Here is a 54,880-nt window from a genome sequence, read left to right on the forward strand (position 1 = left end):
CTCCCCGTCTCCGTCGCAGGAGAGGCGCCTCGGGACCCAGGCACTGAAGCGGCGGCGGGGGCCGGTCGAGCGGGACTGCCCGGGGCGAAACCCCGGGGTCCGGGGCGTTTCTGGGCGCTCCGCCCGTCGCGGGCCGAGAGACTGGGACCTGCTGTCGAACCGGGACAGGCGAGGTCGGGACCGCAAGCTTTTCGGCGCCCCGACTCCCGGCTGAAGAGACAGTCCCCCCAGGCGCTCGCGTGAACCGACCGGGGCGGCGCAAAGGTCAGGTGCCGAAAATTCACACAGCGCCCGTAACGCGAAAGCAGGGCGCATACGGTTCCGGGCCCCCGGCCCGTGCGCCGCCCGCCTCTCCATCTCCTCTGCCTGCCGGGCAAGAGGCGCTTTCGGCTGCCTTGCCGGTTGCGTCAGCGGGGCAAGACGATAGGGTCCACTCCCGGTTTCACGAGAGGGTCGTTCATGCGTCTGCTGTCCAAGCTCAGTGTTCTGGCCGCGGGAGCGGCGCTGGCCGCCTGCGCCTCCATGCCGATGGGGGGCACGCCCGCCCGCATCGATCCGGACCGGCTGTCCGCCCACGTGCAGGCGCTGTCGGACGACAGCTTCGAGGGCCGCGGCATCGCCACCCCGGCCGAGGACAAGGTCATCGCCTATCTGTCCGAGGCCTTTGCCGATGCGGGCTTCGAGCCCGGCGGCGAGAACGGCGGCTGGACCCAGGCCGTGACCCTGCGCCGCTTCGCCGTCAGCGATGTCAGCGCGTCCTTCAGTGACGACGGCGAAAGCCGCGCCCTGACCCAGGGCGACCAGATCGTCATCTCGACCCGCCGTCCGGCCGATCAGGTGCGTCTCGACGACCTGCCTCTCGTGTTCGTCGGCTATGGCACCACGGCGCCCGAGCGGAACTGGGACGACTTCAAGGACGTCGATGTGCGCGGCAAGGTGATCGTCGTGCTGGTCAATGACGCCGACTATGAACAGCCCGAGCTGAACACCTTCAACGGCCGGGCCATGACCTACTACGGCCGCTGGACCTACAAATATGAAGAGGCCGCCCGCCGCGGCGCCGCCGGCGTGCTGGTCGTGCACGAAACCGCCCCGGCCTCCTACGGCTGGACGACCGTCAAGAATTCCTGGACGGGCCCGCAGTTCGACATCGTGCGCGAGAATGCGGCGGCCGAGCGCGTGCCGCTTGAGGGCTGGATCCAGCGCGATGTCGCCGTCGACCTGTTCACCCGCGCCGGCCTCGATTTCGAGGCGCTGAAGGTCGCGGCCCGCAGCCGGGACTTCCGCCCCGTCGTGCTGGAGGGCCAGACCCTCGACGCCAGCTACAGCGTCGCCACCAGCCAGATCGAAACCCACAATGTCGTCGCCCGCCTGCCGGGCACCACCCATCCGGACGAGACCATCCTCTACACCGGCCACTGGGATCACATCGGCATGGGCGACCCGGACGCCAACGGCGATCGCATCTTCAACGGCGCGGTCGACAATGCCTCGGGCATCGCCGGCCTGATCGAGCTGGCCCGCGTGTTCGGCTCGGGGCCGCGCCCGGAACGGTCGATAGTCATCATCGCCTTCACGGCCGAGGAAAGCGGTCTGCTGGGCTCGGAATTCTACGCCGCCAATCCGCTCTATCCGCTGGAGACCACGGTGGCCGGCTTCAACCTCGACGCCATGAACGTCTATGGGCGCCTGTCGGGCCTGGGCGTCACCGGCTATGGCCAGTCCATGCTCGACGAACGGCTGGAAGCGGCTGCCGCAACCCAGGGCCGGGTGATCGTGCCCGACACCAACAATGCCGCCGGCACCTATTTCCGTTCGGATCACTTCCCGCTGGCCAAGCGCGGGGTGCCGATGGCCTATCCCAAGGGCTCGGGCGACTTCCGCGACGAACCGGTCGCCGAGCGTCAGGCGCTGCGCGACGAATACGGCGCCCGCCGCTATCACCAGGCCGCCGACGAATGGCTGCCCGGCATGGACTTCCGCGGCGCCGCCGAAGATCTGGAGGTCGTCTATGCCGTCGGAATGGCGCTCGCCAACAGCCGCGACTGGCCCGAGTGGAAGCCGGGCTCCGAGTTCGGTCCGGTGCGTGAGGAAAGCGCCGCCGCCCGGCGCTGAAACTCCGGCGCCACATGACGAAAACTTAATGGGCGCACCCCGGGCTCCGGCTTAAGGTGCGCCCGAAATTGTTCCGGGAGTCCCTCATGTTCCGTCGCCTTCTGGGTGGTGTCGCCGCCGCCGCCGTTCTCCTGTCCGCGGGCGCCGTCGCCGCGCAGGACATCTCGGCCCAGCGCCTGTCCGACCACATCCGCGTGCTGGCCGACGACAGCTTCCAGGGCCGCGTCCCCGGCGAGGTTGGCGAGAAGCTGACCCTCGACTATCTCCAGGCCCAGTACGAGGCCATGGGCCTGCAGCCGGGTGGCCCGGACGGTCAGTGGCTCCAGCCCGTGACCCTCTATCGCTTCACGCCCGCCCGTGACGCGGTCGCCAGCTGGACCGGCCCCGATGGGGTCAGCCATGCCCTGACCGGCGCCGACCTGCAGCTGCGCTCCTCGAACGACAGCGGTCGGGTCGAGATCAGCGACGCCCCGGTCGTCTTCGCCGGCTATGGCATCACGGCGCCTGAGCGCGGCTGGGACGACTATGGCGACGTCGATGTGACCGGCAAGGTCGTCATCGTGCTGGCCGGGGAGCCCGAGGGCGAGCTGTTCCGGGGCGAGTACAACTCGGCCTATTCCAGCAGCGGCTACAAGAAGATGGAGGCTCTTCGCCGCGGTGCCGTGGGCGTCATTACGCTCGAGCTGGACCCCGCCATGTGGCAGCGGATCGCCGCCCGCCCGGCCCGCACCCGCACCACGACCCAGGGCCTCGACCCCATCCCGTTCACGGGCACTGTCGGTCCGCAGACGGCCATGGCGTGGGGCACGGCCGCCGGCGTCGATCACGGCGCGATGGCAACCGTCGATACCGGTCGCTTCAAGGCGGTCGAGCTGACCGGCGTGCGCCTCAACGTCGACATCGAGGAAGCCCGTGAAGAGATCCACACCTACAATCTGCTGGCCAAGATCGAGGGCTCCGAGCGCCCGGATGAGGTCGTGATCTTCTCGGCCCACTGGGACCACGTCGGCGTGGCCGCCCCCGACGCGCACGGCGACACCGTCTTCAACGGCGCCTGGGACAATGCCTCGGGCACCTCCGGCATTCTCGAGCTGGCGCGCGCCTTCTCGGTTTCGCCCCAGCCCGAGCGTACCGTGGTCTTCGCCCATATGGCGGCCGAGGAAATGGGCCTGCTGGGCGCCTGGGCCTATTCGGTCAACCCGGTCTATCCGCTGGAGACGACCGTGGCCGACCTGAACATCGACATGCTGCCGCTCAGCGGTCCGACGCGCGACTTCGCCATCTTCGGCAAGGGCCAGAACACGCTGGAAGACGACCTCGCCGTCCTCGCCGAGGCCGAGGGCCGCTATGTCACCGACGACCGCGAGCCGGAGCAGAACTACTATTTCCGCTCCGACCACTTCCCCTTCGCCCGCTCGGGCGTGCCGGCCCTGATGCCCTGGCACGGCGTTGATCTGGACGAGGGCGGGATCGAGGTCGGCCTGCCGGAATATCAGGCCCTGTTCTCGCGCGACTATCACAAGCGCAGCGACGAATGGCGTGAGGATTACGACCTGCGCTCGGCGGTCGAGAACCTGACCCTGATGTACCGCCTCGCCTGGGACCTGGCCAACTCGGACCGCTGGCCGACGTGGAAGGCGGACTCAGAGTTCGTCGCCACCCGCGCCCGCTCCGACGCGGCTCGCCAATAGGTCGCCCAGGTCGGCCCACACGCTCTCGGCGGTGGGCCGGCGCCCGGCGCCCAGCCCGGTCTGCGTCAGGGTCCGGCCGTCGGCCAGCGTCACCCGGATGGCGTTGCCTGCATCGGCCAGACCGGCAAATAGCGGGTCGGCTCCGACCGGCGACAGGGTGATCCGTCCCCCGGCACAGTCGGCGACCGCCAGCTGCCGCACGGCTTGTCCCGTCGGCCTGAAGCCTTCGCCCAGCGCCTCGACCCGCTCCGGCCCCGTCGCCCCCGGCCCGAACGCCGCCCGCGCCAGCAGGAACAGCTTGGCCGCCGCATCGCGCCCGGTCAGGTCCGCCGTCGGGTCTGCCTCGGCCAGTCCCGCGGCCTGCGCCTCGGCCAGCGCCAGGTCGAACGGCACACCCTCCGACAGCCGGTTCAACAGGAAGTTGACCGTGCCGTTCAGCACCGCCTCGATCCGCCGGACCGGCCCCAGCGCCTGCGCCTGCCGCACAGTCTCCAGCATGGGCACTCCGCCACCGACCGCCGCCGAATAGCGAAGCGTCGCGCCGGTCGCCGCCGCCAGACCGGCCAGCCCGTCGAGATCCGTGGCCACCGCCTGCTTCGAGGCACTGACGACATGCACCCCCCGCGACAGGGCCGCCCGGATCAGGCTCAGCGAAACCGCGGCGTCCGACAGGGTGTCGACCACCACATCGGGCTCCCGCGCCAGCAGGGCCGCCGGATCGGTGACCACCAGCTCGGGTGCCGGCTCGGGCGTTCGCCCCTTGACCGGGTCGCGCACCAGCACCCCGACCAGTGCGATGTCGGGTCGGTCCAGCAGGCGGGGCAGAACCCCTCCGCCCACCACGCCACATCCGGCCAGCGCCACGCGCAGCGGTCCGCCGTGGCCGGGCAGGGGGCCGAGCGGCGACAGGCTCAGGTCCGCCGGACCGTCCAGCAGGCGTAGGGTCAGCTCCGGCGAAGGGGCCAGGCCGATGTCCCGCAAGGCTTGCTCCAGCCGGGCGAGGGCATCGGCTCCGCCGGCGACCTGGACGGCAACCGCCCGACCTTCGCGGCGATGGCGATAGACCAGCCCGGCCCCGTCCCGGGCCTGATCCGGCGTAACGGCCCGAAGGCACAGGATGACCGGCGGAAGCGTCCGTTCCGCGGCAGCCAGAAGCGAAAGGGCGGTCATCAGGCGGCCTCCTGCGCGGGACAGACGAGGGTCGCCGCGCGGGCGAGTCCGTTGGCCAGCTCGGCGCGGAGGTCCTCGACATGCTCCAGCCCGATCGACAGCCGCAGCAGGCCGTCGCTGATCCCCGCCGTGGCGCGCGCCTCCGGCGTCATGGCCGCGTGGGTCATGCCGGCCGGGTGGGCGATCAGGCTCTCGACCCCGCCCAGCGATTCCGCGAGCGTGAACACCTCCAGCCCGTCGACGAAGGCCCGGGCGGCGTCGCGGCCTCCTTCCAGTTCGACGCTCAGCATGGCGCCGAACCCGGCCTGCTGCCGCCGGGCGATCTCGTGGCCCGGATGGTTCGCCAGACCCGGATAGTGCACAGCTCGCACACCCGGCTGACGCACCAGCCATTCGGCGAGGTCGCCTGCGGTGGCCTGCTGCCGCTCGATCCGCACGAACAGGGTGCGCAGGCCCCGGAGCGTCAGCCAGGAGTCGAACGGTGCCCCGGTCGTACCCAGACAGTTCGCCCACCACGCCAGGGTCTCGTGGTCCTCAAGGGTGGCGCTGATCACAGCGCCCCCGACCACATCGGAATGGCCATTGACGAATTTGGTCGTCGAATGGATCACCCAGTCTGCCCCCGATGCGATCGGCTGCTGCAGGGCCGGGGACAGGAAGGTGTTGTCGACCGCGACCTTGGCCCCGACGGCGTGAGAGGCCGCGCACACAGCCTCGATGTCGGTCAGGCGCATCAGGGGATTCGACGGGGTCTCGACCAGCACCAGCCGGGGGCGGCGCTGGAGGGCAGCCGCAAGCGCGGCGGGATCTGTCTGGTCGACAAAGGCGACCTCGAAATGGCCCTTGCCGGCCCGGGCGTTCAGCAGCCGGTGAGTGCCGCCATAGCCGTCATGGGGCGCAACGATCAGGTCGCCGGGCGAGAGCGGGGCCAGCACCAGATCGACGGCGGCCATGCCGCTGGAGGTGACGACTGTCCCGGCCCCGCCCTCCAGCGCGGTCAGGGCCTCGCCCAGCAGGTCCCGGGTCGGGTTGCCCGACCGGCTGTAGTCATAGCGGCGTTTCCCCTCCAGCCCGTCGAAGCTGTAGTTCGAGCTGAGGTGCAGGGGCGGCATGACGGCGCCATGGGCCGGGTCCCGATCAATGCCGACGCGGGCGAGGCGGGTGGCGAGGTCGCGGGGAGAGGCAAGGCGGGTCATGCGGCAAGTCCGGAAAGACAACAGGAAACGGTGAGCGGAGCGGGCAGGGCGCGGGCGATGACGTCAGCCACGATCGCGTCTTCCTTCAGGAAGCCGTCATGGCCGTAGAGCGACGGGGCGCGGACGAAGGCGCGGAGATCCGGCAGGCGCGCGGCCAGCTCCTCCAGTGCCGAGATCGGCACCAGGGTGTCGGAGGTGAAGCCCAGCAGGGTCGTCGGCACGGCGACGTCCTCGGGCACGATCCGGTGCCGGTCGAGCGAGTCCGACAGGCTGATCCAGCGACCCGCCGACATGTGCGGCACATAGGCCCGGCCGCGCGCCTTCAGATAGTCGCAGACCGCATAGGGTCCGCCCGCCTGTTCCGGCACTGTGGGATCGTCGAACCGGGCGGCGAACTCGCCGGGGGTGCGATAGGTGGTCATGGCCAGCTCGCGGGCCAGCGCCACGGCCTCTCCCGGACGGCCGGTCTCCAACCCAAGCGCCAGAATGCGCCGCTGGATGCCACGCAGGGCCGTGGCCCCGGGCGAGGCGCGATGCGGGGCCGAGATGGCCAGAAGGTGTATCACGCGCTCGGGGAACAGGCTGGCGAAGGCGAGGCCCACCATCCCGCCATAGGAGGCGCCGACGAAGGCTTGCAACTGCGCAATGCCGAGATGATCGAGCGCGATGGCGAGCGCCCGGGCCTGATCGGCAGGGGTGAGGGTGCGGATGTCCGTTTCGGCCTTGCCGGGCAGGAGGTCGACGCCCAGCACCTGCACGTGATCGAGGTCGACCGGCCCGCCGGGACGGACGATGCGCGACCACCAGGCCGCCCGGCCATCGCCGATGTCGGCCACCCGGCGGTCCGAGGAGATGCCGCCCAGCACGGCAACGACCGGCGCGCCCTGCGGTCCGAACAGCCGGCCCTTCAGACGCGCTTCCTCCAGCGGCCTGCCGTCGGCGAGGCAGAAGCCGTCGAGCGGAACGATCACGTCCCGCCAGTCGATCGATGAAGTCCGGTTTGAAACCATGCCACGCGCTCCGCTCATCGAGCACTCATGCGTGGATCGACCCGTGAAACGTCAGAACCCCGGAGGGGCCGTCGCTTCACTCATCTCTCGCGGACCCGGTCGTGAGACCGATGCCCTCGCAGGAGTTGGCACCATCTCGCGAAGAGGGTCTCTTCGCGAAGGTTGCCCCGGCGTCAAAGGGCCTATCCCTCGACCGGTCTTGATGAGTGACTTAAGCGTGCCGACGGGCCGTGGGTCCGTCAAGCGGAAAAATCAATGGCTACCGGAGGTGGCATCCATGATCACGGTGCGGGCTTCGGCGAGGGCCGCCTCGGTCGTCAGCTCGCCCTCGTGAATCTGCTCGGCCAGACCCATCAGCGTCGGGCCGGTGACGGCGCCGAAGTTCGGCTCTTCCTGAACGTGGATGCCGCCGTCGCGGGCGATCACCTCGTCCCACAGGCCGCGCACGCCCGCCCAGAACTGCTGGGTGTCCGCCCAGTAACGCTCGCCGGGCGTGGCGTCATAGCCGTCCCAGCGGCGATAGGTGTTGACCACATCCTCGTGCACGATGACCTGGGCCTCGCCCTCGTCGCCCTGCGCACCGGACACCTTGAGGTTGTCCTGAATGTGCACCCAGCCGAAAGGGGTCAGGGCATGGCGGTTGTTGGCGAGGTAGCGGTCATAGACGGGATCCCGCACGGCATCGCGCCGGGCCAGTGGCCGAAGCGTGGGCGACGACGCCCACTCGGTCAGGCCATTGTCGTAGTGCCAGATGCCGACGCCGCCATATCGGGGCGAATCGTCAGTCTGCCACACCGTCTGCGACCAGGCGCCCTTGCGCTGGTCGGCGGGCACGGGGGTCAGTCGCCATTCATTGGGGCCCACATAGGTCAGCACCGTTTCCGGCTCATAGACCCAGTCCTGGCGCCAGTGCTTGATGACGGTGACCTGATCGTTGTGCTCCATGACCAGAATGTGCTGCAGGCTGATGCGCGTGCCGTCGTCATAGACGACGCGGACGATCTCGTTGCCCCCCGACAGTTTCTCGTCCAGCGGCTCGTAGCCGTCGACGAAGGGCACGGTCTCGCGCATGTCGAAACGCACGCGATACTGGCCGGCCTGGGCCAGGATCGACTGGCGATCCCGCTCGAAGCGCGCCTGCTCTGACATCTGCGCCTGCGCGTGGGCAGCAACGGGCAGGATCGCGACGGGCAGGGCAGTGCCCAGAAGCAGGGCAGCGGCGAGGGCGGCACGCATGGGGCGCATCTCCATAATGAAAGTCATTCGCATTATCGCGTCCCGGCTCACAGACGCAAGGTCAGGGAGAGGGAAACATTCCGTCCGGGCTGGGTGTAGGCGTCGAGGACACTCGAACTGGCCGACAGGCCCGAGATGTCGCTCCACCAGGCGTAGGTCTCGTCGAACAGGTTGAAGACCCCGACCCGCGCGGTGACCGTGTCGGTTACGTTCCAGTAGGCCGTGACATCCACCAGGGTGAAGCTGTCGCCGACATAGCAGTCGGGCGAGCAGGTCAGGCCGGTGGTGTCGGCGCCGTCCTTGGCCTCGGACCAGGTGACGATGGCCTGACCGCCAAAGCGACCCGAGGGCGCATCCCAGCCCGTTCCGGCGACGATCTCGAGCGGATCGATGGTGGGCAGGGCCGTGGTCGCACCCGCCGTGGTCTGATCTCCTTCCGCCCAGGCGGCGGACAGGCGGGCACTGACGCCATTGTCCCAGTGAGCGTCGCCACGGAGCTCCAGCCCCTTCACCTCGACGTCGGTGAAGTTGACGTACTGGAAGACCGCCGGGTCGGTCGGGGTGAAGGAGCCCGACACCACCTGCTGGCTGATGAAGTCCTCATAGTCGGCCTGGAAGGCGACGGCCTGCATCGCCAGCCGACCGCCCCCGGCCACCGGAACCTCGCGCAGGCGCAGGCCTGCCTCGAGGCTCCGGCTGGTCTCCGGCTTCAGGTCGGGATTGGGCGCCGACACATAGCCGAAGGCCAGATTGCCGAAGGCGCTGTTCACCTGCGACGGGGTGGGGGCCTTGAAGCCCTCGGACCAGGACCCGAACAGGCCAAAGGTATCAGTCGCCCACCAGACCACGCCCAGCTTGGGCGACAGATGGCTGTCTTCCTGATCGGCCTTCGTCCCGGTGAAGAGGGGATCGTCGGCCGTCGACAGCTCGTAGCGGTCATACCGCAGGGCCGGGATGAGGCGCAGCGAGCCGTCCCCCAGCAGGATCTCGTCCTGAATGAACAGACCGCTCAGGGTGTAGTCGGTGCGCGGGAAGGGGCTGGAGGGAAAGGTCTCGCCGAACGGTGGGACCGTGCCGTCCCGCACACCCTGCTGGGTGGTCTCTGACCAGTCGCCACCAAAGGTCAGGCGGTGCTCCAGGCCTCCCGCCCGCAAGGCGCGTTGACCCTGGGCCGACAGACCCATGACCTCGTTGTCGAAAGTGTTGTCGCGGGTGCGATCGGCCGCCGGCTCGCGATCCTCGAAGGTGAACTGGCGGGTGTCGGCGTCCTGCCAATAGGCGGTCACCGACGCCTGATCGAGGCCGGGGAGTGCTTCGGCGGTCCAGTTGAGGCTGACGCGTTGACGCGAGGTCTCGTCCTCGGCGCGCAGGTCCAGCACGCTGGCGCTGCGGCCCGTCAGGACATTGGCGTCGGTATCGGCGTCATAGGTCTCCCACGTCAGGCCGAGGCGATGGCCGGGCGCGGCCTGCCAGACCAGCTTGGCCAGCAGGGCATCGGACTGCATGGACTGGGGATTGGGTTCGGTGCGCGCGGCGCCTTCGCCGCCAACCGTGCCCTGGTTCTCGGTCTCGGACGCCTCGCGCCGGGTCCAGGCCAGCAGGCCGGACACCGGTCCCTGACGGCCCGCGAACGACAGGCCGGTCGCCAGGCTGTCGTCGGCCGAGCCATAGGCGACGCGCGCCCGGGCGGTCCAGTCGCGGTCGGCGCCCAGCATGTCGACCGGGTCCTTGGTGGTGAAGGCCACCGCACCCGCGACCCCGTCAGATCCGTAGAGAGCCGAAGCCGGTCCCCGCAGGATCTCGACCGACTTCATCAGATCGAGGTCCGAATAGCCGCCACGCCCGACGCTCTGCGGACCAAAGGCATAGCCGTCGGGGGTGCGCACCCCGTCGACCACCATCAGTACCCGATCTCCGCCGAGCCCGCGGATGGTGAAGCCGGAGTTGCCGTCGCGGCCGGTGGAGCCCAGCGCCGCGCCAAACCGGGAGGGCTGGGTCGGGACGCTGACGCCCGGCTCGAAGCGGACCAGGTCCTTGATGTCTGTGTAGAGGTTCTGCTCGATCTCGCGCGCGGTGATCACGGTCACCGTGGCCGGGGCATCGTCGACCCGGGTGGCGCTGCGGGTCGCCAGCACGGTGATCGGGTCGAGGACGGTGGGGTCCTCCGGATCGGCCGCCGCCTGCAGGCTGACAGCCCGAACGGCGGTCTGGGCCATGGCGGGAGCCGCCAGGGCAGTGACGCCGACGAGCGCGGTGGAGACGAGGAGGAAGGTACGCATGGTGTGCCCCGGGACAGTTACAGTGAAGGTGCCGGGCAATTACTGCGAACGATTATCAGAAGCAACCGCAATTGCGACTCGTTCTGAACTTGAGCTGGAGGTGGGACGTTGGGGGGCTATGAAACCGCTGATCCGCCTTGCCGCCCTCGCCAGTGTCGCCGCCCTCGCCGCCGCCTGCGGCGAGACGGATTCGATGGAAGGGGGACCCGTGACGCCGGACCCCGACGCGCCCCTTCCACCGGCTGATCCCGGTCCGCTCGAGCCGACCGGCCACGCGGAATTGCTGGGCGACTGGGCAGCCTATCCGTCATGGTGCAGCAACAGTTCAGGCGAGGAACGGCCGATCACCATCACGCTGGCGCGCTTCGAGGGCTATGAGAACAGCTGCGCCATTGAGCAGTCGCGGCCTCTGGCTGACGGCCACGAGCTCACCTTGCTGTGTGAAGCCGAGGGACAACAGACGCGCGAGACGGTCCGCGCCTCCGCCGACGGCGATCGGATGACCCTGGCCTATCCGGACCGCGACGGGGCGACCGTGGCCCTGACGCGCTGTCCGGCGGACCAGACCCCCTAGTTGAACAGGAAGTTCATCACGTCGCCGTCCTTGACGACGTAGGACTTGCCTTCCGCGCGCAGCTTGCCGGCTTCGCGGGCCTTGGCCTCGCCACGCAGGGCGACATAGTCGTCAAAGGCGATGGTCTCGGCGCGGATGAAGCCCTTTTCGAAATCCGTATGGATCACGCCCGCCGCCTGCGGAGCGGTGTCGCCGACATGGATCGTCCAGGCGCGGGCTTCCTTGGGTCCGACCGTGAAGTAGGACTGCAGCCCGAGCAGGCTGTAGGCTTCGCGGATCAAACGGTTCAGGCCCGGCTCGGCCAGACCCAGGGTCTCGAGGAACTCCAGCTGCTCGGCTTCGTCCAGGACGGCCAGTTCCGAATCGATCTTGGCCGAAATGACGACCGAGTTGGCCCCGTCCTTCGCGGCACGGGCGGCGACCAGATCGGACAGCTCATTGCCCTTGTCCGCCGAGCCCTCGTCGACGTTCGCGACATAGAGGGCAGGCAGGGCGGTCAGCAGCTGCAGCATGTCCCAGGCCTTGCGGTCCTCCTTGCTGATTTCGGCCGTGCGCGCGGGCTTGCCGGCGTGCAGTTGGGCGAGGGCCAGATCGACCAGCTTGAGGTTCAGCTGGCTTTCCTTGTCGCCGGCCTTGGCGCGCTTCTCCATCTGGACGCGGCGGCGCTCCAGGCTCTCCATGTCGGCCAGCATCAGCTCGGTCTCGATGATCTCGAGATCGGCGATCGGGTCGATGCGGTCCTCGACGTGGGTGATGTCGTCGTCGACGAAGCAGCGGGCGACGAAGGCGATGGCATCACAGTCGCGGATGTTGGCCAGAAACTGGTTGCCTAGGCCTTCACCCTTTGACGCGCCGCGGACCAGTCCGGCGATGTCCACGAAGGTGATGCGCGAGGGGATGATCTCCTTCGAGCCCGCGATCTCGGCCAGAACCTTCAGGCGCGGCTCGGGCACGGCCACATCGCCGGTGTTCGGCTCGATGGTGCAGAAGGGATAGTTGGCCGCCTGGGCCGCCGCCGTCTTGGTCAGGGCGTTGAACAGGGTGGACTTGCCGACGTTGGGCAGGCCGACGATCGCGACTTTCAGGGCCATGGAACTCTCTGGGGAACGGGTCGAGGCGAGGCTTTAGCTGCTCAGGGCCGGTTTGTCAGGGGCAAAGCCGGTCAACCGGTCAGGACAGGGGCGGGGTGCCGACCTGGGCGGTGACGGTCGCGGGGTCCGCCCGCTCGAAGGTGAGCACCAGATCGACCGTGTCGCCGGGCTTAAGCGGTGTGGTCACGCCCAGCAGCATGATGTGGTCACCTCCGGGCGCCAGTTCGGCGGGTTCATTCGCGCGAAGCGGCATGCCGTCCGGCATCTCCTCCATCGCCATCACGCCCCCCTCGGTCGATACCGCGTGGATCTGGGCCTCCGCCGCCGCGGACGTCGAGACGGCGACCAGGCGATCCTCCGTCGAGGCGGTCAGTGTCAGATAGCAGCCCGTCAGGTCGCGACCGTTGGGCGTGGGCCGGCAAACGGCGTCCGAGACCTCGACCGAAGGCACCGTCGTATTCTGGCAGGCGGCAAGGCCGAGGCAGGCCAGGGCCAGAAGGATAGGGCGCATGGGGGAACTCCGGTCCGCGACGATGCCGGGCGGAATGGACCCCGACCGACCGGCTTGCAAGCGCCACAGTGTCGCGACCGTCAGGAACGGACAGGGCGAACCTCTCGACAGCCTCGGCGGCCCGTGCCAGCGTGCCGCCCACAAGTCGCTGTTATCACGGAGTTCGCCATGTCGTTCCGCCCGGCTCAGATCAAACGGGGGCTTATGGGAGGGGCCTGTGCCTTCCTGCTGACGGCGACGGCTGTCGCGGCCCAGGAGCAGGTCGACAGTCGCCCCGGAGGTCCGGGCCGCGTCGCCATCACCATCTACAACCAGGACATCGCCCTCGTGGAGGATGTGCGCGACCTGAACATTCCGGACGGGCGGTCGCGGCAGGAGTTTCCCGGGGTCTCGGCCAGCATCCGGCCCGAGACGGTCGGCCTGAGCGGACGCGGCCTGTCGGTGGTCGAGCAGAATTTCGACTATGACCTGCTGACGCCGGACAAGCTGATGCAGAGCGCCGTGGGCGACACCATCGGCATCGTCCGCATCAATCCCGGCACGGGCCGCGAGACGACCGAACGGGCCCAGGTGCTGGCCGCCAATGAAGGCGTGGTGCTGCGCATCGGCGACCGGATCGAGGTGCTGCGCGATGACGGCGTGCCGACCCGCGTGATCTTTGACGAGGTGCCGGCCAACCTTCGCCCACGCCCGACGCTGAGCGTCACCCTGGATGCCGAAGGGGGCGGCCGTCGCGAGACGACGCTCAGCTATCTGACCAGCGGCCTGTCTTGGAAGGCGGACTATGTCGCCGAATACGACGAGCAGGGCGGCATGCTGGACCTGACCGGCTGGATCACCATTACCAACCGCTCGGGCGCGACCTTCAGCGAGGCGAGCACACGGGTGGTCGCGGGCGAGGTCAATCTGGTCAACGGCGGCGGCTATTACGGCGGTGGCCGGAGCGGCAACGGCTATGAGTTCTCGGACGGTGGGGAAGGGGTGGCGGACTATTACATCTATCCCCTGCCGGGCCGGGTGACCGTCGCCAACAACCAGAACAAGCAGGTCGGGTTGCTGGATGTGGCGGGCGTGCCCGCGACGAAGCGCTATCTGTTCCAGATGGGCGGCTTTGCGACGTACGAGCAACCCCGCTCGGCCGAGGTGGCGGTGCTGTTCCAGAACGGCCGCAGCTCGGGCGTCGGTCAGGCCCTGCCCGCCGGCGTGGTCCGGGTCTATGTGCGGGACGCCGGGGGCGAGCCCCGCTTTATCGGCGAGGACCAGATCGGCCACACGCCCGCCGGCTCGGACATCGCCATCACGACCGGTGACGCCTTCGACGTCACGGTCCAGCCGCGCCTGGTCAGCAATGAACGGGTGGCGCCGCGCATCCTGAACACGGAGCGCTCGCGCTACCGGATGGAATACACGGTGCGGAATGCCCGCAGCGAGCCGGTGGTGGTCGAGGTCCGTCAGAGTGGGCTGGGCCGCGACACCGAGATTCAGGACCAGAGCCTGGAGGGTGAGATGCGCGACGCCGGGACCATCGTCTGGCGTGTGCCTGTGCCCGCCAATGGTGAGACCGTGCTGACGGCCACGATCGAGACGGGCGGCTGATCGCCATGCGCGCCGGCGTCAGTCTGATCGCCATACTGGCCCTCTCGGGGCTGGCGGCGCCTGCGGCCCTGGCCCAGGCCGCCGCGCCGGTGGCCGTGGCCGAGCCCGCCATGGCTGTCTCGTCCGGTCCGGAGGCCGTGTCCGTCGTCATCTATCGCGACCGCCCTGTGAATACGGTCGAGCTGATGCGCCGCTCGCAACAGAGCTGGAGCCGGCTGGATCGCGAGGGCTTGGCCCTGATCGTCGAGACCCGCACCATCGATCTGCCTGCGGGCGAGGCGGTGATCCGCTTTGAAGGCGTGGCGGGCGGCATTGTCGGCCAGAGCGCCGTGCTGGAGGGCCTGCCGGCCGGGGTGATCGAGCGGAACACCGACTTTGACCTGCTGACGCCCGGCTCGCTGTTCGAGCGCTCGATCGGCGAGACGGTGCGAGTTGTACGAATCAACCCGGTCACGGGAAATGCCGAGGAACGTCCGGCCGTCATCCGGGCCGGGGCCAACGGCCCGGTGCTGGAGGTCGACGGCGGCTATGAGGCGCTCAGCTGTTCGGGCCTGACCCAGCAGGTGGTGTTCGATCGCGTGCCTGAGGGCCTGAGCGATCAACCCAGCCTGTCGGTGCGGACGCGCGCGGGCGAAGCGGGCCGCTATACGGTGACCCTGGCCTATCTGGCGACCGGGCTGCAGTGGTCCAGCGACTATGTGGCCGAACTGGCCCCGGACGGGCGCTCCATGACCCTGACCGGCTGGCTGACCCTGGCCAATTTCGGCAGCACCGGCTTTGTCGACGCCCCGGTGCAGGCCGTGGCCGGCAACCTCCGGACGGAATACGGCACGGTGCCGGTCGATGCCGTGCGACTGCCGCGCCGCGCTGGCTGCTGGCCGCAGGATACGACGACCGAGGGCGAAATGCCGGATTTCTATGGCGCCGATGATATTGTCGTCACCGGCTCCCGGGCGCTCGCGGATGCGCCCCCTCCGCCGGCTCCTCCGCCGCCTCCTCCGCCCCCGCCCCCTCCTCCACCGATGGCCGAGCAGGGCGAACTGGGCGACTACAAGATCTACACCCTGCCCGAGCGCACGACGGTCGCGGCCCGCCAGACCAAGCAAGTGCGGTTCCTCGAGCGTCGGGACGTGCCGGTCGAGCGGATCTACCGGATGCGGGTCTCTGCGCGCACCGACGGGCCGGCTTCACACGGTCCCTTTGAGACTGAAATCATCCTGAAGCTGGATAACGACCCGGGATCGGCTCTCGGGGTCGCGTTGCCCGGAGGCACATGGAGCCTGCGCCAGCAGCAAGAGGGCGGGGCGACCTTCTTCAGCGGCGAGGCCCGCAGCACGGACCGACCGGTAGGCCTGCCGGTTGAACTGCGGATCGGCCAGTCACCCAACGTCCGGGCGACCGTTCGCACAACCGACTATCGATCCAGCGTGGCCGACGAGATCACGACCACCCTCGTCACGGTCGAGGTGGTGGTGAGCAATGCGGGACGCGACCCCGCCATGGTCGAGATCGTCCCGCAGGACTACTACCGCCCGGGGTTCCTGATCATGGACGAGAGCCTCGCGAGCGCCATCAGCGAAAACGGCTATCCGGCCTGGACCGTGGCCCTGGCGCCGGGGGCCAGCGAAACCCTGACCTATACCTACCGGATCCGCTACTGACGCTCAGTCGCCGCCCTGGGCGGCCTGTCGGGGGCTAAATTTGGGCGCAGGGGCCAGGCGCAGCACCTCGCCCTGATAACGCTCATCCTGACCGTCCAGAAGAAAGGGAAGGGCGTCCGCGCAGGCGTTCAGCAGGGCGTCCCGCCACGGGTATTCGGCCTTGTGAAAATCGCCCAGCACATGGGGCATGACCAGCTGGGGCTGGCCGGGATGGCCGATGCCCATGCGCGCCCGGCGGAAGTCCGCGCCCAGATGCGCGATCAACGAGCGGATGCCGTTCTGGCCCGCAGCCCCGCCCCCGGTCTTCATGCGAAACCGGCCGGGCGCCAGATCGATCTCGTCGTGAAAGACCACGATGTTTGCCGGCGCGACCTTGAAGAAGCGCGCGGCCTCACCGACCGCGCGACCGCTTTCGTTCATATAGGTCTGGGGCTTCATCAGCAGGATCTTGTGGCCCTCGACCTCGCCATCGCGCACGATGGACTGGAACTTGGCCCGCTCGGGACCGAAGCGCCAGCGATCCGCGATCGCATCGACCGCCATGAAGCCGATGTTGTGCCGGTTGTTCTGATACTTCGGCCCGGGGTTGCCCAGGCCCGCCAGGATGATCATGGGCAGGGTCCAAAACGGTCGCGGCCCACTCCCTGAAGGGAATGGGCCGCGGGGTCAAATCATGCCGTGAAGCAGGAAGAGGATCAGCTCTCCGGGGTCTCTTCGGCGTCGCCTTCGTCGCTCTGGGCGGTGGCGGGCACTTCGTCGGCGGCCACTTCGGCTTCGGCCTCGGCGGCGGCTTCATCCGCAGCCTCGTCGGCGGCATCGGCCTTGGCAGCGGACGAGATCTTGATGGCCGCAACCATGAAGTCGCGGTCGCCGATCGCGGGCTCGACGCCCTTGGGCAGCTTGATGTCCGAGATACGGATGGTGTCGCCCATCTTGTGGCCGGCCAGGTCGACGACCAGTTCCTCGGGGATGTGGTCGGCGCGCACCGAGATTTCGACGGTGTGGCGAACGATTTCCAGCGAACCACCCTGACGGAAGGCGGCGCATTCGTCGTGGTTGATGAAGTGCACGGGCACCTCGATCTTGATCGTCTGCTTCTCGTCCACGCGCATCAGGTCGAAGTGCAGCGGACGGTCGCTGACCGGATCGAACTGGACGTCCTTGGCGATGACCGGCTGGGTTTCCTTGCCGTACTTCAGGGTCACCAGGTGGCCCAGCAGCTTGCCGGTGTACAGGTTCTTGCGGAAGTCCTTCTCGTTGACCGAGATGGCCACCGGGGCCTTGTCGCCACCGTACAGGACGCCGGGCACCGCGCCCGCACGACGGGCGGCGCGGGCGCTGCCGGTTCCGACGCCATCACGGACGTCAACGTTCAGAATGATCTCGGCCATCGGGCTCGCCTCAATAACACACGCCGCGCATCCACAGACAGCGCGCAGCGGGGATCGCATCCCTCGAATTCAAGAGCGCGGGCTATTACACGGATGCGACGCGCCGCGCAACCGGCTATCGCACCCGAAGGAACAGCCTGCGGCGGGGGCCTCAGGGGCGCCCGGGTGACGGGGCCTCGGACTGGGCGGTGTCGGCCGCAGCGGCCGCCGTGGCGGCGGGCACCGTGCTGATCGCGCTTTCGTCCAGGGCAAAGGCAGTGGTCGGCACGGTGGCCGGCATCGGACCCACGTTCTGGGCCGTGCAGGTGGCCAGATCGCTGACGATATGCTGCCCGATGCAGAAGATGTCCTCATAGTGCGGGCGGGCGGCCGCCAGACACTGGAACAGGTTCAGCTTCGACATATTGAAGCAGAACTCGCTGTTGGTCTCGACGACCAGGGCGTCCGTATAGGTGCGGAAGTCCTCGCCCCCCGCGCCCAGAGCTGCGAGCGCCGCAATCGCCAGCGAATTGATCACCGGCCGGGTGTAGGGCGGCTGGAGTTTGATCGGCGCCAGGTCCAGGCCCGAGCCCGCGTGGGCGGCCGTGAACAGCAGGGTGGCGTCCTCGGCCGACGGCAGCATTTCGACCGCCGAACGGGTCTTGGCACCCTCCAGGCGGGCGTCCCGGTCGTCGATCGGACGGATGGCCCAGCGACGGCGCGGATCCTCGCGCCCCTGAATGGTATAGGCGTCTTCCTTCACCGCTTCGGCGATGGTCGACAGGGCCGCGATGTCCTCGCCCAGGGTGCTGACGATCAGGCCGGCCGCCGCATCGGCGCCGGGCAGGGTCGCCGCATAGGCCGGGTCGGCGATGATGCGGTTGATGACCTCTTCGCGCTGCACCGGATCGGCGGCGTACTGGCGCACGCCGGCCACGAACTCGGGCGATTGCAGGGCCAGGATGGCGCCATAGGCGATCATGCCCCGCGACAGCTGGGCCGGCTCATAGGCCGAGCCGGTGCGGATGGCAGTCTGGATGGATTCAGCGTCGGGGAAGCCGGCGTGAATGGTGCCGACCTCGCGGATAAAGGCCACATAGATCGACGCGGCCTCGGACACGCCCTGGTTCAGGGCAAGTGCGGGCGGCGGCGGGGGAGGTGGCGGCGGAGGGGGCGGGGGCTCCGGTTCCGTGGCGGCACAGGCCGCGACCATGGCAAGGGCAGCGAGGGTGCCGCCTTTCAGCCCCAGCGACAGGGCGGTGGTGGACCGAAGGACTCGGGTCATGGAAAGGGCTTCCCCACTCAAGATACTCGGGCGGCACCGATGACAGCGCCGCGATCCGGTCTCTTATAACGCGGGACGAAGCGTTTTCCGACCGTTAATCGAACAGCTTGGAAACCGACTCCTCATTGGCGATTCGGCGGATTGCCTCGCCTATGAGGGGAGCGACCGACACCGTGCGGATCTTCTTGCAGGTCGCGACTTCGTGCGGTTGCTCGATGGAGTCGGTGATGACCAGCTCCTTGAGCGGGCCGTCGGTGACGCGTTGGACCGCCGGGCCCGACAGGACGCCGTGGCTGATATAGGCCGAGACCTCGGTCGCGCCCTGGTCGATCAGCGCCTTGGCCGCATTCACCAGCGTCCCGCCTGAGTCGACGATGTCATCGAACAGGATGCAGCGGCGCCCTTCGACGTCACCGATGATGTTCATCACCTCGCTCTCGCCGGCACGCGGCCGGCGCTTGTCGACGATGGCCAGGTCGACGTTCAGGCGGCTGGCCAGGGAGCGGGCCCGCACCACGCCGCCTACGTCGGGGGACACGATCATCAGGTCGTCGCCCCGGGCGTAGTTCTCGCGGATGTCCTGGGCCAGCACCGGGGTGGCGACCAGATTGTCCGTCGGAATGTCGAAGAAGCCCTGGATCTGGCCGGCGTGCAGATCCATCGTCAGGACCCGGTCGGCCCCCGCGCGGGTGATCAGATTGGCGACCAGCTTGGCCGAGATCGGGGTGCGGCCGCCGGTCTTCCGGTCCTGACGGGCATAGCCGAAGTAGGGCATGACGGCGGTGATCCGCTTGGCCGACGCCCGAACCAGGGCGTCCGTCATGATCAGCAGCTCCATCAGATTGTCGTTCGCCGGATAGCTGGTCGACTGAATGACGAAGACGTCCTCGCCCCGCACATTCTCCTCGATGACGGCAAAGACCTCATTGTCGGCAAAGCGTTTCACTTCCGTCCGCGTCAGCGGCATGTCGAGGTGGTCGCCGATGGCCCTGGACAGGGTCCTGTTGGCATTGCCGGACAGCAGCTTCATGGCCCGTCATCCTTTCGCCGTCATCGGATCGCCAATAGGGAGGAGAGGGGAGCGTCCGTGATGTGGGCGCTTCTTAACAGCGGGGCGTCACGCATCAAGCCGCATTCACACCTAATCCGGATCAATTCCGAGCGCGGGGTGCATGTGATTGGCGCTTGGGTTTCGCTGGTGTAGAGATCGCTTCGTCTTCCGAAGGGCCGCTCCGGCGCGCCCTCCGGCCGGTAACCATGGGGTCGCAATCAGTGCCTGTTTCCAAATTCCGCTCCGGTCTGATCCTGTCGACCGTCCTTGTGGCGTCGCTGACGGTGGCCGCCTGCAGCAACACGCGTGCGCGCCCCAAGCTGGCCTATGAGGAGCGTCCCGTGGAGATGCTCTACAACACCGGCTACGAGCGACTGGAGCGCCGGCGCTGGCGGGACGCCATCGACTATTTCCAGGAAGTGGAACGCCAGCACCCCTATTCGGAGTGGGCGCGGCATTCGATCCTGATGCAGATCTACGCCTATTATCAGAACGGCAACTACACCGAGGCGGTCGCGGCGTCGGACCGGTTCATCCAGCTGTTCCCGGGCAATCCCTCGGCGGCCTATGCCTATTACATGAAGGCAATCTGCTTCTTCGAGCAGATCACCGATGTGGGCCGTGAACAGGGCTATGCCGAAAACGCCCTGGCGGCGCTCAAGGATGTGGCCCGCCGCTATCCGGGCACGGCCTATGCCTCGGATGCCCTGGTCAAGATCGAGATGGTCAATGACCAGCTGGCCGGCAAGGAAATGGCCATCGGCCGCTACTATCAGCGGGCCCACCAGCCGCTGGCGGCCATGAACCGCTATCGCGTCGTGGTCGACAATCCCGACTTCCAGCGCACGTCGCACGCGCCCGAGGCCCTCTACCGTCTGGTCGAGGTCAACCTCGAGCTGGGTCTGAAGGATGAGGCGATCCGCAATGGCGCGGTGCTGGGCCACAACTTCCCGGGCAGCCCCTGGTACGCCGAGGCCTATACCCTGCTGACCCGTCAGGGCGACCGCCCCGAGGTCGAGCCCGAGGCGCGCCGCGAGGGCTGGCTGAGCCGCATCATTCCGGGCTGAGTGCCCGACCCCGCATCGTCAGTCCGGTCTGCGGCGCTATGATGTCGGCATGTCGAATCATCCTGACCGCGCGAGAGGCGGCTGCCCATGCTGACCGCCCTGTCGATTCGCGACATCGTGCTGGTCGACCGGCTGGACCTTGAGGTCGGGTCAGGGCTGACGGTGCTGACGGGTGAGACCGGGGCCGGCAAGTCGATCATTCTGGATGCCCTCGGGCTGGCGCTGGGCGCGCGGTCCGATGCCGGGCTGGTCCGGGCCGGAGCGGCCCAGGCGGTGGCCACGGCGGTCTTCGACGCCCCCACTGATCCCGAATGGCTGGCCGAGGCCCGCGAGCGCGGCCTTGAGGTCGAGCCGGGCGGAGAGCTGATCCTGCGCCGGGTGCTGGGTGCGGACGGACGCAGCCGGGCCTTCATCAACGATCAGGCGGTGGGCGTGACGGCCCTGCGGTCCCTCGCCCAGGGACTGGTGGAGGTGCATGGCCAGCACGAGACGGTCGGTCTGCTGGATGCCCGGACCCATCCCGCCGCCCTCGACTCCTACGGCGGTCTGGCGGGGGAGGTGGCGGGGGTGGCTGCTGCTCATGAGGCGCGCCGCGAGGCCGAGCGCCATCTGGAAGAGCTGAAGGCGGAGGCCAGTTCTGCGGCGGCCCGCACCGAAGAACTGACGCTGGCGCTGGACGAGCTGGACGCCCTCGCCCCCCGTGCCGGGGAAGAAGCTGAACTGGCCGGCGAACGGGCCCTGCTGGGCGCGGCGGAAAAGGCGCTGGCCGACCTCGCCGAGGCCCGCGATTCGCTGGGCGGCGACAAGCTGTCCCAACGGCTGTCTGCGGCGCTGCGCGCGGTCGAGCATGCGCGCGGCCGAGCGCTTCAGGCCGTGCGGCTGGAAGCCGAGAATGCGGGCACCGCCTCGGAGGCTTCGGGCCATGACCATCCGGTCGTCCTGCGTCTGGCGGCCGCCGCCGAGGCGATCGACCGAACCCTGGTCGAGGCCATGGAGGCGGTGGCCCAGCTGGATCAGGCGGCCGACGCGCTGGACGTCGAGCCGGGCCGGCTCGACAAGGCCGAGGAGCGGCTGTTCGCCCTGCGCGCCGCGGCCCGCAAGCTGAACACCACCGTCGAGGAGCTTCCGCGCCTGCGCGAGCGGCTGCGCGAGCAGCTGCGGTTGATCGAGGACGGCGCGGAGGCGCTGACCGCGGCCGAGCGGGCGGTGACCGCTGCGCGCGCCGCCTATGACGCTGCAGCCGCAGCCCTGTCGGCGCGACGGGCCGAGGCCGGAGAGCGTCTGGCCCGGTCGGTGGCCGAGGAGTTGGGGCCATTGAAACTGGACCGGGCCCGGTTCCGCGTGGCGCTGGAGCCGCTGGCCGAGGACCGTCGTGGGCCCCGAGGGGCCGAGACGGTGCGATTCGAAATCTCGACCAACCCGGGTCAGCCGTTCGGGCCGCTGGACACAGTGGCCTCGGGCGGGGAACTGGCCCGGTTCGCCCTGGCCATGAAGGCGGCCCTGGCGGCGCGACCGGATCAGGCCCAGCCGGTGATGATCTTCGACGAGGTGGATCAGGGCGTCGGCGGTGCCGTGGCCGAGGCCGTCGGGCGTCGCCTGCAGGGGCTGGCGCAGGGCGGCCAGGTGCTGGTGGTGACCCACAGCCCCCAGGTCGCGGCCCGGGGCCACACCCACTGGAAGGTGCGCAAGGGGGATCGTGAAGGCGCAACCTTCACCACGGTCGAGGTGCTCGACGCGGCCCAGCAGGGCGAGGAGATCGCCCGCATGCTGTCCGGCGCCGTGGTGACCGACGAGGCCCGCGCCGCCGCCCGTCGCCTGATCGACAATCCCGGCCAGTGACGCATCGCCACAGGGGGGCTGCGCCGCAAATTTTCCCTGTATTTTCGGGGCTTGAGACCGGGGGCAGGGTGCCTTGACCTGACGCCCGACCGCCTATAGGTTCCGCGCCGAATTCAGACCCCCTCCGACGCCCGCCTTCCGGCGCCAGCATCGGGCGCTGAGTAGGCAAATGTCCCCGACCGAGGAAACCCGCGAAGAGACAATCAGACGTCTCAACGCCCAGGCCGACTCGCTGAAGGCGCGGGCCACTCCCGAACCGTCCGAATACGGCGGGGCGGCCGCAGGGTACGGCTATCGCATCATGGCCGAGATGATCGGCGGTGTGCTGGTGGGCCTGGGGGTGGGCTGGGGTTTCGACCTGTTTGTCGGAACCGCACCCTGGGGGATGATCGTGGGGACCCTTGCGGGCTTTGCGGTCTCCATCTGGCTGGCGGTGCACTCCGCCAAGAAACTCAGCGCCCGCGCGCTGAAGGAATTTGGTCCCCCCCGGGACCTTCCGGATGACGCGGACGCGGACGACAACGACCGCTGACCGGGCCGCCTCACGGCGATTCGGAGTTTTGACTTGGGAGACACGGCGGCATGGCCGATCCGATGCATCAGTTCGAGGTTAAGCCGGTGGTGGAGATCGCCCCGGTGAATGTGCCCGGCCTCGGGCTGGTTGACCTGTCGATCACCAACTCCACGGTCGCCATGCTGGTGGCCGCGACGATCGTCGTCCTGTTCTTTGCCATGGTCACCGCCTCGCCCAAGGTCGTCCCCGGACGCCTGCAGGTCGTTGGCGAGGGCATGTTCAGCTTCATCGACGATCTGGCGGTCGGTATCATCGGATCGCAGGGCCGGGCCTTCTTCCCGTTCGTCTTCACCCTGTTCATCTTCATCCTGGCGATGAACATGCTGGGCATGTTCACGGTCTTCACGGCCACCGCGCAGCTGGCCGTCGCGCTGACGTTTGCCCTGATGACCTTCCTGCTGGTCATCATCGTCGGTTTTGCCAAGAACGGCCTCGGCTTCCTCAAGCTGTTCGCCCCGTCCGGCGTGCCCTGGTACATGTTGCTGTTCGTGGTGCCGATCGAGGTCATCTCCTTCTTCCTGCGGCCCGTGACCCTGTCGCTTCGTCTGTTCGGCAACATGCTGGGCGGTCACGTCGCCATGAAGGTGTTCGCCGGCTTCATCGTTTCGCTGGGCGCCGTCGCGTCGGCCGGCGGTGTCGCCTATCTGGCCTATGTCGCCGCCGTCCTGGCCTTCGGTGGCGTTCTCGCCCTGACGGCGCTGGAGTTCCTGGTCGCCTTCCTGCAAGCCTTTGTGTTCGCGGTCCTGACCTGCGTCTATCTCAATGACGCGGTTCACGCCGGGGACCACTGACCCTTCCACCCAACCTTCAATCGCTTCATTCAAAGGACTAAAATCATGGAAGCTGAAGCCGCAAAATACATCGGTGCTGGTCTCGCCACCCTCGGCATGATCGGGGCCGGCATCGGCGTGGGCACGATCTTCTCGGGCTTCCTGCAGGGCGCCCTGCGGAACCCCTCGGCCGCCAGCGGCCAGTTCACCAACCTGGTTCTGGGCTTCGCCCTGACCGAAGCGCTGGGCATTCTGGCCTTCGTGCTCGGCCTGCTGATCCTCTTCAGCTAAACCTGACGAACCAATCGGGCGGTGGCAGGTCCTCGCGGATCGCCGCCGCCCGTCGCTCTTTCTGAACCGGACTGACCATGGCTGTGCAATCCAGCGACGCTCCCCCGCCCCAGGACATCCTGCCGCACACGGCTGCTGCCGTGCGTGACGGAGAGGTCGCGCCATCGGAGACCCACGCGGCCACCGAGGCCGGGCACGAAGCCAGCGGTGGCTTGCCCCAGTTCGAGTTCCAGTGGTGGGCGGGCCAGATTTTCTGGCTGCTGATCATTTTCGCGGTCCTGTATTTCCTGCTGTCCAGGGTCTTCCTGCCGCGCCTGCGTCGGGTGAAGGACGAACGGGCCGGCACCATTGCCGCCGCTGTCGAGACGGCCCGGCAGGTCCAGGCCGAAGCTGAAGGCCAGGCCGAGACCGCCAAGGTCGAGGTCGAGCAGGCCCGCGCCAAGTCCCGCGCGACGGCTGCGGCCGCCAAGGCCCGCGTCACCGAAAGCGCCAATGCCCGTGCCGCCGAGGAAGAGGCCGTCGTCAACGCCCGTATCGCCGAGGCCGAGGCTGCGATCGGCAAGACCCGCGACGCGGCCATGAGCAATGTGTCCTCGATCGCTGCTGACACGACCCGTGCGATCGTCGAGAAGCTGACCGGCAAGGCCGCGACCGCCGCCGAGACCGATGCCGCCGTCAAGGGAGTTGCCTGATGCCTGCTTTCTTCACCGGCCATTTCTGGGACCTCGGCAATGCCGAGTTCTGGGTCGGCGTTGGCCTGCTCGCCTTCTTCGCCATCCTGGTGGTGGTCAAGGTGCCGGGCATGATCGCCACCCAGCTGGACGCCACGGCTACCAAGATCCAGTCCGAGCTGGACGAAGCCCAGCGCCTGCGCACCGAGGCGGAAGCCCTGCTGGCCCAGATCCAGCAGGAGAAAGCCGAGGCCGAGGCCCAAGCCGCCGACATGCTGAAGGCCGCCGAGGCCGATGCGCGCCGGATGGAAGAGGACGCCAAGGCCAAGCTGGAAGAAGCGCTGGCCCGTCGTCAGACCCTGGCCGAGCGTCGTATCGCCCAGGCCGAAGCCCAGGCCACGGCCGAGGTAAAGGCTGCGGCGGCCGATCTGGCCATCAAGGCGGCCGAAGACATTCTGGCGGCGCGTCTGGCCTCGCAGAAGTCCGATCCGCTGGTCGATGACGCGATCGCCCAGCTGGGCACGCGCCTGAACTAGACCTCAGCGCACGCCGACCGAAGACGGCCCCGGAGCGCATGCTCCGGGGCCGTTCTCATATCCGGCTAGTGCGCGAGGTGGACGTGGTCCCTGATGCGCGACTGGCGCCAGGCGGTGCCCACCATGCGGGCATAGACATTGCCCAGCACGCCACCGAAGACGGCGTGGGTCAGGACCAGCCAGGCCACCGAGATGAAGCCGGCCCGGATGCCGAACACACCGATCCCGGTCAGCGGGGCGATGGTCAGCCCCATGATCAGGAAGGCCCCGACGGCGAAGACAATGCCCTTGGTTTCGGGGGTTTCAGTCGGCATGCGCGGACACAGGATGCCGAACAGCGGGCCCAGTATCAGGGTGCCGACGGCGAAGTGTCCGACCCAACCGATCCAGGTGACGGAGTCCATCCCGAGCATCACGGAGACCAGTCGGGGAAAGCTGACCGCCCAGGGTCCGATCAGATACTGGGCGACCTCGAGGGCGGATACTGCGAGTGCCGCGATGAAACCGGCAAACATGCCCTTGTAAACGCGTGACATCATGACCATTGCGCCTCCCAACGCTTGTTTTGGTGTCTGATTACGCAGGGGCATCATACGCCCCTGAGGGGAGATCGCGTTCACAATGCCGTGCGCGGGGTCAGTCGCCGGGCCAGGAGACGCCGGTCAGGGCGGTGGACTGGTCCCACAGCCGGGCCGCGACATCCGCGTCGAGGGCCTGGTCCGAGGGCACTGCGAGACCGGGCGGACCCTTGATCTCGCGTCGGCCGGTCGGGCCCAGATAGGCGCCGCCGGTCACATCGGCCGAGGTGGCGGCCATCAGGATCGGCAGGGCGCCGGCGGCCTGGCTGTGGGTCACCAGAGGCTCGATCAACGGCCGGACGATCCAGCGGTGCACGGACCGACCGATGCGCGATCCCGTCAGCGGCCCGTTGGCGATCAGGCCGGTGCGCGCGATCCCGGGGTGGGCGGCGACGCTGGTCAGACCCCAGTCGTTGGCCCGGCTGCGGCGATCCAGCTCAAGGGCGAACATCAGCATGGCCAGCTTCGACTGGGCATAGACGGGCCAGGCCTTGTAGCCGTCGGTATAGTTCAGGTCGTCGAGGCGGATCTGGCCCTGCCGGTGGGCGATGCTGGACAGCTGCACGACCCGGGCGCCGCCGTTCCGGAGCAGGGGCATCAGCCGGGCGGTCAGGGCGAAATGCCCGAGGTAGTTGGTCGCCAGTTGCCGTTCAAAGCCGTCCTCGGTCTCCTCACGGCGGGGGAGGGCCATGACGCCGGCATTGTTGATCAGGGTGTCGATCTGCCGCCCTTCCGCCAGCATACGCTCGGCAAAGGCCTGCACCGAGGCCTGGCTGGCGAGGTCCAGCGCCTCGAACCTCAGTTTTGCATCGGGCTGCTGCGCGCGAATGTCGGCAATGGCGGCCATGGCCCGGTCATGGCTGCGCGTCGCCATGATGACGTCGGCGCCATGGGCGGCCAGCGCCCTGGCAGTTTCAAAGCCCGTACCGCTGTTGGCACCGGTGACGATGGCGCGCTGGCCGGTGAGGTCGGGAATGTCGCGTGTCGTGAAGGCAGTCATGCTCCCCATGTCGGGTCGACACGGGGAGCCTGCAAGGGAAGCCCTATTCTGCCGCCATGTTGGAGCCGTCCGGCGCGGTCCAGCGCAGGACCGGCTGCCGGGCGGCCCGGGTCTCGTCCAGACGCTTCATCGGGGCATGGAAGGGCGCCCCCTTGAACCGGTCCTTGTCGCCGGCCTTCGCGGCCCCGGCCAGGGCGCGCATGGCGTGGATGAAGCGATCCAGCTCAGCCTTGGACTCGGTCTCGGTCGGCTCGATCAGCATGGCCCCGTGCACGACCAGCGGGAAGTACATGGTCATGGGGTGGAAGCCCTCGTCGATCATCGCCTTGGCGAAGTCGAGCGTGGTGATCTCCGTGCCCTTCAGCCATTCGTCGTCGAACAGGGCCTCGTGCATGCACGGTCCTTCGGGGAACGCCGGGCTCATCAGGTCCTGCAGGCGGGCCTTGATGTAGTTGGCGTTCAGCACTGCATCCTCAGCGACCTGGCGCAGGCCGTCGGAGCCGTGGCTCATCATGTAGCTGAGGGCGCGGACATACATGCCCATCTGGCCCTGGAAGGCGCACAGGCGGCCAAAGGCCTGCTCGGCCTCATCCTCTTCGCGCTCGACCAGTTTGAAGCCGTCGCCGGTGTTCACGACCCAGGGGGCCGGAGCGAAGGGGGCCAGCGCCTCCGACAGCACGACCGGACCCGCGCCCGGCCCGCCGCCGCCGTGCGGGGTCGAGAAGGTCTTGTGCAGGTTGATGTGCATGGCATCGACGCCCAGATCACCCGGGCGAACCCGGCCAACGATGGCGTTGAAGTTGGCCCCGTCGCAGTAGAAGTAGGCGCCGGCCTCGTGCGTCAGGCGGCTGATCTCGAGGATGTCGCGCTCGAACAGGCCACAGGTGTTGGGATTGGTGACCATGATGGCGGCCACGTCGTCACCCAGCTTGGCCTCGAGGTCCGCCAGATCGACCCGGCCGTCCTCGGTCTGGGCGATCTCGACGACCGTATAGCCGACGAAGGCGGCGGTCGCCGGATTGGTGCCGTGGGCGCTGGTGGGCACCAGCACCTTGTTGCGCGGCTTGTCGGAGCGCAGGCCGTGTCCGGCGGCGCGGTGGGCGGCGCGGATGGCCATCAGGCCGCACAGCTCGCCGTGCGCGCCCGCCTTGGGCGACAGGGCCACCGCCGGCATGCCGGTCAGGGTGGTCAGCCAGTGGCTGAGCGTGTCCATCAGCTCGAGCGCGCCCTGGACGGTCGATTGGGGCTGCAGCGGGTGGATGTCCGAGAAGCCCGGCAGGCGTGCCATCTTCTCGTTCAGGCGCGGGTTGTGCTTCATCGTGCACGAGCCCAGCGGATAGATGGCCAGATCGATGGCGTGGTTCTTCTGGCTGAGGCGCACATAGTGGCGCATGGCCTCGGGCTCCGACAGGCCGGGCAGGCCGATGGGGTCGCGGCGAACCAGGTCGCCCAGGTCCGAGGCATCACCCTTCGGCGCAGGCAGGTCGACGCCGGTCTTGCCCCAGCCCTCGCCTTCGAAGATCAGGCCTTCGTTCTGCAACAGGCCGCGTCCGCCCGTCAGGGTCGCGGGCTTGCTCTCGACGGCGTTCGGCGTGGTCGGACGGCCAACAGTGTTCATGGTGCTCATCGGTCCGGTCCTCAGTTCGCCAGAACCTTGGCGAGGGTCTTCGCCAGGATCTGGATGTCGGCATCGAGGGTGGTTTCGGTCGCCGCGATCAGCAGGACATCGTCCATGCCGGCATCGGGGGCGAGGCGGCTGTAGGGCACGCCGGCGAGGATGTGGTGATTGGCCAGCTGTTCGACGACCTCGGCGGCGGGCTTGGGCAGCTTCACCGCGAACTCGTTGAAGAAGCGCGGGGTCAGCACCTTCACGCCCGGGATGGCGGCAACGGCATCGCGGGTCGCCACGGCCTTTTCGTGGTTCAGCAGGGCCAGCCGACGCAGGCCGGTTTCACCCAGCAGGCTCATATGGATGCTGAACGCCAGCGTGCAGAGGCCCGAGTTGGTGCAGATGTTCGAGGTCGCCTTGTCGCGGCGGATGTGCTGTTCGCGCGTCGACAGCGTCAGGACGAAACCGCGCTCGCCGTCGGCGTCGACGGTCTCGCCGGTCAGGCGGCCGGGCATCTGGCGCACCAGCTTGTCGCGCGTGGCGAACAGACCGACGTAGGGGCCACCGAAGTTCAGGGCATTGCCGATCGACTGACCCTCGGCCGCGACGATGTCGGCGCCCATCTCGCCGGGTGATTTCAGCAGGCCCATGGAGACGGCCTCGGTGACCACGACGATCAGCAGGGCGCCGGCCGCATGGGCGGCCTCGGCGATCTTGGTGACGTCCGTGGCAGTGCCGAAGATGTTCGGGGTCTGCACGACGACACAGGCCGTGTCGGGCCCGATCTGGTCGATCACGGCGGCCTCGGCATCGACCGCAGCCGGCAGGGCCTGGGTCTCGACGCCGACGGCGTGGACGACGGTCTCGGTCGCCTTGACGTAGTGGGGGTGGACGCCGCCCGAGATGACGGCCTTGTTCCGGCGGGTGACGCGGGTCGCCATCAGCACGCCCTCGGCCATGGCGGTCGAGCCGTCATAGAGAGAGGCATTGGCCACCGGCATGCCGGTCAGGTTCGCGACCTGGGTCTGGAACTCGTACAGGTACTGTAGCGTGCCCTGGGCGATTTCCGGCTGATAGGGGGTGTAGCTGGTCAGGAATTCCGACCGCTGGATGATGTGGTCCACGGTCGCCGGCACATGGTGCTTGTAGGCCCCGGCGCCGCAGAAGAAGGGCACGTTCCCGGCGGTAGCATTCTTCGCCGCCAGGGCACCCAGCGCCCGCTCGACCTCCAGCTCGCCCGCCACGCGCGGCAGGTCGACAGGGCCGTCCAGACGGGCGGCAGCAGGCACGTCGACGAACAGGTCGTCGATGGATTTCACACCGATCGCGGCCAGCATGGCCTCGCGGTCGTCGGGCGTCAGGGGGAGGTAGCGCATGCTAGTTTCCGGGAGGGGAGAAGCGGGCGGCGATGAAGACCACCCAGATGAAGGCGAGGGCGAACAGGCCGTAGATGGCAGTCAGGGCCCACAGGACAGGTGAGCCGATCTCCATGGCGCCGCGCGCGAGGGAAATGCCGCCGACCGCGAAGAGCACGACATTGGCCAGGCCCAGCGGGCGCCCGTAGACGCCGCCGAACACGCTGCTGCGCGAGAACCAGTTCATCAGGGCCACGCCGATCAGGGCACCGGCCAGAAGCTGGAACGGAACGGCGCTGGTGCCTTCCAGACCGGACAGGCGAACGGCCTCGGCCGGGGCGAAGTTCAGCGCCACGCCCAGAACGAACAGGAAGGCGGCACTGGCGGTCAGAAGGAGTTTGCTCATGCGCGTCTTCCTGCCGGATTGCTTACAGGGTGGCCAGGAAGGCGTCGTAGGCGGCGCGGTCCATCAGGCCGTCCAGCTGCGAGGCGTCCGAGACCTTGATCTTCGCAAACCAGCCCTCGCCCTCGGCGTCGGCGTTGACGGTTTCCGGGGCGCCTGACAGGGCGTCGTTGGCCTCGACCACCTCGCCCGCGACGGGAGCATAGACGTCCGAGGCGGCCTTGACGCTCTCGACCACGGCGAAGCTGTCGCCCTTGCCGACGGTCTTGCCGACCTCGGGGGTCTCGACGAAGACCACATCGCCCAGCTGGTCGGCGGCGTGCTTGGTGATGCCGACGGTGGCGACGTCACCGTCCAGTTTGACCCACTCGTGATCCTTGGTGAACTTCATGGTCTGATCCTTCCTGAGGCCCAATCAGGCTTTGGGTTTGCGATAATAGCGTTGCGCCACAAACGGCATGGCGACGACGGTGGCGACGGCCGGTTTGCCGCGGACGATGACCTTCAGCTCCGTGCCCAGTTCGGACAGGTGCGGCGGAACATAGCCCATGGCGATGTTGTGGCCGAGGGTCGGCGAGGGGCCGCCCGAGGTGACCTTGCCCACGACCGTGCCGTCGGCATCGGCGATCTCGGCGCCTTCGCGGGCGGGGGCGCCTTCCTTGACGTACAGGCCGATGCGCACCCGGGCCGGGCCGTCGGCCAGCTCCTCCAGGATGCGGTCGGCGCCGGGGAAATCGGCGCGCTCCTTGCGCGACTTCGACAGGGCGAAGGTCAGGGCCCCCTCGACCGGGCTGGTCGTCGGATCGATGTCGTGTCCGTGCAGGGGCAGGCCGGCCTCGAGGCGCAGGCTGTCGCGGGCGCCCAGACCGATCGGCTTGACGCGGGCGTCCTCCAGCAGGGTGTTCCAGATGCGCTCGGCCTGGTCGGCGGGCACCGAGATCTCATAGCCGTCCTCACCCGTATAGCCCGAGCGGGAGATGAAGCAGTCGGCGCCGAACAGCATCAGGCGGGCGCATTCCATGAAGCCCATCTCGGCCAGCACCGGCTCGTGCGCCCCCATGACCTCGGCGGCCTCGGGCCCCTGGATGGCCAGCAGGGCGCGGTCTTCCAGACGGGTCAGGGTGACGTCACCCTCCAGCCGGGCCTGGAGATACGCGAAGTCCTCTTCCTTGTTGCCCGCGTTGACCACGACATAGAGCCCTGCATGGTCGGGCTTGCCGGCCATCAGGTCGTCCATGATGCCGCCGTCGTCGTTCAGCAGCAGGGAGTATTTCTGCTTGCCGGCCTTCAGGACCTGATAGTCGCCGGGCACGAACCGCTCGAACCAGCTGACGGCATCGGCGCCCGTGATCTTCGCCTGGCCCATGTGCGAGACGTCGAACAGGCCGGCGTGCTCGCGCGTCCAGCGATGCTCGGCCAGCACGCCCTCGTACTGGACCGGCATGTCATAGCCGCCGAAGCCGACCATGCGCGCGCCGAGCGCCCGGTGAGCGGCATTGAGGGGCGTGGTCTTCAGGTCGGTCATCGGTGTCAGGCTCTCGATCGCAGACGGTTTCCCGCCCCGTGAAGCCCCCGCTGTCTCGAAGCCTGAGAGATTCCGGCGAACAGGTTCGCCTTGCTCCGTCGGCGAGCCCGGCCGGGCTCTTTCCAGCGTCTGACGCGCCTCGCGGTCCTTTTGCCTGAGCGTTTCCGGGGCGGTTGCGCCTTCGGCTCCGGGGCCAGAACCGAGACCCCGATCTCTCCCGCGAGAGCCCGCCTTCCCTGTGCGTAGCCGCGTCCGGAGTCAAGCGCCCAGCATGGATCAGGCGTCTGCGTAGGCCCGCACCTCGGCAATATGCCGCGCCCTGTCGGCCTCGGGCAGGAAGGATCCCGAGAAGCTGTTGACGGCAATCTCGACCAGCTGCTCGCGGGTCACGCCCGTCTGGTCGGCCATGGCCTCATAGTTGCGGTTCACATAGCCGCCGAAATAGGCCGGATCGTCGGAGTTGAGCGTGACCTTCAGCCCCGCGTCCAGCATGGCGGGCAGGGGGTGGCGGCTGAGGTCGTCGACCACGCAGAGCTTGTGGTTCGACAGGGGGCAGACCGTCAGGGTCATGTTTTCGTCGACCAGCCGACGGATCAGGGCCGGATCCTCCATGGCACGGTTGCCGTGGTCGATGCGGTCGACCTTGAGCAGGTCCAGCGCCTCCCAGATGTAGTCCGGCGGCCCTTCCTCGCCCGCGTGGGCGACGCGCTTCAGGCCCATCTGGCCCGCGCGTTCGAACACCCGCTGGAATTTCGATGGCGGGTGGCCGACCTCCGAGGAATCGAGCCCCACGCCGAGGATTCGGTCCCGCCAGGGCTCGGCGGCCTCCAGCGTGTCAAACGCCGCGTCCTCGTCGAGATGGCGGAGGAAGCACAGGATCAGCTGCGACGAGACGCCGAGTTCGCTCTCGGCCTGATCCATCGAGGACAGCAGACCGTCGATCACGACCTCGAAGGGGATGCCGCGGTCGGTGTGGGTCTGGGGATCGAAGAAGATCTCGGCGTGGCGCACGCTGTCGGCCGCCGCGCGCCGGAAATAGGCCAGGCCCAGGTCGTGGAAGTCCTGCTCGGTGCGTAGCACATCGGCCCCGGCATAGTAGATGTCGAGGAAGTCCTGCAGGTTCGAGAAATCATAGGCGGCCCGCACGGCCTCGACGCTGTCGAAGGGCAGGGACACCTTGTTCCGCTTCGCCAGCTCGAACATCAACTCGGGCTCGAGCGAGCCTTCGATGTGCAGGTGCAGTTCAGCCTTGGGCAGGCCGGCGATAAAATCGTGCATGGACATGGCTGGGCTCCCGGGACGTGCAGCCCCGCGAGACTAGGCTACATCCGCTCCGGTGTCGCTATGCCGAGCAGGTCGAGCGCAAGCTCCAGCTGGGCGAGCGTCGCCTGCGACAGCGCCAGACGCGAGGCGCGCACAGCCGCATCCTCTGCACCGAGGATCGGGCAGGCCGCGTAGAATTTCGAGAACGATTGGGCCAGCCGCCAGGCGTGCTCGGCCACAAGGTGCGGCATGCGCTTGTCATAGGCGTCGGCAACGGCGCCCGAGAAGGCATCCAGCGTCAGGACCAGGTCGCGCTCGGCCGGTTCGTCGACGCGGATCGGCGTGTCGGTCGGAGCGGCGTCCCCTGCCTTGCGCAGCAGGGATTTGATGCGCACCGACTGGTACAGCAGATAGGGACCGGTCTTGCCCTCGAAGCTGATGAAGCGGTCGAGGTCGAAGACGTAGCTGGTGGTCCGGGCATTCGACAGGTCGGCAAATTTGAGCGCGGCGACGGCCACCTTGCGGGCCGTGTCGTCGAAGGCCTCGGGCGCGAGGTCGTTGCCCAGCCGGGCTTCCTTCAGCCGTTCGCGGGCCTTGTCGGTGGCCGTGGTGATCAGGTCGTGCAGCTTGAGCACGCCGCCGGCGCGGGTCTTGAAGGGCTTGCCGTCCGGCCCGTTCATGGTGCCGAAGCCCAGATGCTCCAGCTCGCCGTCGGCGGCGTAGCCTGCCAGCCGCGCGGCGCGGAACACCTGCTCGAAATGCTCGGCCTGACGCTCGTCGACGACATACAGGATCAGCTGCGGATCGATGCGATTGCGGCGGTCGACAATGGTGGCCAGGTCGGTGGTGCCATACATGGCCGAGCCCTCCGAAGAGACCACGAGCAGGGGCGGCGGGCTGGGCGTCTCGACGACCGAGCCGTCCTCCAGCTTTTTCTTGCGGGTCTCGCCCGGGCCAGCAACGTGGACGACGCGCGCGCCCTGATCCTCGACCAGCAGGCCCTTGGCTTCCAGATCGGCGATCATGCCGGCCATCAGGGGATCGGCGTCCGACTCGCCGTTCCACAGGTCGAAGGTGACGCCCAGCGCCGAAAACTCGCGCTCCAGCGCCGTGCGGCTCACCGCCACGAAGTGGGACCACAGGGCGCGGTAGCCCGGCCGTCCGGCCTGCAGCTCTGCCGTGGCCTTGCGGGCGCGGTCGCGGAAGCCGGCGTCCTCTTTCGCCTTGGCGGCGGCCTGCGGATACAGGCGCTCCAGATCTTCCAGCGAGACCGGGCTGTCGGCCGGGAAGGGGCCGTCCCCGTCGGCCATGAAGGCCTCGGCCCCGCCTTCGTCCGCGAGGGCGACGATCAGCAGGCCCATCTGGAAGCCCCAGTCGCCGAAGTGGGCATCGCCCCACACCTGATCGCCCCGGAAGCGGAACAGGCGCTTCAGGCTTTCGCCGATGATGGACGAGCGCAGGTGGCCGACGTGCATCGGCTTGGCCACGTTCGGGCCGGCATAGTCGATCATGACACGGCGGCTGTCGGCCACCGGCGCGGCGCCGCGATGGAGGTCGTCAGCAAGGACCTCGGCGGCGCGCGAGGCCAGGGCCGCGGGCGAGACGACCAGATTGATGAAGCCGGGGCCGGCCACCTCGACCGAGGTCAGGTCCGGATGGCCCTCAAGCCGCGCAGCCACACGTCCGGCCAGATCGCGCGGATTGGTGCCGTGCGCCTTGGCGACGGCGAGGGCGGCGTTTGACTGGAAGTCTGCGAGGTCGGGGCGATCCGAGGCCGTGACCCGAACCTTGTCCGAGGCCACGCCTTCGGCGGCGAAGGCGGCCGCGACCGCTTCGCCGAGGCGCGATTTCAGATCGGTCATCGGTTGATGCAGGTCCCGGCGCTGGTGCCCGAGGCGTCGACGCAGAACCGGCTGCCGACGCGGTTGAACTCGGCCATCTCCGGCGTCACGTCGAAGCCGATCAGGATTTCGAAATTGGCGCCCGAGGTCTGGGCAGAGGCGCGCGGGATGACGATCGTCTGCGACTCGCTGACCCGGGTGCGGTCCTGGCCGTCGAACTGCACGGGCAGGTCGAAATATTCCTTGGCGAGAATGGCCTGGTCGCGGCTGGTGACCGCCACCCAATAGCGATAGGTGCGGCCGTCACCCTGGGCATTCGGGCCCTTGCCGAGCGCGAACAGCATATTGGTGTCGACCACGATCGGGTCATCGTCGCGATAGCGGCAGTCCGAGGTCACGCCCTCGATCTCGCCGGTGTAGCCGACGTTGGCGGCGATGGCGCGGTTGTCCTGCAGCTCGACGTAGCGGGCCGCGTCATACAGAATCCGCACGATCGGGCAGGGGCCCGCATTGGCACGACGGCCGAGCGGCAGGGTGCGGGCGCGCTGGCGCGTCTCGATCGACGACCCGTCTGCCGTCTGTCCGCCGCCCGGTCGGCTTTGCGCCTGGGCAGCGTCGGGCAGGGCGGCCAGCGAAACGGCGGCGACGAAGGCAAGGGCAAGAACGCGACGCATCTGTGTCTCTACATTTCCCGGGTTGGGTGGGCCGGTTCGCCCCGAATTCCAAGGCGACACCTTCCCGCTGATAACGGCTAAAGCGAGGCACCGCAAACAGCCGGTGGCGCCGGGGCCCGAGGACGCCTAGTTTGGAGGCATGGATATGGTGCCGTCTTCCTCCCCCGACCCGCGTCCGCTGACTGTGCGGCTGGCCACCCCGCGCGGCTTCTGTGCAGGCGTCGACCGGGCGATCCAGATCGTCGAGCGGGCGCTCGAGAAGTATGGCGCGCCGGTCTTTGTGCGGCACGAGATCGTGCACAATCGCCACGTGGTCGAGCGGCTGAAGGCCCTGGGCGCCGTCTTCGTCAAGGAATTGGACGAATGCCCCGACGACCGGCCGGTGGTCTTCTCGGCCCATGGCGTGCCCAGATCGGTGCCGGAAGCGGCCCGGTCCCGCGAGATGTTCTTCCTCGATGCCACCTGCCCGCTGGTGTCCAAGGTCCATGTGGAATGTGAGCGCCGCCACCACGAGGGCCGCCACATCATCCTGATCGGCCATGCGGGGCACCCGGAGGTGATCGGCACCATGGGCCAGTTGCCCGCAGGCGCCATCTCGCTGGTCGAGACCGTTGAGGACGCCCAGGCTTTCCAGAGGCCGGGGGATCAGCCGCTGGCCTATGCGACCCAGACGACCCTGTCGGTCGACGACACGGCAGAGATCCTGTCGGTGCTGAAGGCCCGGTTCCCGGAGCTGCCGGACCCGCACAAGGAGGACATCTGCTACGCCACCACCAACCGTCAGGAGGCGGTCAAGCGGCTGGGCGAGGGCAGTGATCTGGTGCTGGTGGTCGGGTCGGCCAATTCGTCGAATTCGGCCCGGCTGGTTGAGGTCGCCCTGCGCGCCGGGGCCCGCGATGCGCGGCTGGTGGACGATGCCTCGGCCATTGACTGGCGCTGGTTCGACGGGGTTCAGACGGTCGGCGTGACCGCCGGCGCCTCGGCTCCGGAGAGCCTGATCGCCGATCTGGTCGCAGCCATTGCCGAGCGCTTCGACGCGTCAGTGGTCGAGGATGACGGCGTCAGAGAGGCCGTCACCTTCAAGCTGCCGCGCGCGCTGCTGAGCTGAGGAGCCCTAGAGGCCCGGCAGCTTGAAGCCACCGCGGCCACGCGGCTCGATGACGATGGCGTTCTGGCCACCGGTCAGGGCCTGCAGACGCTCATATTCCGAGGCGGCGTCGATCGGCACCACGCCGTCGGCGGTCAGCATGCGGGTTTCGGTCTGGGTCGCGGGGTCGTCGCGGCGCCAGAACATGACGCGGTTGGCCCAGTTCTCTTCCTTGTGGGCGATGTCGCCGAACTGGTCGTCGATGACGTAGCGGATCGTGCCGTCGATCTGGCCGGTGCCGGCGCCGACGCGGCTGGCCAGCGCCTGTTCCCCGGCCGAGCGGGTCACGGATTGACGCTCGGAGGCCAGGATCTGGCGGGCCACCAGTTCGGGGGTCACGTCCTGCGGGCGCGGCTGGCCCGGGACCGGCGGCCGCAGGCCGTATTCCGGCGGGACCGACAGGGGGGCCCGCGACACGGTCAGGAACTCGTCCGGGGTGACCTTGGTCAGGCCGACGCTCTGGCGAAAGCCGGTGCAGGCCTGCAGCGAGAGGGCCGACACGGCGACGACGGCGAGGGCGAGAACTTTACGGTTACGCATGGATAGGCTCGGCTCCTGTGGCGCGACGGGCACCTGGGATCTTAGTGAAGACCCTGTGATTACGACTTTTCGTTGGCGAGGCCAACCTCGCGACCCTGACGTTCGGACAGGAAGGCGTCGACGATCAGCAGGATCACGCCGATGGTGATGGCGCTGTCGGCGATGTTGAAGACCCACGGAAAGACGCCGGTCCCGGAGAAATCGAGGAAGTCGACCACGCCGCCGAAACGCAGGCGGTCGATGACATTGCCCAGCGCCCCGCCCATGACCAGGCCGATGGCGGTGATCAGCAGGCGGCGGTCGGCGCGTGTCGCCCACCAGGCCAGCAGACCGGCCACCCCGACCGAGAAGATCGACAGCAGCCAGCGTCCCGCGCCGCCGCCCAGCAGGCCGAAACTGACGCCGTCATTCAGCAGATAGGTCAGCCGGAAGTAGGGCGGCCAGACATCCGCCAGCGGGAAGCCGTTGGGAATCAGCGACAGGTCGGTCGTGCCCAGCCGGGTCAGGACCCATGCCTTGGTCAGCTGGTCGAGGACGATGATCGTCAGGGCAAAGCCGTAGGCGGCCCAGGTGATGCGCGGGATTCTCATGACCGCAGGCGGTTAGCAGGAAGGAGGGGCAAGGCGAAGCAAAATCCGGCCCCGGCTCAGCGTGTCATGCGGATCAGTTCGTCGGCCAGCTCGGCCGTCAGATAGCCGTCGGCCAGACGGCCGTTGTCGATCTGCCACTGGCGAAGGGCCGCGCGGGTGTTGGAGCCGATGATGCCGTCGATCCCCTGGGTGTCGTAGCCGAGGCTGGTCAGGGCGCGCTGGGTGCCGATCCGCTGGTCGCGGGACAGGGGCGCGTCATCAGGCCAGGCCCGCGTCAGGCCCGGCTTGCCCTGGATGCCGTCGGCGGTCAGGCCGATCGCGAGGGCATAGGACACGGAGTTGTTGTAGCGGCGGATCACATAGTGGTTCGGCAGGGCCAGGAAGGCCGGACCCCGGGCGCCCTGGGGCAGCAGGATGGTGGCGCCCTCGGCCTGTTCAGCCTGGGTCGGCTCGCCGCCGTGGGCGAGTTGCACGCCACGGGCGCGCCAGAAGGCCCAGTCGTGGCGGGCGCCTTCGGCCAGGCCATAGTCGAAGCCCTCGGGCAGGACGACCTCATAGCCCCAGCTCTGGCCGCGCTTCCAACCGGCCTGGGCCAGCAGATTGGCGGCCGAGGCCAGGGCGTCGGCGTCCGAGCCCCAGATGTCGACGAAGCCGTCGCCGTCCTGGTCGATGCCGAGACGCAGATAATTGTCGGGCATGAACTGGGTCTGGCCCATGGCGCCGGCCCAGCTGCCCTTGAGGCCCGAGCGGGCGCGGCGGCCGTCGATGACGATGTCCAGGGCGTCCTTGAGCTGGCTTTCGGCCCAGTCGCGGCGCCGCCCGTCGTAAGCGAGCGTGGCGAGGGACCGGATCACGTCGAAGTCGCCCTGAACCTGGCCGAAGGCGCTCTCCTGGGCCCAGATGCCGAGCAGGATCTCGGTGGGCACACCGAATCGCTGGACGACCGCCCACGGCACCCGGTCCGCGCGCTGCTTCGCCTGGGCGATGCGGGTCGGGGTGACGGCATTCTGGACATAGGCACCGGCCGGTCGCGAGAACTCGGGCTGGTTGCCGTCCAGACGGATGACGGTCGGATCGGGGCTGAGGCCCGCCAGTTCGCGGGCATAGTCGGCGCGGCGGGCGCCGCCGTGCCGGTCGAGGAAGCCCTGCTTCCAGCCTTCGAAGCCCGCCTGATCGGGCACCGGATCGGTGGCCGGGGTCGCAGGGTTGGTCGACGGCGTCGAGGGAGCAGAGGGCGTGGGAGTGCCGGGCTGCACGGGCGCCGGGCCGGGCAGGGGCGGTTCGGGCAGCATGGGCGCGCAGGCCGCGACCGTTGCAAACAGGATGAGGCGGGTGGAAAGGCGCATGATCACGTGTCGTCTGGGTCCTGTCGCGGGGCTGGCAGCCGGTGTCTGGAGGCTAAGCGTTTCGTGCCAAGAAAGCGTTGCCATGATGGCGGCTTCGGGGCGAGAGGTGCGTCCCCCGGGACACAGGCCGGTGAGGCGGCGGCCGGATTTGGGGTGACACAGGCGTTGACGTCCGGGCCACCTCTCTTTATAGGCACCGCTCCGCCGCAAGTCCGCCTTGTGGCTTTTTCTATTCTGACCAGCCCGCAGGACAAAAGACCATGAAGGTCCGCAGCTCTCTCAAGTCGCTCAAGGGTCGCCACCGCGACTGCAAGATCGTGCGCCGCAAGGGCGTGGTCTATGTGATCAACAAGACCGATCCGCGCTTCAAGGCCAAGCAAGGCTAGGCACGGCGGCTCGCCGGTCCTCCGGGGCCGGCCGATCCATCCACAGGGTCGCGGACACTGTCCGCGGCCTTTTTCGTGCCTGACGTTGAGCCGCTCCGGCCCAGCCGTTAAGCCTGTTCGCCTATCCAGTTCCTGCCTGCGGAGACCGCCATGGCCGACGACGCCGCCTTTGAATCCAGCCCCGACGTCCTGACCTCGACCGCCCAGGGGCGCCTGCGCACCCTGATCGAGCGGCTGGAGCGGCTGGAAGAGGACAAGCAGGCCGTCATGGGCGACATGAAGGAGGTCTTCGCCGAAGCCAAGGGCGAGGGCTATGACGTGAAGGTGCTGCGCAAGGTGCTGCGCATCCGCAAGCAGGACAAGGCCAAGCGCCAGGAGGAAGAGGCAATCCTCGACCTCTATCTGTCCGCCCTCGGCGAGATCTGAACCTGATCCGGCGGTCAAAGCCTGACCGCCTGGAACGGCCCACGCTGGAGCAGCTGCGCGCGGCCGAGTGCAAGGCCGCCCAGCGCGCCGCCCTTCGCGCCCTCAAAAAGGCCCGCCGCACCGCCGAGGCCGAAGGCGTCGACCTGTCGGAATGGGAAAGCGAATTCCTCGATTCGGTCTCCGAGAGGATCACCGAACACGGCCGCGCCTTCGCCGACCCGGAAAAGGGCGCCCCCGGCAAGGCCCTGTCGACCCTGCAGGGCCGCAAGCTGAAAGAGATCACCCGCAAGGCCAGTGGCGAACCCCCGCCGTGGAAACGGCCGAAACCACCGTCTGAATAGTCTGAATGGTCTGAATTCCATTCCTCCCCCATCGGGGGAGGGGAACCATCCGAAGGATGGTGGAGGGGGCGGATGTCATCAGAGGCACGGGCCCTTCTCGCGAATGGCGGCTCTGCCCCCACCACCCCGGCGCAGAGCGCCGCGGTCCCCCTCCCCCGGTGGGGGAGGAATGGTCGCGGATGCGCGGAAGCGCCTCTCGCCCGAAGGGCAGAGGTTGGAGGGCAGGCGGAGCGCCGGGCCTTCGCCCGGAGTGACTAGAGTTTACCGTTTCGACGAAGGCTGACGCTCCGCGCGGTGGTTTTCCGGAAGCTTGCGTCGGGTGGCCGTGTTCGGGCCTTACCGCAGCGCCTCCGACGGGCGGGCGGGGCCTGCGCCCCGTCCCGGAACGGCCGAGTATCCCCCTCGACCCTTACCCCGATCCCACACCCGGAGGCGGAGATCGAGGGTGCATGAAGGTGGGCCTAACGCTCGGCTCGCGGAGCCTCGCTGCTTGAGGCCCGAAAGCCGGGTGTTGGCGTCCTCCAACCCCGCTCCATCGCTCCCGCCGCTCACAAGGTCGCAGGCCTTACGAGCCCTCCGTGCGACGGGACGGGGGAAGGTTTGCACAGACCCGGGCTGAGGCGGGGAAGTCGGGTCGGGAAACCGTCGCAGCGTTGAAAGGGCGGGGGAATTCGGGGGCGGCTGTGATGGCTGGGGGCATCGGGTCAGCGATCCTTCTCCCCCGGAGGGGAGAAGGGCCGTTGTCAGCCCTTCTGCGCGTCCAGCCAGCGGACGGCGTCGGCGTCGCGGGCGCTGAGGTCGGGGTAGTCGGGGTCGGAGCCGACGTCCGGCACGCGGCGCCAGGAGCGGGCACATTTGGGGTGGTCGGCGGTGTCGATGCGGGCAGTGACCGTATCGCCGCTGGCCGACAGTTCGGCGCCCGAGGTGCGGAACACCTCGGCGGCATCCAGGCCGTCGAAGGCGGCCATCAGATCGGCGGGCAGGGTGACCGTGGGCCAGGCATCGAGGGCGCCGCCGATGACCTTGTCGCGGCGGGCGGCTTCGAGGGCTTCATTGACGGTTTCCAGCACGGTCCAGACCTTGTCCCAGCGCGCGGCCTCGGCGTCGTTCTGCCATTCGGCCGGGGTGTCGGGGATCACGCGGGCGCAGTTGGTGCCGGCCCCATCATCGCTCTGGGGGGGATAGCGGGTGGTCCAGGCCTCTTCCATGGTGAAGGGGGTGAGGGGGGCCAGCCAGGCGGTCAGGCGCAGGAAGACCTCGTGCATGACGGTGCGGGCGGCGCGCCGGCGGATCGCATCGGGGCGGTCGCAGTAGAGGCTGTCCTTGCGGACGTCGAAATAGAGGGCCGACAGGTCGCCCGAGCAGAATTCCAGCACCGGACGGATCACGTCCTGGAAGTCATAGGTCTCATAGGCCTGACGGACCTGGCCATCCAGCTGCCACAGGCGGTGCAGGATGAAGCGCTCGAGCGGCGGCATCTGGTCCAGCGGCAGGCGCTCGGCCTCGTCGAAACCGGCCAGTGCGCCCAGCAGATAGCGCACGGTGTTGCGCAGCTTGCGATAGGCTTCGACCGTGGTCTGCAGGATCTGTTTGCCGATGCGCTGGTCCTCGGCATAGTCGACCAGGGCCACCCACAGACGCAGGATGTCGGCGCCCGACTCCTTGATGACGGTCGCCGGGTCGACGGTGTTGCCCAGCGACTTGGACATCTTCTTGCCCTGCTCGTCCTGGGTGAAGCCGTGCGTCAGGACGGCCTTGTAGGGCGCGCGACCGCGGGTGCCGCAGCCTTCCAGCAGGTTGGACTGGAACCAGCCGCGGTGCTGGTCGGAGCCTTCCAGATAGAGGTCGGCGGGCCAGTGCGAGGGGCGGTCGCCGTCATAGCCGTGCTCGGGCGTGCGGGGCTCGAGCGTGAAGGCGTGGGTGCAGCCCGAGTCGAACCAGACATCGAGGATGTCGGTGACCTTTTCGTACTGGGCCGGGTCGTGGACGCCGAGGAAGTCGGCATCCGGCGTCTCGAACCAGGCATCGGCGCCGCCCTCGCGGATGGCGGTGAGGATGCGGGCGTCGACCGCGTCGTCGTGCAGCGGCTGGCCGGTGTGCTTGTCAACGAACATGGCGAGCGGCGTGCCCCAGGCGCGCTGGCGGCTGATCAGCCAGTCGGGGCGGTCCTCGACCATGGAGCGGATGCGGTTCTTGCCCGCCGCCGGGTGGAAGGTGGTGGCGTCGATGGCCGCAAGCGCCAGTTCCCTCAACGTCCTCCCTTCCCCCTCGATGGGGGAAGGGCCGGGGTTGGGGGTGGAGGAAGGCGTCAAGTTTTCCGACCGGGAGGCGCCTTCCGTGCTCCATGACGAGATGGCGGCGTCTTCACCCCCATCCCAACCCTTCCCCCATCGAGGGGGAAGGGCCTTGTCGAGTCGGATGAACCACTGGGGGGTGTTGCGGAAGATGATGGGCGCCTTCGAGCGCCAGCTGTGCGGATAGGAGTGCTCCATCCGGCCGCGCGCCAGCAGATTGCCGGCCTCGATCAGCTTTTCGGTGACGACCTTGTTGGCGGCGCCGAACTTGCCGATCTTGTCCTTCTTGCCCTCGGTCTCCAGCACCTTGAGCCCGGCGAACAGGGGCACGTGCGGATAGTAGGCGCCGTTGGCGTCGACCGTCTCGGGCACTTCCTTGTGGCCGTGGGCCTTCCACACCTCATAGTCGTCGGCCCCGTGGCCGGGGGCGGTGTGGACGAAGCCGGTGCCGGCGTCGTCGGTGACGTGGTCGCCCGCCAGCAGGGGCACGGCAAAGCCATAGCCGGGATCCAGCTCGGCCAAGGGATGGGCGCACTCCAGCCCCGAGGGATTGATGTCGCCGAGGCGGGTAAAGGTGGCGATCTTCGCGGCCTTGAAGACCTCTTCCGCCAGCTTGTCGGCCAGGATCAGCCGGTCGCCCGGCTTGGCCCAGGGCTCGAACTCCAGCCCCTCTTCCATGGCGGTGACCTCATAGACGCCATAGGCGATCTCGGGGCCGTAGCTGATGGCGCGGTTGGCCGGGATGGTCCAGGGCGTGGTCGTCCAGATGACGATGGCGGGGGTGGAATGGCGGAAGGCCAGCAGGTCGTCGTCGTGGTCGTCGGTGGCACCGGTGACCGGGAACTTCACCCAGATCGTGGGCGAGACATGGTCGTGGTATTCGATCTCGGCCTCGGCCAGGGCGGTGCGCTCGACCGGCGACCACATGACGGGCTTGGAGCCGCGATACAGCTGGCCCGAATTCTTGAACTTGTGGAACTCGGCGACGATGGCGGCCTCGGTGCCGTAGTCCATGGTGGCGTAGCGGTTGGCCCAGTCGGCGGTGACGCCGAGGCGCTTGAACTGCTCGCGCTGGACGTCGATCCAGCCCTCGGCATAGGTGCGGCAGGCGGCGCGGAATTCGGCCTTGGAGACCTCGTCCTTGCGGCGGCCTTTCGCGCGGAACTGTTCCTCGATCTTCCACTCGATCGGCAGGCCGTGGCAGTCCCAGCCGGGGACGTAGTCGACGTCATAGCCCAGCAGGAAGCGCGACCGGACCACGAAGTCCTTGAGCGTCTTGTTCAGCGCGTGGCCGATGTGGATGTCGCCGTTGGCGTAGGGCGGGCCGTCGTGAAGGACGTAGAGGGGGGCGTTCTGCGACTGACGCTCGGCGCGCAGGCGGGCGTAGAGGTCGCCCCAGGCCTCGAGGATCTCGGGCTCCTTCTTCGGCAGGCCGCCGCGCATGGGGAAGGGCGTCTCGGGCAGGAAGACGGTGTCGCGATAGTCGCGGGCGGTCGAAGCGGTGTCGCCAGAATTATTGCCGGTGTCGGCCATGGGTCGGTCTCGTGTCGTTGATCGTTCGCGTGGATTCTTTGGTTCCGCTACCGTTCGCCGCGCGGCGGCTCACTGCTTGAGCGGGGCATCCCGGCGTGCGCGAGGCGTCAGGCCTGCGGCGCTACGCCGGGCGGCTAATCGAAATCACACGGATCACGCGGACGGTCATGGTCAGGCCGGTCTAGCAGAGGCGGCGGGCGATGCGCCAGCCGAAAGCGCCAGCGCCGCGCGGGCGGCGGCGGCGTCGGCCTCGATCTGGACCTTGAGGGCGTCGAGGCCGTCGAAGGTCGCCTCGGGCCGGAGGAAGGCGACCAGATCGGTCTCGACGGTCTGGCCGTAGAGGTCGCCGTCGAAGTCGAACAGCCAGACCTCGAGCAGGGGCTCGTCGGTCGGATACATGGGGCGGACGCCGAGGCTGGCGACGCCATCGACCGAGCGTCCGTCGGCCAGGCGGGTGCGGGTGGCGTACACGCCGTAGGCCGGGCGCATATAGTCGCCGAGGGCGATGTTGAGGGTCGGCACGCCGATGGTGCGGCCGCGCTTGTCGCCGTGGATGACTTCGCCCTCGATGGCGAAGGGGCGGCCGAGGATGGCGGTGGCACGGGCCATGTCGCCGGCCTTGAGGGCCTCGCGCACGGCCGAGGAGGACAGCTTCAGGCCATGGGCATCGTCGACGCGGGCGACCGGGCTGACGGTGAAGCCGGCGGTTTCGCCATAGCGGGCGAGGGCTTCGGGCGAGCCGGAGCGGCCCTTGCCGAAGGTGAAGTCAAAGCCGACGGCGGCGTGGGCAATGCCCAACCCTCCGCCCAGCACCTCGAGCGCGAAGGCCTGATCGCTCAGGCCGGCCATCTCGCCGTCGAAGGGCAGGCGGTAGAGGCGGTCGACGCCGAGGCTGTCCAGGGCGCGCTCCATCTGGCCGGGGGACATCAGGCGAAAGGGGGCGGCAGCCGGCTGGAACCAGCGGCGCGGGTGGGGATCGAAACTGACCACGCCGAGCGGCAGGTCGCGCTGCCGGGCCACCTGGCGCGCAGCGTCGATGACGGCCTGATGGCCCCGGTGGACGCCGTCGAAGGCGCCGATGGCGACGGCCGCGCCCCGGGCAGAGGGCGGGAGGTCCCGCCAAGTCTCGATGACGGTGAGCGCCACGTCAGCCCTTTGCGGGGCGACGCCGGCGCGGCACACGCACACTGGCCTCGCCGTCCAGAACCAGCTGGTCGCCGACCAGACCCTCGCAGCGCAGCACCACGCGGGCCGATTCCGCATCGATGGAGGCGACGGTGACGCGGGCGATGACGGTGTCGCCGATCTTCACCGGCCGGTGGAAGGCAGTGTTCTGGCCGAGGAAGATGGAGCCCGCGCCCGGCAGGATCATGCCGACCACGGCCGAGCCGAAGGAGGCGCTGAGCAGGCCATGGGCGATGCGACCGCGATAGGCCGTTTTCGAGGCAAAGGCCTCGTCCATGTGCAGGGGATTGAAGTCGTCCGAGGCCTCGGCGAACTGCTGGATGCGGGCCTCGGTCACTTCGACGGCCTTTTCCGCCGTCATGCCGACAAACAGCTCGTCAAGGATGTATCCGCCCGAGGGGTGCGCGCTAACCGTCTGTGTCATCGGGCGGTGTTAGCGCCGGAATCGCGCGAAGGCGAGCCTTACCAAACCAGTTCGAGGGCGGCGTAGCGGGCGGAAGTGCCTTCTTCGGCCAGCAGGGCACCGGCGCGGGCGGGGTCGAGGGCGCCGTCGGTCCCCATGGCCTTTTCCCCGTGGATGCCGCGCGCGATGAACAGGCAGTCCAGCCCCTGCTGTTCAGCGCCCAGCACATCGGTGATCACGCCGTCACCGATGCACAGCACGCGCGACCGGTCGAGATCGCCGAGGCCCAGCCGACCGGCCTCGGCCAGCGACAGGTCGTAGATGGGAGCAAACGGCTTGCCGGCCATGACCACCGGCCCGCCCAGCTGCTCATAAAGATCGGCCAGCGACCCGCCGCAATAGATCAGGGTATCGCCCCGCTGGACCACCCGGTCGGGGTTGGCGCAGATCAGCTCCAGCCCGCGCGCGGCGGCGGCCGACAGCTCGTCACGGTAGTCCTCGGGCGTCTCGGTGGTGTCGTCGCGGGGCCCGGTGACCGACAGGAAGGCGGCGTCTCCGACCGCCTCGGCGCGGGTCAGGCCGAGGCCCGCATAGAGGGGGGCGTCGCGCTCGGGCCCGATGATCAGGGCCGGGCCGGGCGCGCGCTTCGCCAGCTCCATCCGCGTGGCATCGCCCGAGGTGACAAAGCCGTCCCAGGCCGCGCGCGGCACGCCGAGGCTGTCCAGCTGGGCGACGACATCCGAGGCCGGCCGCGGCGAGTTGGAGATCAGCACCACAGTGCCGCCCTGCTCTCGAAAGGCCTGAAGCGCGGCACAGGGGCCGGGCCAGCTTTCGCGGCCGTTGTGGATCACGCCCCAGACGTCACAGAGCAGCAGGTCATAGTCCTCGGCAACGGCAGACAGGCGGGGCAGGGGGGCGGGGTGCGTCATGGGGCGTGGTTAGCGGACGGACCCGGGCGGGGGAAGTGCATCGGCCGGCATTCCTCCCCCATCGGGGGAGGGGGACCATCCGAAGGATGGGGGAGGGGGCCAGCCATGGATCGGGGCATTGAAGTCAGCGCTGCCCCCACCACCCCAGCGCTACGCGCTGCGGTCCCCCTCCCCCGGTGGGGGAGGATTTGTGAGGTCGCGGAGGGCGGCGAGGACGCCGTCCAGATTGGTCAGTACATCGCGGGCCGGAACTCGCCAGACCCGGATCCCCTGCGCCGTCAGCCACTCGGTGCGGCGGGCGTCGTGGCGGATCTGATCTGGATGGTCGTGGGTCTGGCCGTCGACCTCGACTGCCAGCCGGGCGTCTTCGCACCAGAAGTCGAGGACGAAGGGGCCCATCGGGTGCTGCCGCCGAAATCGCGCCCCCTGCTGTTGTCCACGTATCGCCTGCCAGAGAATGACCTCCGGCAAGGTCATTCGGCGTCGGAGCGAGCGGGCCCGCGCCACCGTGGTCCTGGGTGGATGCATGCGCGGAGTATTCGAGTCGGCCCGGCGCACGTCAATCAAGCGGAACACCGCCGGTACCCCGGCGTTCGACCGGGGGACCACAGGGAGAGATCACATGCAATCGGTGAAGATGCTGGCGACGGTGGCGGGGTGCGGGCTGATGCTGAGCGGTTGTGCGACTGCGGGCTACGGCGACTATGCCTCGGCGTGCGAGCGGGACTATGCGAAGAACCGCGAGCGGGCCATCAGCGCCGGGGCCCTGCTGGGCGCGGCCGTCGGTGCGGCGGTGGCCGGAGAGGGTAATCGCGAGCAGGGCGCCGCGATCGGCGCCGTGGCCGGGGCGCTGCTGGGCAGCGAGCTGTCGGAAGAGGATGATCCCTGCGGCTACGGCTTTGGCGGCTACAATGACGACTATCGCTACGGCCGCGAGCGGGTCTACTGGCGGGACGACACCCGGCGCTGGTAGGGCCCAGGCGCGATCCTAGCCGGCAATATTGGCGTGGGTGAACCCCTCGGAGAGGTTGCCGCGAACCACGATCGTGTGGCCGAAGAACAGGTCGCCGTCATCGAAGTCGAAAACGAAATCCCCACCATCCTCGATGGCGATATCGACCAGCGACAGCTTTTTGCCAAATCGGTCCGGCGAGACCGGCCGCTCTCTTTCTCCCAGCCACTCACCGTTCTTCAGGGTGACAAGTCGTTCCGTGGCGACCCGGACCGCGTCGCGGGTCCAGCGACGCTGCGCGCGCCAGAGGGCATGGGCGACCGCGAGGTCGTCCAACCGGTTGAGGAAGATGCCGCATTTTCTGCCCAGCCATCTGACCTCGCCCTCCCAGCCCGAAGGCGGATTGGCAGCGAGGGTACCCAGAACGGGATCGCGAAATGTTCGCGGTGATTTCTGGCCTTCCAGCGCCAACTGGAACTCCGTGTCGGGCTCAATGACCTCGATGGCCCCCGAGACCAGGCCCTCGACGCCTTTGTGAAAGCGAGCCAGTCGCGCCGTCGTCCTGATGATGGAGCCTGGAGGAATGCCTCGGAGAAGGGTATGACCGGTTTCGACGTTCTCCAGAACCAGTCGCAGCCCGTGAGGTTCGAAAGACCCTTTGCCCACCCGCCAGACGGTGAGTGTCATGACTTCTTCCGGAGGGCTTCTCGCCAGCCGAACCCATGAGGCGCCTCGTGATGGAACGATGCCGGACACCTCAACCGGGGCCTGCGCTCTCGCGGTTTCGCGCCGTGCGAAACTCTCCTGGATCAGTCTTTCGAGCTCATCGGTCATGGTTCTGCAGGAGGTCCCGAAGGTGTGGCGGTCGCAGCTGTAACGACCACTGTTGCCGCGTCCGGGCTCAGGTGAAGTGATAGGCGTCGATCCGGGCTTCCCGAATGCGGCCATTGCGATCGAACTGCAAGGTGATCCAGCCTTCGCCCAGGGTGGCGCCGCACCTGTGGCCGAGACCAGGCTCCGGACGGCACTCGATCTCGGCTTCCGGCACCAAGTGTTCGACCCGGGCCAGAACCTCGTCCCTGTCGCGCGCGGTACCGATACCGAGGACCGTTGAGGGACGGGTGTCGCCCTCCGTGAAGGCGTAGGCCTTCACCACCAGCTCGCCTTCCCAAAAATAGTGCGCGACGCGGTTGGCGTCGGCATAGCTGCACTCCCCCCATTCCTGGCACTGTCCCTCAATGACCATGGTCAGGCCGGGTGCGCCTTCGCGGGTTCCGAAGGGGATGTCGGAAAAGCTGCGTTCCGCCACCGTCAGCAGCTCGGGGCCGGAGCGGGGATCTTGTACCAGCAGCGCGAGGAGGATCAGGCCCAGCATCACGCCTTACCCCGCGCGGCGCCGTTGCTCCGCGCTGCGGAGGGTGGAGCGGAGGAAGTCGGCGGGGGGGTCGGTTTCGGCGAGGACCTGTTCCTTGATGGCGCGGGGTTCGCCGAACAGGTGGCCCTGTCCCATGGAGACATCGAGTTCGAGGATATCGACGATCTGGCGCTCGCTTTCGCACTTCTCGGCGATCACCTCGATACCGTAGCGGCGGGTGAGGGCGGCGAAGTCGGCGGCCTGGATGTCGCGCAGGCTGGGCAGGGGCGAGCCGCCGTCGAGGTCGAGCAGTTGTTCGATCAACAGGTCGGCGGCGACCTTGACGAAGCGGACGTCGGAGCGCTGCAGGTCGGCGAAGTCGAGATCCAGCGTCTGGACCTTGTCGATCGAGAAGCGGAAGCCGAGGTCGGCCAGCTTGGCCATGTTGCGGGCCTCGACCGCGCCGCGGGCGTCGAAGGTGGCCTGTCCCAGCTCGAAGATTAGCGACTGGTTCAGGTCGCGGTTCTCGCTGAGGAAATGCAGGAACTGGGGGAAGAAGGTCTCATCGCCCAGCGAGGACAGGGCGACGTTGCAGAAGACGCCGACCTTGCGGTCCTGACGCGCCAGACGGCGGACGATCTGGGCGCAGCGGAACAGCAGCAGATTGTCGATGGCGGGGACCAGGCCCTCGCCCTCGGCGACCGACAGATATTCGGCCGGCATCATCACCCGGTCGGTCGAGTCGCGCAGGCGGGTGAAGCTTTCGTAGAAGACGGTGCGCCGCTGGGGCAGGGTCACGACCGGCTGGAGGTACAGGTCGACGCGGCCCTCGGTCAGGGCGTCGTGGACGGTGCGCAGCAGGGCGTGGGACTGGGCCTGGCGACGGCCCTCGAAGGTGTCGGCCGCGACCGGCGCCGGGGCGGACAGGCGCTCGTCGATGCTGGCGCTCATCTGCTGGATGAGGCCCTCGAGCATGCGGACCTCGCCCGTCAGTTCCTCGGTGCGATTGAGGGCGCCGGATTCGATGGCCTGGGCCAGTTCGGTCAGGGCGCCCTGGGTGGTCTCCAGCGCGTCGGCCAGCAGGCGGTGGGCGTCGCGGATCTGGCCGATCTCGGCCTTGAGGGCGCGCTCGCGCAGATGGCCGGTCAGATAGAGGTGGATGACGCCCAGCACGCCCAGGGCGCCGAAGGTGGCGGCGATGCCCGCGCCCGCACCCAGTCCGCCACGCCAGATCAGCGCGCCGACCGTCATGGCCAGAAACAGATAGCTGAAGATCAGGGCGGTACGAGTAAGGGTACGCATGTGGGGCGTCTGTCCGGCCTCCCGATGGAATCGATCCAGTATCGGGCTATCGGCCCGGAGCCGCTAGGGCTATTCAGAAAGAATCGGTGGACAGCGATAACCTGAGGAGTGGCGCGCACATGGAACTGTTTGACCTGACCGGCAAGGTGGCGGTGATCACCGGATCCTCACGCGGGATCGGCAAGGCCATCGCCGAGCGGATGGCCGAGCATGGCGCCCATGTCGTCATCTCGTCGCGCAAGGCTGGCCCGTGCGACGAGGTCGCCGCCGAGATCAACGAACGCTTCGGCGAAGGTCGTGCCATCGCCGTGCCCTGCAACATCGCCTCGAAGGAGGATCTGCAGCGGCTGGTCGACACGACGAAGGAGACCTGGGGCAAGGTCGACATCCTGGTCTGCAATGCCGCTTCCAACCCCTATGCCGGGCCGATGGGCGGCATCACCGACGAGCAGTTCGACAAGATCCTGCAGAACAATGTGGTCTCGAACCACTGGCTGATCCAGATGGTCGCCCCCGAGATGGTGGAGCGCAAGGACGGCTCGATCATCATCGTGTCGTCGATCGGCGGCCTGCGCGGCAATGCCCTGATCGGGGCCTACAACATCTCCAAGGCGGCCGACATGCAGCTGGCCCGCAATCAGGCCGTCGAGTTCGGACCGTCGAACGTGCGGGTCAACTGCATCGCGCCGGGCCTGATCAAGACCGACTTTGCCCGCTATCTGTGGGAGAACCCCGAGATCCTGAAGGCGACGACCGAGCCGGCGCCGCTGAAGCGGATCGGCCAGCCGGACGAGATCGCGGGCACCGCCGTCTATCTGGCCGCGCCGGCCTCGGCCTATATGACCGGCCAGACCATTGTGGTGGACGGTGGCATCACCATTGCCTGGTGAGACGGACAAGCCTGTCAGCCTTCGCCAGGACCTGATCTGGCGGCTGGAGGCGGCGGGGTTCGCCGTCCTGATCGGCCTGTTGCGGCTGATGGGGGTGGAGCGGGCCTCGGCCTTTGGCGGTGGCTTGCTGCGCTGGCTGGGCCCGAAGACGGGCACCCACCGCACGGTGATCCGCAACCTGCGCATCGCCTTCCCCGAGATGACGCCGGAGGCGCGCGAGCAGCTGGCCCGCGATAGCTGGGAGCAGACGGGGCGGACCTTTGCCGAGACGGCAGTGATGGACCAGCTGACGCCCGACTCGGGCCGGGTCGAGATCGTGGGTCTGGAACGGCTGCACGCCATTCGTGACAGCGGCCGGCCGGTGGTGTTCGTGTCCGGGCATTTGGCCTGTTTCGAGGTGATGCCGGCGGCCATTCTGGGGGCGGGCGTACCGTGCCAGATCACCTATCGCGCGGCCAACAATCCCTATGTCGATGCGCAGATTCGCAAGGCGCGGGCGCGCTATGGGGTGAAACTGTTTGCGCCCAAGGGCGGCGACGGGGCGCGCGAGCTGCTGGCCGGCATGGCGCGCGGCGAGTCGGTCGCCCTGATGAATGACCAGAAGTTTTCAGAGGGGCCCGAGGCGATCTTCTTTGGCCAGCCGGTCAATGCGGCGCCGGGGCCGACGCGGCTGGCGCTGAAGTTCGGGACCGTGTTGCAGCCCCTGTCGGTCACGCGCCTGCCGGGGGTGCGGTTCCGCCTGACGGTGCATGAGCCGATCGAGCCGAACCAGACGGGCAACCGCACCGAGGACATCGCGCGCGGCGTGCAGGCCATCACCACCTTCGTCGAGGAGCGCGTGCGCGAGCACCCCGTAGACTGGTTCTGGGTGCACAAGCGCTGGCCCGACCGGGTCTACGCGTCGCTGGACCCGGGCGGGACGTCGGTCGACCGGCGGTAGGGGCCCTTGAAGCCCTTGGCCGCGCTGCGGCGGCGGTCCGGTCCGAAATAGCCGTCGGTCTTCACGAAGGGACGCGGCTTGTAGATGACCGCATTCATTCGCTCGAGGATGGCCTTGGCCGTGATAGGCTTGACCACGAATTCGGTGACGCCCGCGTCACGCGCCTCGACCACGCGGCTCTTCTCGGAATGGCCGGTCATCATGATGATCGGCAGATAGGGATTGGTGCTGTCCGGGCTGTTGCGGACCAGACGCGTGAACTCGACCCCGTCCAGCGGGAACATGTTGAAGTCGACGATGGCGAGGTCGAAGACATCGGTCCGCAGGGCCTCGAGCGCGGCCGAGCCGTCGGGCATTTCGCGAATCTTGCGGACACCGGCGGACTGCAGGATCGCCGAGGTAATCGCGCGCATGTGCTGGTTGTCGTCCACGAGGAGAATGTGAATCGACTGTAGGGAAGACATGAAGTTTTCAGGCTGAGGCTGGGGCCCGGAGACGGGCGATGATGCGCGGCATCCTAGTCACGAAAACAGTCCGGGTCGAGGACAAGAAATTCGTACGGGGCGCTCAGGCGCGCAGCAGCAGGGACGGGTCGAGATTGCGGTCGCGCCACTTCATGCGCCAGCACAGATGGGGGCCTGTCGCGCGGCCCCGGGCACCGACCCGGCCGATCAGCTGGCCGCGATAGACGTCCTGACCGGCTGCGACCTCCAGCCGGGACTGGTGCAGATAGGCGGTGATCAGGCCCTGACCGTGGTCGATGAAGACGAGTCCGCCCTCATAGTGAAAGTCCGGCTCGGCCAGGGTGACGCGGCCGGCGGCCGGCGCGGTGATCGGGGCGCCGGTCGGGGCCGCCAGGTCGACGCCATAGTGGGGACGGGCCGGGGTGCCGTTCAGGATCCGCTGGCTGCCCCAGGCGCTGGTCACCTGCATCGTCTCGAGAGGCGGCGAAAAGCCGTCGCGGAAGAAGTCGGCGTCCAGCCGACTGGCATAACCGTCGGCCTTGACCTGGGCCTCGGCGCGGATGCGTTCAATGAGGGCCGGGTCGTCGGGCGTGACGGTCGATTGCGGCAGGCCGTTGATGCTGTGGCTGGGGAATTGCCCCTGGGCCAGGGTGAGCTCGGCGGTGGTCTCCTGCGCGCCCGACCGGGCGGTGATGCGGGTTGTCAGCGGACCGTCGCGGTCGAAGCCGACGATGAACCAGCCGTCGGTGGAGGCCGTGGTCAGGGCCTCTCCATCGACGAAGATCAGGGCATGCGGCCAGGTGCGTCCGATCATATGGCCGCCCTGAACGGCGCGCCCGCGCAGGTTCAGGGGATTGGCCTGGGCCTGAGCCCGAGACCCGGCGCCGGAGGCCAGCAGGCCGTTGACGGCCATCCCGCCCAGCACGGCGCGGCGATCGAGGGTCATGACCGTCCGGCCAGGCTCTGGGCCGCCTCGTCGGGACCGAAATAGGCTTCCTGACGCTCGACGCTCCAGTAGCGCAGCGCCTCGAGCGGGATGGGGCGGCCGGTGACCGCGCAGCGCACGAACGCGCCCCCCGTCATGATCACGAAATCCCCGTGGGCATAACGCAGCCGCGCTTCCTGCCCCGCCACCCGGCTCTGGCCGGTCCTGTCGCCCCTGACGTCCATGAGGGCAGTCTAGCGCCTCGGATGGATTAGAAAAGATCGCCCTGTTCGGGCGGGGGCGCGGCCGGTTTGCGCGGGCGGGGCGCGGGCGGCGGGGCAGGGCGAGGCTCACTGTCGCCGCCGTCGGCCGTGGCACCGACCCGCCCGTCGGCGAAGGCCAGCGACAGGGCCTGACCCGGCGCGATGTCGGCCGCCGAGGTCAGCCAGGCGCCGGCGTCGTCCTCGACCCGCACGAAGCCGGGCTTGGGCGTGCGAGGGTTCAGGCTGTTCAGCGCGCGGGACAGGGCGATCAGCGACTGGGTGCCGCGGTCGAGCGCGCGGGGCGGGATCGCCAGCTTTTCGGACAGGGTGGCCAGCCGGGTGGCGCGACGCTCCAGTCCCCGGTCGAGCAGGCCGCGACCCAGCCGGCCCTGCAGGACGGCGAGGTGCTGTTGGTGGACGGCGACATTCTTGCCCAGCGCCGAGCCGAGACGGCTGGAGGCATGGTCCAGCCGCTGACGGGCCAGACCCAGCAGGTCCTCGGGCCGTTTCGGCAGGCCCCGGGCGGTGGCGCGCAGCCGGGTGCGGCGATCCTCGATCAGGCGGGCGGCGCCCTGCAGGCGCCTGCGCTCCAGATCGGCGAGGGTGGCAACCAGTTCGGCCCGGACGGGGGTCAGGATTTCGGCGGCCCCGGTCGGCGTGGGCGCGCGGCGGTCGGAAACAAAGTCGATCAGGGTGGTGTCGGTCTCGTGCCCCACGGCCGAGACCAGCGGGATGGAACAGGCCGCGACCGTGCGGGCCAGCTCTTCATCGTTGAAGGGCCAGAGATCCTCGACCGAGCCCCCGCCGCGCGCCACGACCAGCACATCGGGGCGGGGGA

General features: G+C 68.5%; 53 protein-coding genes, 1 pseudogene and 2 riboswitches (1 of these 56 cut by a window edge). Of the genes and pseudogenes, 18 read left to right on the top strand and 36 right to left on the bottom strand.

Annotated elements, in window-relative coordinates; all coding sequences use genetic code 11:
- Positions 1-459: 459 nt before the first annotated feature.
- Positions 460-2,115: a M28 family metallopeptidase gene (locus LC068_RS10685; RefSeq protein WP_226637108.1), complete on the top strand. Its 1,656-nt coding sequence runs from the start codon at positions 460-462 to the stop codon at positions 2,113-2,115.
- A gap of 86 nt (positions 2,116-2,201) precedes the next feature.
- Positions 2,202-3,806, top strand: a complete 1,605-nt coding sequence (locus LC068_RS10690) for a M28 family peptidase (protein WP_226637109.1) — start codon at positions 2,202-2,204, stop codon at positions 3,804-3,806.
- Here LC068_RS10690 and LC068_RS10695 read toward each other — a convergent pair.
- The 5 genes from LC068_RS10695 to LC068_RS10715 all read right to left on the bottom strand — a co-directional run bounded on the left by LC068_RS10695 (position 3,759) and on the right by LC068_RS10715 (position 10,697).
- On the bottom strand, positions 3,759-4,976 hold the full coding sequence (locus LC068_RS10695; protein WP_226637110.1) for a hypothetical protein: 1,218 nt from the start codon (positions 4,974-4,976) through the stop codon (positions 3,759-3,761). The two genes, LC068_RS10690 and LC068_RS10695, sit on opposite strands and share 48 nt — an antisense overlap.
- A complete protein-coding gene (metB, locus tag LC068_RS10700) occupies positions 4,976-6,172 on the bottom strand; it encodes a cystathionine gamma-synthase (protein ID WP_226637111.1) in 1,197 nt (398 codons plus the stop codon). Before metB ends, LC068_RS10695 begins: the two co-directional genes overlap by 1 nt.
- On the bottom strand, positions 6,169-7,200 hold the full coding sequence (gene metX / locus LC068_RS10705; protein WP_226637112.1) for a homoserine O-succinyltransferase MetX: 1,032 nt from the start codon (positions 7,198-7,200) through the stop codon (positions 6,169-6,171). The genes metB and metX overlap by 4 nt, the downstream gene beginning before the upstream one ends.
- Before the next feature lie 59 nt (positions 7,201-7,259).
- Positions 7,260-7,391: riboswitch (SAM riboswitch) on the bottom strand.
- 43 nt (positions 7,392-7,434) lie between these two features.
- The gene (locus LC068_RS10710) at positions 7,435-8,418 is read right to left on the bottom strand and encodes a DUF6607 family protein (RefSeq protein ID WP_226637113.1); all 984 of its coding nucleotides are present in this window, start codon (positions 8,416-8,418) and stop codon (positions 7,435-7,437) included.
- Between the two features lie 47 nt (positions 8,419-8,465).
- Entirely contained in the window at positions 8,466-10,697 is a 2,232-nt protein-coding gene (locus tag LC068_RS10715) for a TonB-dependent hemoglobin/transferrin/lactoferrin family receptor (RefSeq protein ID WP_226637116.1), read from the bottom strand.
- A 118-nt stretch (positions 10,698-10,815) separates the two neighbouring features.
- Between LC068_RS10715 and LC068_RS10720 the strand changes: the two genes are divergently transcribed.
- Entirely contained in the window at positions 10,816-11,271 is a 456-nt protein-coding gene (locus LC068_RS10720; protein ID WP_226637119.1) for a hypothetical protein, read from the top strand.
- Here the strand turns inward: LC068_RS10720 and ychF are convergent.
- Both ychF and LC068_RS10730 read right to left on the bottom strand, forming a co-directional pair.
- On the bottom strand, positions 11,268-12,362 hold the full coding sequence (ychF, locus tag LC068_RS10725) for a redox-regulated ATPase YchF (protein ID WP_209120624.1): 1,095 nt from the start codon (positions 12,360-12,362) through the stop codon (positions 11,268-11,270). The two genes, LC068_RS10720 and ychF, sit on opposite strands and share 4 nt — an antisense overlap.
- A 79-nt stretch (positions 12,363-12,441) precedes the next feature.
- Positions 12,442-12,873: a copper chaperone PCu(A)C gene (locus LC068_RS10730; protein ID WP_226637121.1), complete on the bottom strand. Its 432-nt coding sequence runs from the start codon at positions 12,871-12,873 to the stop codon at positions 12,442-12,444.
- A gap of 168 nt (positions 12,874-13,041) precedes the next feature.
- Between LC068_RS10730 and LC068_RS10735 the strand changes: the two genes are divergently transcribed.
- Positions 13,042-14,469: a DUF4139 domain-containing protein gene (locus LC068_RS10735; RefSeq protein WP_226637123.1), complete on the top strand. Its 1,428-nt coding sequence runs from the start codon at positions 13,042-13,044 to the stop codon at positions 14,467-14,469.
- Between the two features lie 5 nt (positions 14,470-14,474).
- Entirely contained in the window at positions 14,475-16,130 is a 1,656-nt protein-coding gene (locus tag LC068_RS10740; RefSeq protein ID WP_226637125.1) for a DUF4139 domain-containing protein, read from the top strand.
- 3 nt (positions 16,131-16,133) lie between these two features.
- On the opposite strand, the gene pth is transcribed toward LC068_RS10740, so the two are convergent.
- The 4 genes and pseudogenes from pth to LC068_RS10760 form a co-directional block, all read right to left on the bottom strand.
- On the bottom strand, positions 16,134-16,742 hold the full coding sequence (gene pth / locus LC068_RS10745; RefSeq protein WP_226637128.1) for an aminoacyl-tRNA hydrolase: 609 nt from the start codon (positions 16,740-16,742) through the stop codon (positions 16,134-16,136).
- 164 nt (positions 16,743-16,906) lie between these two features.
- Positions 16,907-17,521: pseudogene (locus tag LC068_RS10750) on the bottom strand (50S ribosomal protein L25/general stress protein Ctc); the annotation flags it as partial.
- Positions 17,522-17,672: 151 nt separating this feature from the next.
- Positions 17,673-18,785 carry a hypothetical protein gene (locus LC068_RS10755; RefSeq protein ID WP_226637133.1) on the bottom strand — a complete coding sequence of 371 codons (1,113 nt, stop codon included), beginning with the start codon at positions 18,783-18,785 and terminating at the stop codon, positions 17,673-17,675.
- Positions 18,786-18,879: 94 nt separating this feature from the next.
- Entirely contained in the window at positions 18,880-19,815 is a 936-nt protein-coding gene (locus LC068_RS10760; RefSeq protein WP_209120575.1) for a ribose-phosphate pyrophosphokinase, read from the bottom strand.
- Positions 19,816-20,042: 227 nt separating this feature from the next.
- Here LC068_RS10760 and LC068_RS10765 point away from each other — a divergent pair, with 227 nt between their 5' ends.
- From LC068_RS10765 to LC068_RS10795, 7 genes are all read left to right on the top strand, one after another.
- A complete protein-coding gene (locus tag LC068_RS10765; protein WP_226637135.1) occupies positions 20,043-20,903 on the top strand; it encodes an outer membrane protein assembly factor BamD in 861 nt (286 codons plus the stop codon).
- A gap of 87 nt (positions 20,904-20,990) precedes the next feature.
- Entirely contained in the window at positions 20,991-22,742 is a 1,752-nt protein-coding gene (gene recN / locus LC068_RS10770; protein WP_226637137.1) for a DNA repair protein RecN, read from the top strand.
- Between the two features lie 169 nt (positions 22,743-22,911).
- Entirely contained in the window at positions 22,912-23,274 is a 363-nt protein-coding gene (locus LC068_RS10775; RefSeq protein ID WP_226637140.1) for an AtpZ/AtpI family protein, read from the top strand.
- 50 nt (positions 23,275-23,324) lie between these two features.
- A complete protein-coding gene (locus LC068_RS10780) occupies positions 23,325-24,107 on the top strand; it encodes a F0F1 ATP synthase subunit A (RefSeq protein WP_226637142.1) in 783 nt (260 codons plus the stop codon).
- 45 nt (positions 24,108-24,152) lie between these two features.
- Positions 24,153-24,377: a F0F1 ATP synthase subunit C gene (locus LC068_RS10785; protein ID WP_123287116.1), complete on the top strand. Its 225-nt coding sequence runs from the start codon at positions 24,153-24,155 to the stop codon at positions 24,375-24,377.
- A gap of 77 nt (positions 24,378-24,454) precedes the next feature.
- A complete protein-coding gene (locus tag LC068_RS10790) occupies positions 24,455-25,069 on the top strand; it encodes a F0F1 ATP synthase subunit B family protein (RefSeq protein WP_226637145.1) in 615 nt (204 codons plus the stop codon).
- Positions 25,069-25,584, top strand: a complete 516-nt coding sequence (locus LC068_RS10795; protein ID WP_226637148.1) for a F0F1 ATP synthase subunit B — start codon at positions 25,069-25,071, stop codon at positions 25,582-25,584. Before LC068_RS10790 ends, LC068_RS10795 begins: the two co-directional genes overlap by 1 nt.
- A 65-nt stretch (positions 25,585-25,649) precedes the next feature.
- On the opposite strand, the gene LC068_RS10800 is transcribed toward LC068_RS10795, so the two are convergent.
- The 10 genes from LC068_RS10800 to LC068_RS10845 all read right to left on the bottom strand — a co-directional run bounded on the left by LC068_RS10800 (position 25,650) and on the right by LC068_RS10845 (position 35,832).
- Positions 25,650-26,123, bottom strand: a complete 474-nt coding sequence (locus LC068_RS10800) for a DUF6789 family protein (RefSeq protein WP_226637151.1) — start codon at positions 26,121-26,123, stop codon at positions 25,650-25,652.
- A 97-nt stretch (positions 26,124-26,220) separates the two neighbouring features.
- A complete protein-coding gene (locus tag LC068_RS10805) occupies positions 26,221-27,162 on the bottom strand; it encodes an SDR family oxidoreductase (protein ID WP_226637153.1) in 942 nt (313 codons plus the stop codon).
- A gap of 43 nt (positions 27,163-27,205) precedes the next feature.
- Positions 27,206-28,789, bottom strand: a complete 1,584-nt coding sequence (gcvPB, locus tag LC068_RS10810; protein ID WP_404825212.1) for an aminomethyl-transferring glycine dehydrogenase subunit GcvPB — start codon at positions 28,787-28,789, stop codon at positions 27,206-27,208.
- A gap of 11 nt (positions 28,790-28,800) precedes the next feature.
- Positions 28,801-30,147, bottom strand: a complete 1,347-nt coding sequence (gene gcvPA / locus LC068_RS10815) for an aminomethyl-transferring glycine dehydrogenase subunit GcvPA (protein ID WP_226637155.1) — start codon at positions 30,145-30,147, stop codon at positions 28,801-28,803.
- Between the two features lies 1 nt (position 30,148).
- Entirely contained in the window at positions 30,149-30,532 is a 384-nt protein-coding gene (locus LC068_RS10820) for a hypothetical protein (protein ID WP_226637157.1), read from the bottom strand.
- 22 nt (positions 30,533-30,554) lie between these two features.
- Complete coding sequence (gcvH, locus tag LC068_RS10825) at positions 30,555-30,920, bottom strand: glycine cleavage system protein GcvH (protein ID WP_209120563.1); 366 nt, start codon at positions 30,918-30,920, stop codon at positions 30,555-30,557.
- Between the two features lie 24 nt (positions 30,921-30,944).
- Complete coding sequence (gene gcvT / locus LC068_RS10830) at positions 30,945-32,054, bottom strand: glycine cleavage system aminomethyltransferase GcvT (protein WP_226637160.1); 1,110 nt, start codon at positions 32,052-32,054, stop codon at positions 30,945-30,947.
- Between the two features lie 132 nt (positions 32,055-32,186).
- Positions 32,187-32,284: riboswitch (glycine riboswitch) on the bottom strand.
- Positions 32,285-32,330: 46 nt separating this feature from the next.
- Complete coding sequence (locus tag LC068_RS10835) at positions 32,331-33,338, bottom strand: adenosine deaminase (RefSeq protein WP_226637162.1); 1,008 nt, start codon at positions 33,336-33,338, stop codon at positions 32,331-32,333.
- Positions 33,339-33,376: 38 nt separating this feature from the next.
- Positions 33,377-35,179 carry an arginine--tRNA ligase gene (argS, locus tag LC068_RS10840; protein ID WP_226637164.1) on the bottom strand — a complete coding sequence of 601 codons (1,803 nt, stop codon included), beginning with the start codon at positions 35,177-35,179 and terminating at the stop codon, positions 33,377-33,379.
- Positions 35,176-35,832 carry a Tat pathway signal sequence domain protein gene (locus tag LC068_RS10845; RefSeq protein WP_226637166.1) on the bottom strand — a complete coding sequence of 219 codons (657 nt, stop codon included), beginning with the start codon at positions 35,830-35,832 and terminating at the stop codon, positions 35,176-35,178. The genes argS and LC068_RS10845 overlap by 4 nt, the downstream gene beginning before the upstream one ends.
- 148 nt (positions 35,833-35,980) lie before the next feature.
- On the opposite strand from LC068_RS10845, the gene ispH reads away from it, so the two are divergent.
- On the top strand, positions 35,981-36,940 hold the full coding sequence (gene ispH, locus LC068_RS10850) for a 4-hydroxy-3-methylbut-2-enyl diphosphate reductase (RefSeq protein ID WP_226637476.1): 960 nt from the start codon (positions 35,981-35,983) through the stop codon (positions 36,938-36,940).
- A gap of 6 nt (positions 36,941-36,946) precedes the next feature.
- Here ispH and LC068_RS10855 read toward each other — a convergent pair whose 3' ends face one another.
- Genes LC068_RS10855 through LC068_RS10865 form a run of 3 tightly spaced genes read right to left on the bottom strand, consistent with a single transcriptional unit; the run spans position 36,947 to position 39,455 of the window.
- A complete protein-coding gene (locus LC068_RS10855) occupies positions 36,947-37,519 on the bottom strand; it encodes a DUF3035 domain-containing protein (RefSeq protein WP_226637168.1) in 573 nt (190 codons plus the stop codon).
- Positions 37,520-37,578: 59 nt separating this feature from the next.
- Entirely contained in the window at positions 37,579-38,109 is a 531-nt protein-coding gene (gene lspA, locus LC068_RS10860; RefSeq protein WP_226637170.1) for a signal peptidase II, read from the bottom strand.
- Between the two features lie 56 nt (positions 38,110-38,165).
- The gene (locus tag LC068_RS10865) at positions 38,166-39,455 is read right to left on the bottom strand and encodes a lytic murein transglycosylase (protein WP_226637172.1); all 1,290 of its coding nucleotides are present in this window, start codon (positions 39,453-39,455) and stop codon (positions 38,166-38,168) included.
- Positions 39,456-39,715: 260 nt separating this feature from the next.
- Between LC068_RS10865 and ykgO the strand changes: the two genes are divergently transcribed.
- Both ykgO and LC068_RS10875 read left to right on the top strand, forming a co-directional pair.
- Positions 39,716-39,841, top strand: coding sequence for a type B 50S ribosomal protein L36 (gene ykgO, locus LC068_RS10870; RefSeq protein ID WP_006274063.1), 126 nt, complete (start codon positions 39,716-39,718; stop codon positions 39,839-39,841).
- A gap of 150 nt (positions 39,842-39,991) precedes the next feature.
- Positions 39,992-40,267, top strand: a complete 276-nt coding sequence (locus LC068_RS10875; protein ID WP_123287087.1) for a DUF2312 domain-containing protein — start codon at positions 39,992-39,994, stop codon at positions 40,265-40,267.
- 1,084 nt (positions 40,268-41,351) lie between these two features.
- Here the strand turns inward: LC068_RS10875 and ileS are convergent.
- The 5 genes from ileS to LC068_RS10905 form a co-directional block, all read right to left on the bottom strand.
- Positions 41,352-44,435, bottom strand: coding sequence for an isoleucine--tRNA ligase (gene ileS / locus LC068_RS10885; protein ID WP_226637174.1), 3,084 nt, complete (start codon positions 44,433-44,435; stop codon positions 41,352-41,354).
- Between the two features lie 171 nt (positions 44,436-44,606).
- On the bottom strand, positions 44,607-45,581 hold the full coding sequence (locus LC068_RS10890) for a bifunctional riboflavin kinase/FAD synthetase (RefSeq protein WP_226637176.1): 975 nt from the start codon (positions 45,579-45,581) through the stop codon (positions 44,607-44,609).
- Position 45,582: 1 nt separating this feature from the next.
- Complete coding sequence (locus LC068_RS10895; RefSeq protein WP_209120741.1) at positions 45,583-46,044, bottom strand: MaoC family dehydratase; 462 nt, start codon at positions 46,042-46,044, stop codon at positions 45,583-45,585.
- Positions 46,045-46,082: 38 nt separating this feature from the next.
- Positions 46,083-46,952, bottom strand: a complete 870-nt coding sequence (locus LC068_RS10900; protein WP_226637178.1) for a TIGR01459 family HAD-type hydrolase — start codon at positions 46,950-46,952, stop codon at positions 46,083-46,085.
- Between the two features lie 150 nt (positions 46,953-47,102).
- On the bottom strand, positions 47,103-47,480 hold the full coding sequence (locus LC068_RS10905) for an endonuclease domain-containing protein (RefSeq protein WP_226637180.1): 378 nt from the start codon (positions 47,478-47,480) through the stop codon (positions 47,103-47,105).
- A gap of 94 nt (positions 47,481-47,574) precedes the next feature.
- On the opposite strand from LC068_RS10905, the gene LC068_RS10910 reads away from it, so the two are divergent.
- A complete protein-coding gene (locus tag LC068_RS10910; RefSeq protein WP_226637183.1) occupies positions 47,575-47,925 on the top strand; it encodes a YMGG-like glycine zipper-containing protein in 351 nt (116 codons plus the stop codon).
- A gap of 15 nt (positions 47,926-47,940) precedes the next feature.
- Here the strand turns inward: LC068_RS10910 and LC068_RS10915 are convergent, their stop codons facing one another.
- From LC068_RS10915 to tipF, 3 genes are all read right to left on the bottom strand, one after another.
- On the bottom strand, positions 47,941-48,591 hold the full coding sequence (locus LC068_RS10915) for a DUF2262 domain-containing protein (protein ID WP_226637185.1): 651 nt from the start codon (positions 48,589-48,591) through the stop codon (positions 47,941-47,943).
- Positions 48,592-48,805: 214 nt separating this feature from the next.
- Positions 48,806-49,279, bottom strand: a complete 474-nt coding sequence (locus LC068_RS10920) for a hypothetical protein (protein ID WP_226637188.1) — start codon at positions 49,277-49,279, stop codon at positions 48,806-48,808.
- Between the two features lie 6 nt (positions 49,280-49,285).
- Positions 49,286-50,560 carry a flagella assembly cyclic-di-GMP phosphodiesterase TipF gene (tipF, locus tag LC068_RS10925; protein ID WP_226637190.1) on the bottom strand — a complete coding sequence of 425 codons (1,275 nt, stop codon included), beginning with the start codon at positions 50,558-50,560 and terminating at the stop codon, positions 49,286-49,288.
- Positions 50,561-50,679: 119 nt separating this feature from the next.
- Between tipF and LC068_RS10930 the strand changes: the two genes are divergently transcribed.
- Both LC068_RS10930 and LC068_RS10935 read left to right on the top strand, forming a co-directional pair.
- A complete protein-coding gene (locus LC068_RS10930; protein WP_226637193.1) occupies positions 50,680-51,450 on the top strand; it encodes an SDR family NAD(P)-dependent oxidoreductase in 771 nt (256 codons plus the stop codon).
- Positions 51,440-52,390, top strand: coding sequence for a lysophospholipid acyltransferase family protein (locus LC068_RS10935; RefSeq protein ID WP_226637195.1), 951 nt, complete (start codon positions 51,440-51,442; stop codon positions 52,388-52,390). The genes LC068_RS10930 and LC068_RS10935 overlap by 11 nt, the downstream gene beginning before the upstream one ends.
- Here LC068_RS10935 and LC068_RS10940 read toward each other — a convergent pair.
- The 4 genes from LC068_RS10940 to xseA all read right to left on the bottom strand — a co-directional run.
- Positions 52,345-52,854 (bottom strand): response regulator, encoded by a 510-nt coding sequence (locus LC068_RS10940; protein ID WP_226637197.1) that lies wholly within the window; start codon positions 52,852-52,854, stop codon positions 52,345-52,347. The two genes, LC068_RS10935 and LC068_RS10940, sit on opposite strands and share 46 nt — an antisense overlap.
- A 103-nt stretch (positions 52,855-52,957) precedes the next feature.
- Positions 52,958-53,800, bottom strand: a complete 843-nt coding sequence (locus tag LC068_RS10945; RefSeq protein ID WP_226637199.1) for a M23 family metallopeptidase — start codon at positions 53,798-53,800, stop codon at positions 52,958-52,960.
- Complete coding sequence (locus LC068_RS10950; protein WP_226637201.1) at positions 53,797-54,024, bottom strand: DUF2093 domain-containing protein; 228 nt, start codon at positions 54,022-54,024, stop codon at positions 53,797-53,799. The genes LC068_RS10945 and LC068_RS10950 overlap by 4 nt, the downstream gene beginning before the upstream one ends.
- A gap of 26 nt (positions 54,025-54,050) precedes the next feature.
- A protein-coding gene (gene xseA, locus LC068_RS10955) for an exodeoxyribonuclease VII large subunit (protein ID WP_226637203.1) crosses the window boundary here: on the bottom strand, positions 54,051-54,880 show its 3' portion. It continues 643 nt past the right edge of the window; the window shows 830 of its 1,473 coding nt (coding positions 644-1,473); its start codon lies beyond the right edge, outside the window; its stop codon occupies positions 54,051-54,053.

The organism is Brevundimonas poindexterae (assembly GCF_020524625.1).
GTDB lineage: Bacteria > Pseudomonadota > Alphaproteobacteria > Caulobacterales > Caulobacteraceae > Brevundimonas > Brevundimonas poindexterae_A.

Excerpts from the sequence above, each read along its gene's own strand:
- LC068_RS10780 (WP_226637142.1), top strand. The coding sequence starts at position 23,325 with ATGGCCGATCCGATGCATCAGTTCGAGGTTAAGCCGGTGGTGGAGATC.
- LC068_RS10735 (WP_226637123.1), top strand. The coding sequence starts at position 13,042 with ATGTCGTTCCGCCCGGCTCAGATCAAACGGGGGCTTATGGGAGGGGCC.
- LC068_RS10875 (WP_123287087.1), top strand. The coding sequence starts at position 39,992 with ATGGCCGACGACGCCGCCTTTGAATCCAGCCCCGACGTCCTGACCTCG.
- LC068_RS10910 (WP_226637183.1), top strand. The coding sequence starts at position 47,575 with ATGCAATCGGTGAAGATGCTGGCGACGGTGGCGGGGTGCGGGCTGATG.
- LC068_RS10800 (WP_226637151.1), bottom strand. The coding sequence starts at position 26,123 with ATGATGTCACGCGTTTACAAGGGCATGTTTGCCGGTTTCATCGCGGCA.
- LC068_RS10920 (WP_226637188.1), bottom strand. The coding sequence starts at position 49,279 with ATGCTGGGCCTGATCCTCCTCGCGCTGCTGGTACAAGATCCCCGCTCC.
- LC068_RS10765 (WP_226637135.1), top strand. The coding sequence starts at position 20,043 with ATGGGGTCGCAATCAGTGCCTGTTTCCAAATTCCGCTCCGGTCTGATC.
- LC068_RS10740 (WP_226637125.1), top strand. The coding sequence starts at position 14,475 with ATGCGCGCCGGCGTCAGTCTGATCGCCATACTGGCCCTCTCGGGGCTG.
- LC068_RS10755 (WP_226637133.1), bottom strand. The coding sequence starts at position 18,785 with ATGACCCGAGTCCTTCGGTCCACCACCGCCCTGTCGCTGGGGCTGAAA.
- LC068_RS10775 (WP_226637140.1), top strand. The coding sequence starts at position 22,912 with ATGTCCCCGACCGAGGAAACCCGCGAAGAGACAATCAGACGTCTCAAC.
- LC068_RS10855 (WP_226637168.1), bottom strand. The coding sequence starts at position 37,519 with ATGCGTAACCGTAAAGTTCTCGCCCTCGCCGTCGTCGCCGTGTCGGCC.
- gcvT (WP_226637160.1), bottom strand. The coding sequence starts at position 32,054 with ATGACCGACCTGAAGACCACGCCCCTCAATGCCGCTCACCGGGCGCTC.
- LC068_RS10695 (WP_226637110.1), bottom strand. The coding sequence starts at position 4,976 with ATGACCGCCCTTTCGCTTCTGGCTGCCGCGGAACGGACGCTTCCGCCG.
- LC068_RS10820 (WP_226637157.1), bottom strand. The coding sequence starts at position 30,532 with ATGAGCAAACTCCTTCTGACCGCCAGTGCCGCCTTCCTGTTCGTTCTG.
- LC068_RS10805 (WP_226637153.1), bottom strand. The coding sequence starts at position 27,162 with ATGACTGCCTTCACGACACGCGACATTCCCGACCTCACCGGCCAGCGC.
- LC068_RS10715 (WP_226637116.1), bottom strand. The coding sequence starts at position 10,697 with ATGCGTACCTTCCTCCTCGTCTCCACCGCGCTCGTCGGCGTCACTGCC.
- argS (WP_226637164.1), bottom strand. The coding sequence starts at position 35,179 with ATGACCGATCTGAAATCGCGCCTCGGCGAAGCGGTCGCGGCCGCCTTC.
- metX (WP_226637112.1), bottom strand. The coding sequence starts at position 7,200 with ATGAGCGGAGCGCGTGGCATGGTTTCAAACCGGACTTCATCGATCGAC.
- ychF (WP_209120624.1), bottom strand. The coding sequence starts at position 12,362 with ATGGCCCTGAAAGTCGCGATCGTCGGCCTGCCCAACGTCGGCAAGTCC.
- lspA (WP_226637170.1), bottom strand. The coding sequence starts at position 38,109 with ATGAGAATCCCGCGCATCACCTGGGCCGCCTACGGCTTTGCCCTGACG.
- ileS (WP_226637174.1), bottom strand. The coding sequence starts at position 44,435 with ATGGCCGACACCGGCAATAATTCTGGCGACACCGCTTCGACCGCCCGC.
- LC068_RS10930 (WP_226637193.1), top strand. The coding sequence starts at position 50,680 with ATGGAACTGTTTGACCTGACCGGCAAGGTGGCGGTGATCACCGGATCC.
- LC068_RS10785 (WP_123287116.1), top strand. The coding sequence starts at position 24,153 with ATGGAAGCTGAAGCCGCAAAATACATCGGTGCTGGTCTCGCCACCCTC.
- LC068_RS10865 (WP_226637172.1), bottom strand. The coding sequence starts at position 39,455 with ATGCGCCTTTCCACCCGCCTCATCCTGTTTGCAACGGTCGCGGCCTGC.
- LC068_RS10945 (WP_226637199.1), bottom strand. The coding sequence starts at position 53,800 with ATGACCCTCGATCGCCGCGCCGTGCTGGGCGGGATGGCCGTCAACGGC.
- LC068_RS10900 (WP_226637178.1), bottom strand. The coding sequence starts at position 46,952 with ATGACGCACCCCGCCCCCCTGCCCCGCCTGTCTGCCGTTGCCGAGGAC.
- LC068_RS10790 (WP_226637145.1), top strand. The coding sequence starts at position 24,455 with ATGGCTGTGCAATCCAGCGACGCTCCCCCGCCCCAGGACATCCTGCCG.
- metB (WP_226637111.1), bottom strand. The coding sequence starts at position 6,172 with ATGACCCGCCTTGCCTCTCCCCGCGACCTCGCCACCCGCCTCGCCCGC.
- LC068_RS10685 (WP_226637108.1), top strand. The coding sequence starts at position 460 with ATGCGTCTGCTGTCCAAGCTCAGTGTTCTGGCCGCGGGAGCGGCGCTG.
- recN (WP_226637137.1), top strand. The coding sequence starts at position 20,991 with ATGCTGACCGCCCTGTCGATTCGCGACATCGTGCTGGTCGACCGGCTG.
- tipF (WP_226637190.1), bottom strand. The coding sequence starts at position 50,560 with ATGCGTACCCTTACTCGTACCGCCCTGATCTTCAGCTATCTGTTTCTG.
- LC068_RS10845 (WP_226637166.1), bottom strand. The coding sequence starts at position 35,832 with ATGCGTCGCGTTCTTGCCCTTGCCTTCGTCGCCGCCGTTTCGCTGGCC.
- LC068_RS10730 (WP_226637121.1), bottom strand. The coding sequence starts at position 12,873 with ATGCGCCCTATCCTTCTGGCCCTGGCCTGCCTCGGCCTTGCCGCCTGC.
- LC068_RS10835 (WP_226637162.1), bottom strand. The coding sequence starts at position 33,338 with ATGTCCATGCACGATTTTATCGCCGGCCTGCCCAAGGCTGAACTGCAC.
- LC068_RS10940 (WP_226637197.1), bottom strand. The coding sequence starts at position 52,854 with ATGTCTTCCCTACAGTCGATTCACATTCTCCTCGTGGACGACAACCAG.
- pth (WP_226637128.1), bottom strand. The coding sequence starts at position 16,742 with ATGATCATCCTGGCGGGCCTGGGCAACCCCGGGCCGAAGTATCAGAAC.
- LC068_RS10720 (WP_226637119.1), top strand. The coding sequence starts at position 10,816 with ATGAAACCGCTGATCCGCCTTGCCGCCCTCGCCAGTGTCGCCGCCCTC.
- LC068_RS10950 (WP_226637201.1), bottom strand. The coding sequence starts at position 54,024 with ATGGACGTCAGGGGCGACAGGACCGGCCAGAGCCGGGTGGCGGGGCAG.
- LC068_RS10690 (WP_226637109.1), top strand. The coding sequence starts at position 2,202 with ATGTTCCGTCGCCTTCTGGGTGGTGTCGCCGCCGCCGCCGTTCTCCTG.
- ykgO (WP_006274063.1), top strand. The coding sequence starts at position 39,716 with ATGAAGGTCCGCAGCTCTCTCAAGTCGCTCAAGGGTCGCCACCGCGAC.
- LC068_RS10895 (WP_209120741.1), bottom strand. The coding sequence starts at position 46,044 with ATGACACAGACGGTTAGCGCGCACCCCTCGGGCGGATACATCCTTGAC.
- LC068_RS10795 (WP_226637148.1), top strand. The coding sequence starts at position 25,069 with ATGCCTGCTTTCTTCACCGGCCATTTCTGGGACCTCGGCAATGCCGAG.
- gcvH (WP_209120563.1), bottom strand. The coding sequence starts at position 30,920 with ATGAAGTTCACCAAGGATCACGAGTGGGTCAAACTGGACGGTGACGTC.
- LC068_RS10760 (WP_209120575.1), bottom strand. The coding sequence starts at position 19,815 with ATGAAGCTGCTGTCCGGCAATGCCAACAGGACCCTGTCCAGGGCCATC.
- gcvPA (WP_226637155.1), bottom strand. The coding sequence starts at position 30,147 with ATGCGCTACCTCCCCCTGACGCCCGACGACCGCGAGGCCATGCTGGCC.
- LC068_RS10915 (WP_226637185.1), bottom strand. The coding sequence starts at position 48,591 with ATGACACTCACCGTCTGGCGGGTGGGCAAAGGGTCTTTCGAACCTCAC.
- LC068_RS10710 (WP_226637113.1), bottom strand. The coding sequence starts at position 8,418 with ATGCGTGCCGCCCTCGCCGCTGCCCTGCTTCTGGGCACTGCCCTGCCC.
- gcvPB (WP_404825212.1), bottom strand. The coding sequence starts at position 28,789 with ATGAGCACCATGAACACTGTTGGCCGTCCGACCACGCCGAACGCCGTC.
- LC068_RS10905 (WP_226637180.1), bottom strand. The coding sequence starts at position 47,480 with ATGCATCCACCCAGGACCACGGTGGCGCGGGCCCGCTCGCTCCGACGC.